Source organism: Solibacillus sp. FSL W7-1472 (genome assembly GCF_037969775.1).
Lineage (GTDB): Bacteria > Bacillota > Bacilli > Bacillales_A > Planococcaceae > Solibacillus > Solibacillus silvestris.
In genome coordinates, this window is record NZ_CP150208.1 from 2,172,644 (window position 1) to 2,230,314 (window position 57,671).

Annotated in this window: 60 protein-coding genes and 1 riboswitch (2 of these 61 running past the window's edge); of the genes, 10 read left to right on the forward strand and 50 right to left on the reverse strand. The window is 36.7% G+C overall.

Annotated features, from left to right (window positions below; translation table 11 throughout):
* Window positions 1–4,266, forward strand: the 3' portion of a protein-coding gene (locus MKY07_RS10705; RefSeq protein ID WP_339262063.1) for a S8 family serine peptidase. 255 nt of this gene lie to the left of the window's left edge; the window shows 4,266 of its 4,521 coding nt (coding positions 256–4,521); its start codon lies beyond the left edge, outside the window; the stop codon is at window positions 4,264–4,266.
* A 253-nt stretch (window positions 4,267–4,519) separates the two neighbouring features.
* On the opposite strand, the gene MKY07_RS10710 is transcribed toward MKY07_RS10705, so the two are convergent.
* The 12 genes from MKY07_RS10710 to MKY07_RS10765 all read right to left on the reverse strand — a co-directional run bounded on the left by MKY07_RS10710 (window position 4,520) and on the right by MKY07_RS10765 (window position 16,030).
* Window positions 4,520–5,455 (reverse strand): DNA/RNA non-specific endonuclease, encoded by a 936-nt coding sequence (locus MKY07_RS10710; RefSeq protein ID WP_339262065.1) that lies wholly within the window; start codon window positions 5,453–5,455, stop codon window positions 4,520–4,522.
* Between the two features lie 257 nt (window positions 5,456–5,712).
* Window positions 5,713–6,309, reverse strand: coding sequence for a CAP domain-containing protein (locus tag MKY07_RS10715; protein ID WP_008403956.1), 597 nt, complete (start codon window positions 6,307–6,309; stop codon window positions 5,713–5,715).
* 261 nt (window positions 6,310–6,570) lie between these two features.
* Window positions 6,571–8,064: a glycerol kinase GlpK gene (glpK, locus tag MKY07_RS10720; RefSeq protein WP_008403958.1), complete on the reverse strand. Its 1,494-nt coding sequence runs from the start codon at window positions 8,062–8,064 to the stop codon at window positions 6,571–6,573.
* A 12-nt stretch (window positions 8,065–8,076) separates the two neighbouring features.
* Entirely contained in the window at window positions 8,077–8,874 is a 798-nt protein-coding gene (locus MKY07_RS10725; protein WP_008403959.1) for an MIP/aquaporin family protein, read from the reverse strand.
* A 170-nt stretch (window positions 8,875–9,044) separates the two neighbouring features.
* Window positions 9,045–9,611 carry a glycerol-3-phosphate responsive antiterminator gene (locus MKY07_RS10730; RefSeq protein WP_339262071.1) on the reverse strand — a complete coding sequence of 189 codons (567 nt, stop codon included), beginning with the start codon at window positions 9,609–9,611 and terminating at the stop codon, window positions 9,045–9,047.
* A 113-nt stretch (window positions 9,612–9,724) separates the two neighbouring features.
* Window positions 9,725–11,368, reverse strand: a complete 1,644-nt coding sequence (locus MKY07_RS10735) for a glycerol-3-phosphate dehydrogenase/oxidase (protein ID WP_339262073.1) — start codon at window positions 11,366–11,368, stop codon at window positions 9,725–9,727.
* A 221-nt stretch (window positions 11,369–11,589) separates the two neighbouring features.
* Window positions 11,590–11,793, reverse strand: coding sequence for a zinc ribbon domain-containing protein (locus MKY07_RS10740; RefSeq protein WP_339262075.1), 204 nt, complete (start codon window positions 11,791–11,793; stop codon window positions 11,590–11,592).
* Window positions 11,794–11,916: 123 nt separating this feature from the next.
* Complete coding sequence (locus MKY07_RS10745) at window positions 11,917–12,336, reverse strand: DUF4279 domain-containing protein (protein WP_339262077.1); 420 nt, start codon at window positions 12,334–12,336, stop codon at window positions 11,917–11,919.
* Window positions 12,337–12,398: 62 nt separating this feature from the next.
* The gene (locus tag MKY07_RS10750) at window positions 12,399–12,878 is read right to left on the reverse strand and encodes an NUDIX domain-containing protein (protein ID WP_339262079.1); all 480 of its coding nucleotides are present in this window, start codon (window positions 12,876–12,878) and stop codon (window positions 12,399–12,401) included.
* A gap of 27 nt (window positions 12,879–12,905) precedes the next feature.
* The gene (locus MKY07_RS10755) at window positions 12,906–13,466 is read right to left on the reverse strand and encodes an NUDIX hydrolase (protein ID WP_339262081.1); all 561 of its coding nucleotides are present in this window, start codon (window positions 13,464–13,466) and stop codon (window positions 12,906–12,908) included.
* A 247-nt stretch (window positions 13,467–13,713) separates the two neighbouring features.
* Window positions 13,714–15,009 carry an NCS2 family permease gene (locus MKY07_RS10760; protein WP_014823615.1) on the reverse strand — a complete coding sequence of 432 codons (1,296 nt, stop codon included), beginning with the start codon at window positions 15,007–15,009 and terminating at the stop codon, window positions 13,714–13,716.
* 106 nt (window positions 15,010–15,115) lie between these two features.
* A riboswitch (purine riboswitch) is annotated at window positions 15,116–15,215 on the reverse strand.
* Between the two features lie 110 nt (window positions 15,216–15,325).
* On the reverse strand, window positions 15,326–16,030 hold the full coding sequence (locus MKY07_RS10765; protein WP_339262083.1) for a type II CAAX endopeptidase family protein: 705 nt from the start codon (window positions 16,028–16,030) through the stop codon (window positions 15,326–15,328).
* Between the two features lie 86 nt (window positions 16,031–16,116).
* Between MKY07_RS10765 and MKY07_RS10770 the strand changes: the two genes are divergently transcribed.
* The gene (locus MKY07_RS10770) at window positions 16,117–16,845 is read left to right on the forward strand and encodes a MerR family transcriptional regulator (RefSeq protein ID WP_339262085.1); all 729 of its coding nucleotides are present in this window, start codon (window positions 16,117–16,119) and stop codon (window positions 16,843–16,845) included.
* An 86-nt stretch (window positions 16,846–16,931) separates the two neighbouring features.
* Here the strand turns inward: MKY07_RS10770 and MKY07_RS10775 are convergent, their stop codons facing one another.
* From MKY07_RS10775 to MKY07_RS10805, 7 genes are all read right to left on the reverse strand, one after another.
* A complete protein-coding gene (locus MKY07_RS10775) occupies window positions 16,932–17,975 on the reverse strand; it encodes an LCP family protein (protein WP_339262087.1) in 1,044 nt (347 codons plus the stop codon).
* On the reverse strand, window positions 17,965–18,492 hold the full coding sequence (locus MKY07_RS10780) for a sigma-70 family RNA polymerase sigma factor (protein WP_339262089.1): 528 nt from the start codon (window positions 18,490–18,492) through the stop codon (window positions 17,965–17,967). Before MKY07_RS10780 ends, MKY07_RS10775 begins: the two co-directional genes overlap by 11 nt.
* A 189-nt stretch (window positions 18,493–18,681) precedes the next feature.
* Window positions 18,682–19,371 carry a polysaccharide deacetylase family protein gene (locus MKY07_RS10785; protein WP_339262091.1) on the reverse strand — a complete coding sequence of 230 codons (690 nt, stop codon included), beginning with the start codon at window positions 19,369–19,371 and terminating at the stop codon, window positions 18,682–18,684.
* Between the two features lie 77 nt (window positions 19,372–19,448).
* The gene (locus MKY07_RS10790; protein WP_339262093.1) at window positions 19,449–19,871 is read right to left on the reverse strand and encodes a DUF4181 domain-containing protein; all 423 of its coding nucleotides are present in this window, start codon (window positions 19,869–19,871) and stop codon (window positions 19,449–19,451) included.
* Window positions 19,872–19,896: 25 nt separating this feature from the next.
* A complete protein-coding gene (locus MKY07_RS10795; protein WP_339262095.1) occupies window positions 19,897–20,451 on the reverse strand; it encodes a GNAT family protein in 555 nt (184 codons plus the stop codon).
* Window positions 20,452–20,499: 48 nt separating this feature from the next.
* Complete coding sequence (locus tag MKY07_RS10800; protein WP_339262097.1) at window positions 20,500–21,054, reverse strand: GNAT family protein; 555 nt, start codon at window positions 21,052–21,054, stop codon at window positions 20,500–20,502.
* A 48-nt stretch (window positions 21,055–21,102) separates the two neighbouring features.
* Window positions 21,103–21,642, reverse strand: a complete 540-nt coding sequence (locus MKY07_RS10805) for an AAA family ATPase (RefSeq protein WP_339262099.1) — start codon at window positions 21,640–21,642, stop codon at window positions 21,103–21,105.
* A 100-nt stretch (window positions 21,643–21,742) separates the two neighbouring features.
* Here MKY07_RS10805 and MKY07_RS10810 point away from each other — a divergent pair, with 100 nt between their 5' ends.
* Together MKY07_RS10810 and MKY07_RS10815 are read left to right on the forward strand one after the other, a co-directional pair.
* Window positions 21,743–22,213 (forward strand): DinB family protein, encoded by a 471-nt coding sequence (locus MKY07_RS10810; RefSeq protein WP_339262101.1) that lies wholly within the window; start codon window positions 21,743–21,745, stop codon window positions 22,211–22,213.
* Between the two features lie 125 nt (window positions 22,214–22,338).
* Window positions 22,339–22,620: a YesK family protein gene (locus MKY07_RS10815; RefSeq protein ID WP_339262103.1), complete on the forward strand. Its 282-nt coding sequence runs from the start codon at window positions 22,339–22,341 to the stop codon at window positions 22,618–22,620.
* A 101-nt stretch (window positions 22,621–22,721) separates the two neighbouring features.
* On the opposite strand, the gene MKY07_RS10820 is transcribed toward MKY07_RS10815, so the two are convergent.
* The 3 genes from MKY07_RS10820 to MKY07_RS10830 all read right to left on the reverse strand — a co-directional run bounded on the left by MKY07_RS10820 (window position 22,722) and on the right by MKY07_RS10830 (window position 24,016).
* Complete coding sequence (locus MKY07_RS10820) at window positions 22,722–23,543, reverse strand: nucleotidyltransferase domain-containing protein (RefSeq protein ID WP_339262105.1); 822 nt, start codon at window positions 23,541–23,543, stop codon at window positions 22,722–22,724.
* A gap of 89 nt (window positions 23,544–23,632) precedes the next feature.
* On the reverse strand, window positions 23,633–23,833 hold the full coding sequence (locus MKY07_RS10825) for a hypothetical protein (RefSeq protein ID WP_014823605.1): 201 nt from the start codon (window positions 23,831–23,833) through the stop codon (window positions 23,633–23,635).
* 57 nt (window positions 23,834–23,890) lie between these two features.
* A complete protein-coding gene (locus tag MKY07_RS10830; protein ID WP_008403982.1) occupies window positions 23,891–24,016 on the reverse strand; it encodes a hypothetical protein in 126 nt (41 codons plus the stop codon).
* 176 nt (window positions 24,017–24,192) lie between these two features.
* Between MKY07_RS10830 and MKY07_RS10835 the strand changes: the two genes are divergently transcribed.
* Together MKY07_RS10835 and MKY07_RS10840 are read left to right on the forward strand one after the other, a co-directional pair.
* The gene (locus tag MKY07_RS10835; protein ID WP_339262108.1) at window positions 24,193–24,597 is read left to right on the forward strand and encodes a DUF4440 domain-containing protein; all 405 of its coding nucleotides are present in this window, start codon (window positions 24,193–24,195) and stop codon (window positions 24,595–24,597) included.
* Window positions 24,597–25,088 carry a histone acetyltransferase gene (locus MKY07_RS10840; RefSeq protein ID WP_339262110.1) on the forward strand — a complete coding sequence of 164 codons (492 nt, stop codon included), beginning with the start codon at window positions 24,597–24,599 and terminating at the stop codon, window positions 25,086–25,088. The genes MKY07_RS10835 and MKY07_RS10840 overlap by 1 nt, the downstream gene beginning before the upstream one ends.
* An 80-nt stretch (window positions 25,089–25,168) precedes the next feature.
* On the opposite strand, the gene MKY07_RS10845 is transcribed toward MKY07_RS10840, so the two are convergent.
* The 19 genes from MKY07_RS10845 to MKY07_RS10935 form a co-directional block, all read right to left on the reverse strand.
* A complete protein-coding gene (locus tag MKY07_RS10845; RefSeq protein WP_339262112.1) occupies window positions 25,169–26,968 on the reverse strand; it encodes a prolyl oligopeptidase family serine peptidase in 1,800 nt (599 codons plus the stop codon).
* Between the two features lie 316 nt (window positions 26,969–27,284).
* A complete protein-coding gene (locus MKY07_RS10850) occupies window positions 27,285–27,902 on the reverse strand; it encodes a TetR/AcrR family transcriptional regulator (protein WP_339262114.1) in 618 nt (205 codons plus the stop codon).
* A gap of 41 nt (window positions 27,903–27,943) precedes the next feature.
* Window positions 27,944–29,113 carry a thiolase family protein gene (locus tag MKY07_RS10855; RefSeq protein WP_339262116.1) on the reverse strand — a complete coding sequence of 390 codons (1,170 nt, stop codon included), beginning with the start codon at window positions 29,111–29,113 and terminating at the stop codon, window positions 27,944–27,946.
* A gap of 78 nt (window positions 29,114–29,191) precedes the next feature.
* Window positions 29,192–29,590: a MaoC/PaaZ C-terminal domain-containing protein gene (locus MKY07_RS10860; RefSeq protein WP_008403995.1), complete on the reverse strand. Its 399-nt coding sequence runs from the start codon at window positions 29,588–29,590 to the stop codon at window positions 29,192–29,194.
* Entirely contained in the window at window positions 29,587–30,036 is a 450-nt protein-coding gene (locus MKY07_RS10865) for a MaoC family dehydratase N-terminal domain-containing protein (RefSeq protein WP_339262119.1), read from the reverse strand. Before MKY07_RS10865 ends, MKY07_RS10860 begins: the two co-directional genes overlap by 4 nt.
* Window positions 30,037–30,053: 17 nt before the next feature.
* Complete coding sequence (locus tag MKY07_RS10870; protein WP_339262120.1) at window positions 30,054–30,818, reverse strand: beta-ketoacyl-ACP reductase; 765 nt, start codon at window positions 30,816–30,818, stop codon at window positions 30,054–30,056.
* A gap of 100 nt (window positions 30,819–30,918) precedes the next feature.
* Entirely contained in the window at window positions 30,919–31,920 is a 1,002-nt protein-coding gene (locus MKY07_RS10875) for an MBL fold metallo-hydrolase (RefSeq protein WP_014823597.1), read from the reverse strand.
* Window positions 31,921–31,985: 65 nt separating this feature from the next.
* Window positions 31,986–33,605 (reverse strand): ABC transporter substrate-binding protein, encoded by a 1,620-nt coding sequence (locus MKY07_RS10880; protein ID WP_008404001.1) that lies wholly within the window; start codon window positions 33,603–33,605, stop codon window positions 31,986–31,988.
* Window positions 33,606–33,642: 37 nt separating this feature from the next.
* Window positions 33,643–34,482, reverse strand: coding sequence for an ABC transporter permease (locus MKY07_RS10885; protein WP_082990822.1), 840 nt, complete (start codon window positions 34,480–34,482; stop codon window positions 33,643–33,645).
* A 110-nt stretch (window positions 34,483–34,592) separates the two neighbouring features.
* Window positions 34,593–35,540 (reverse strand): ABC transporter permease, encoded by a 948-nt coding sequence (locus MKY07_RS10890; RefSeq protein ID WP_008404003.1) that lies wholly within the window; start codon window positions 35,538–35,540, stop codon window positions 34,593–34,595.
* Window positions 35,537–37,576, reverse strand: a complete 2,040-nt coding sequence (locus MKY07_RS10895) for an ABC transporter ATP-binding protein (protein ID WP_065215800.1) — start codon at window positions 37,574–37,576, stop codon at window positions 35,537–35,539. Before MKY07_RS10895 ends, MKY07_RS10890 begins: the two co-directional genes overlap by 4 nt.
* Before the next feature lie 37 nt (window positions 37,577–37,613).
* Window positions 37,614–39,161 (reverse strand): long-chain-fatty-acid--CoA ligase, encoded by a 1,548-nt coding sequence (locus tag MKY07_RS10900; RefSeq protein WP_065215799.1) that lies wholly within the window; start codon window positions 39,159–39,161, stop codon window positions 37,614–37,616.
* 81 nt (window positions 39,162–39,242) lie between these two features.
* Window positions 39,243–40,457 (reverse strand): MFS transporter, encoded by a 1,215-nt coding sequence (locus MKY07_RS10905; protein WP_014823592.1) that lies wholly within the window; start codon window positions 40,455–40,457, stop codon window positions 39,243–39,245.
* 321 nt (window positions 40,458–40,778) lie between these two features.
* Window positions 40,779–41,945, reverse strand: coding sequence for an acyl-CoA dehydrogenase family protein (locus MKY07_RS10910; RefSeq protein ID WP_008404007.1), 1,167 nt, complete (start codon window positions 41,943–41,945; stop codon window positions 40,779–40,781).
* A 274-nt stretch (window positions 41,946–42,219) separates the two neighbouring features.
* On the reverse strand, window positions 42,220–42,990 hold the full coding sequence (locus MKY07_RS10915) for a hypothetical protein (protein WP_339262130.1): 771 nt from the start codon (window positions 42,988–42,990) through the stop codon (window positions 42,220–42,222).
* A gap of 154 nt (window positions 42,991–43,144) precedes the next feature.
* Window positions 43,145–43,534, reverse strand: coding sequence for a DUF2500 domain-containing protein (locus tag MKY07_RS10920; protein ID WP_065215797.1), 390 nt, complete (start codon window positions 43,532–43,534; stop codon window positions 43,145–43,147).
* A 180-nt stretch (window positions 43,535–43,714) separates the two neighbouring features.
* Window positions 43,715–44,281 carry an RNA 2',3'-cyclic phosphodiesterase gene (gene thpR / locus MKY07_RS10925; protein WP_065215796.1) on the reverse strand — a complete coding sequence of 189 codons (567 nt, stop codon included), beginning with the start codon at window positions 44,279–44,281 and terminating at the stop codon, window positions 43,715–43,717.
* 108 nt (window positions 44,282–44,389) lie between these two features.
* Entirely contained in the window at window positions 44,390–44,683 is a 294-nt protein-coding gene (locus MKY07_RS10930; protein WP_065215795.1) for a hypothetical protein, read from the reverse strand.
* Window positions 44,684–44,910: 227 nt separating this feature from the next.
* Entirely contained in the window at window positions 44,911–45,393 is a 483-nt protein-coding gene (locus tag MKY07_RS10935) for a nucleoside deaminase (RefSeq protein WP_065215794.1), read from the reverse strand.
* A gap of 212 nt (window positions 45,394–45,605) precedes the next feature.
* On the opposite strand from MKY07_RS10935, the gene pdxS reads away from it, so the two are divergent.
* Together pdxS and pdxT are read left to right on the forward strand one after the other, a co-directional pair.
* A complete protein-coding gene (gene pdxS / locus MKY07_RS10940) occupies window positions 45,606–46,490 on the forward strand; it encodes a pyridoxal 5'-phosphate synthase lyase subunit PdxS (RefSeq protein ID WP_065215793.1) in 885 nt (294 codons plus the stop codon).
* A 1-nt stretch (window position 46,491) separates the two neighbouring features.
* Window positions 46,492–47,079, forward strand: a complete 588-nt coding sequence (gene pdxT, locus MKY07_RS10945; RefSeq protein WP_065215792.1) for a pyridoxal 5'-phosphate synthase glutaminase subunit PdxT — start codon at window positions 46,492–46,494, stop codon at window positions 47,077–47,079.
* Window positions 47,080–47,122: 43 nt separating this feature from the next.
* On the opposite strand, the gene MKY07_RS10950 is transcribed toward pdxT, so the two are convergent.
* Entirely contained in the window at window positions 47,123–48,376 is a 1,254-nt protein-coding gene (locus MKY07_RS10950; protein WP_065215791.1) for an S-layer homology domain-containing protein, read from the reverse strand.
* A 327-nt stretch (window positions 48,377–48,703) separates the two neighbouring features.
* On the opposite strand from MKY07_RS10950, the gene MKY07_RS10955 reads away from it, so the two are divergent.
* Entirely contained in the window at window positions 48,704–49,231 is a 528-nt protein-coding gene (locus MKY07_RS10955; RefSeq protein WP_008404026.1) for a DUF2179 domain-containing protein, read from the forward strand.
* A gap of 116 nt (window positions 49,232–49,347) precedes the next feature.
* On the opposite strand, the gene hydA is transcribed toward MKY07_RS10955, so the two are convergent.
* From hydA to MKY07_RS10990, 7 genes are all read right to left on the reverse strand, one after another.
* On the reverse strand, window positions 49,348–50,772 hold the full coding sequence (gene hydA / locus MKY07_RS10960; protein WP_339262137.1) for a dihydropyrimidinase: 1,425 nt from the start codon (window positions 50,770–50,772) through the stop codon (window positions 49,348–49,350).
* Window positions 50,773–50,803: 31 nt separating this feature from the next.
* Window positions 50,804–51,817, reverse strand: coding sequence for an NAD(P)-dependent oxidoreductase (locus tag MKY07_RS10965; protein WP_339262139.1), 1,014 nt, complete (start codon window positions 51,815–51,817; stop codon window positions 50,804–50,806).
* A 28-nt stretch (window positions 51,818–51,845) separates the two neighbouring features.
* Window positions 51,846–53,102, reverse strand: coding sequence for a M20 family metallo-hydrolase (locus MKY07_RS10970; protein ID WP_339262141.1), 1,257 nt, complete (start codon window positions 53,100–53,102; stop codon window positions 51,846–51,848).
* A 20-nt stretch (window positions 53,103–53,122) separates the two neighbouring features.
* Window positions 53,123–54,178, reverse strand: coding sequence for an ABC transporter substrate-binding protein (locus MKY07_RS10975; protein ID WP_339262143.1), 1,056 nt, complete (start codon window positions 54,176–54,178; stop codon window positions 53,123–53,125).
* 23 nt (window positions 54,179–54,201) lie between these two features.
* Entirely contained in the window at window positions 54,202–55,053 is an 852-nt protein-coding gene (locus MKY07_RS10980; protein ID WP_339262145.1) for an ABC transporter permease, read from the reverse strand.
* A gap of 11 nt (window positions 55,054–55,064) precedes the next feature.
* A complete protein-coding gene (locus MKY07_RS10985) occupies window positions 55,065–55,817 on the reverse strand; it encodes an ABC transporter ATP-binding protein (RefSeq protein WP_339262147.1) in 753 nt (250 codons plus the stop codon).
* Window positions 55,818–55,946: 129 nt separating this feature from the next.
* Window positions 55,947–56,621: a FadR/GntR family transcriptional regulator gene (locus MKY07_RS10990; protein ID WP_339262149.1), complete on the reverse strand. Its 675-nt coding sequence runs from the start codon at window positions 56,619–56,621 to the stop codon at window positions 55,947–55,949.
* Between the two features lie 205 nt (window positions 56,622–56,826).
* On the opposite strand from MKY07_RS10990, the gene MKY07_RS10995 reads away from it, so the two are divergent.
* Complete coding sequence (locus MKY07_RS10995; RefSeq protein ID WP_339262151.1) at window positions 56,827–57,141, forward strand: MerR family transcriptional regulator; 315 nt, start codon at window positions 56,827–56,829, stop codon at window positions 57,139–57,141.
* Between the two features lie 82 nt (window positions 57,142–57,223).
* Here MKY07_RS10995 and MKY07_RS11000 read toward each other — a convergent pair whose 3' ends face one another.
* Window positions 57,224–57,671, reverse strand: partial view of an NUDIX domain-containing protein gene (locus MKY07_RS11000; RefSeq protein ID WP_339262153.1) — the 3' portion only. 11 nt of this gene lie beyond the right edge of the window; only the last 448 of its 459 coding nucleotides appear in the window; the start codon falls outside the window, past its right edge — the gene reads right to left on this strand; its stop codon occupies window positions 57,224–57,226.

A 57,671-nucleotide genomic window follows, 5' to 3' on the forward strand; every position in this document is an offset into this window, starting at 1 on the left:
GTAGTTGCTAAGGCTGCTCGCCAAAAGGCGGATGAATCAAACTTATCTGCTCTAAATGCAAAGTTGATTCAACGTTCTGCTGTTGTCTCTGAATTAAAGGCGACTTCTATTGAATCTCAACAATCAGTAATGCAATTCCTTGATCAAGAAGCGGCTAGTGGCAATGCAACAGATATTACATCCTTTTATATCGTAAATGCAATTGCTGTTACAGCAACTCAGGAAGTGGCAGAAAAAATCGCTACATTCGAAGAAGTGGAGAAAATTTTACCTAATGAAACACGTCAGCTCTTTACAACCAAAACTGAAAATGCTGTAACCCCAAATGCAGAAGTTGCAAACGTTGAGTGGAATATTGAACGGGTCAATGCACCTGAAGTTTGGGAAATGGGCATAGATGGTTCAGGTACAGTAGTTGCAAGTATTGATACGGGCGTTCAATGGGATCATCCAGCTTTAAAAGAAAAATACCGCGGCTATAACAAAGCCACTGGAGAAGTTTCTCATGATTATAGCTGGTATGATTCGACTTCTGCAGGAAGAGCTACTCCATATGACGACGTAGACCATGGGACACATGTTACTGGTACAATGGTCGGTAGTGAACAAAATGGCTCAAATCAAATTGGAGTTGCACCAGGGGCGAAATATATTGCTGTTAAAGCTTTCACCGCAAGCGGTGGAACAGATGCCGATCTATTAGAGGCAGCTCAATGGATTTTAGCACCTACAGATGCTAACGGAAACCCGCGCGTTGATATGGCGCCAGATGTCGTGAATAACTCTTGGGGCGGTGGGGCTGGATTAGACGAATGGTACCGTGATGTTGTTATTAACTGGCGTGCAGCAGAAATCTTCCCCGAATTCTCTGCAGGTAATACAACGTTCACAAATCCAGGTGGAGCTGGATCTGTTGCTGCACCAGCCAACTATCCGGAATCATTTGCTACAGGCGCAACGGACATTAATAACTTAGTTGGTAATTTCTCTCTACGTGGTCCTTCCCCTTATGCTGAAACTAAACCAGACATTTCTGCTCCTGGGGTTAACATTCGTTCATCTGTTCCGGGTGGAGGTTATGAAGGTGGTTGGAATGGTACATCGATGGCCGGTCCTGCTGTATCAGGTGTGGCTGCCCTCTTACGTCAAGTGAATGCAAATTTAACAGTAGATGCAATGGAACAGATTCTTCTAGACACTGCCAATCCATTAACAGATAGTCAATACCCTACTACACCTAACCATGGATATGGTTATGGATTAGTGGACGCATATGAAGCTGTTTCTTCAATTATTTCAGGATTAGGTACACTTGAAGGTCAAGTCACAAAAGCAGGAACTGATACTGAAGCACCTCAATTCGATCATACAGCCCCACATGAAACTTATGCTGGGATGGATTTAAATTTAACTGTTGCAGTAAGTGATAATATTAGTGTTTCATCAGTATTACTTAACTACAAAGATGAAAATAATACGTGGCAACAAATCCCGGCTGGACGTAAATCGGGCGATCATAAAGCTGGTGAATTCGCTGTTGTTATACCGGGCGAATTAATTTCTGGTAATTCATTTACGTACAAATGGACAATTAATGACTTTGGTAACAATGAAGTAAATAGTGATGAATACGTTGTAGAAGTAAAACCAGGGATCACTGTTGGTTATTCTGAAAACTTTGAAACTCAACCGATTGGCTGGTACTCATTTGGTACGAATGATAGCTGGGACTGGGGTGTACCAACATCTGGTCCAGGAAATGCTGCCTCAGGTGAAAAGGTGTATGCAACAAACTTATCTGGCACATATGCAAACAGTATGAACGCGACACTTGTTGCACCTCCAATTGACCTGCCTGAAGGAAACTCATATTTACAATTTAAACATTGGCATAACTTCGAACAAGCTAGTTCTGGTAGAGCGTATGATTATGGACATGTATTCGTGTCAACAGACCAAGAAAACTGGACACAATTATTAATGGTTCAAGGTATTTCAAATAGTTGGTTAGACGCAGAGGTTGATTTATCAGACTATGCTGGACAACGTATCTATATTGGTTTCAATGCATTTTCAGATTCTAGTGTACAACGAGATGGCTGGTATATTGATGATGTGGCATTAGCTAGCGTATCTCAAACTGGTAAAGTTTCTAAAGGTAAAAACAATAATAATGGCAACGGCAATGGTAAAGGAAATGACAACGGCAATAAAGGAAATACCAATGGGAACAATGGCAACAACGGTAATACTGGCAATAAAGGTAACGGGAAAGAAAAAGATGCATTAAAAGAAGCTGTAGATCCAACGACTATTAAACCTGATGTACTTTCTAAAGTTGAGGCACCTGAGATTGAAGTAATCAACAATCCAACACTTCTTCCATTAGGAGCTCAAGTAAGTGTCCTAGAATCAGGACGTTCGGTATATTCAAGTCCAGCTGATGGTTCATACAAACTCACACATGGTACGGGCACATTTAATGTAAAAGCAGAGGCTTACGGTTTCACATCTGAAGTACAAACAGTCACAATTGAGGCGGATAGCACTTCTACTGCGAATTTCACATTAGATGAAATTGAACAAAATACAATAAGCGGTACAATTACTGACGAATCAACAGGAGATGCGATTGAAGGTGCAACAGTTATTTTAGTTGAAGACGCAAATATCACACCTGTCCAAACAGATGCTAACGGTAACTTTGCCCTTACAGCATATGTAGGTTCGTACACACTTAAAGTAATTGCTCGTGGATACCATGGAAAAGAAATCCCTGTTTCTCTTACAGGTGAATTATCACCTCTAAGCATTTCTCTTGAACCTTTCTACACATATCCAGGTGGAGAAATTGGCTATGATGATGGCACTCCTGAAAATGCGCGCGCATTCAATGCGGCTGGAAATGCATGGGCAGTAAAAATGTCTCTTCCTGAAGGTAAAGAAAACGGTATTGTAACAGATGGTGTATTCCGTTTTTGGACAACTGAATGGCCTAACCCAGGTGGAACTGCCTTTGCAGTTGAAGTTTGGGATGCTACCGGTGCAGACGGTACGCCAGGTAAACAATTAGCTGGTCCGATTAATGCAACGGCTCTTCGAAATGGTGAATGGACAGTAGTAGACCTTACAGAACATAATATTGTTGTCAATGATGACTTCTATATGGTTTACCGCCAAACAGTTGCAAACCCGAACACTCCAGGTCTTGCAACAGATGAAGATGGCAAAAATGCAACAAGAAGCTATCAGCATGTATCAGGTGCATGGTCTACAGCTCCTGCAAGCGAAGGAAACTATATGATTCGCGCACGCGTTAGCTATGAAGTAGTTGGCCCAGTAATCACTTCTCCAGTGACAAATTCAATTACAAATGAGCCTGAAACAACAATTACTGGAACAGCCTCTCCAACAACAACTATTGAGTTAAAACAAAATGGCGAAGTAGTTAGATCATCAGTAGTTGGAGACGATGGCAAATTTGAAATTAAAGCAAACCTAGTTGAAGGCGTTAATGAATTTTCAGTTCTTTCAAAATTAGATGGTCGAGTAACAGGTGAATCGACTCCGATTTTAGTGACTTTAGATACGATAGCTCCTGAACTAACGATCGACAAACCAGCTAATGGTGAAAAAGTAAATCGTGAAACTGTTACTGTAGAAGGTTTAATTACAGATGAAAATATTGACACAGTTACTGTTAATGGCTTAAATGCTACTATCAGCGACGGAAAATATTCAAAACGCGTTATTCTTGATAATGGAGCGAATGAAATCACAGTAGTAGCTACAGACAAAGCTGGCAACAGTGTTTCTAAGACAGTTACTGTAACTGCTGATTTCGATGCACCAATCATTTCAAACTTAAAACCAGCTACAGACATTACCATTACAACGGGTAGAACAGTTAAAATTGAGTTTGATAGTGAGCCAGGATTAAAACCTACTTTTGTAATCCATATGCCATTAACAAACGTAGTTCAAAATGCAACTGAATTACCAATGATGGAACAAGGAAATGGACATTATGTAGGCTACTGGACAGTTCCTGCTGATACTGTTGCAAACGGAGCAGTTATTGAAGTAATTGCAATCGATGACTTTAATAACGAAACTCGTCAAAAAGCTGCCGGTAAATTATATATTAATTTACCAGTAATTACAGAAGGAGCTGGCGATGCCGCTGCTGAGGAACAATCTTCTAAAGAGGAAGAATTAACAGAAACACCGAATTTAAAAGATGCAGACTTAACAGTGACACCTTAATAAAAAATGAAAATATCCCAAATTTAAACCATTAAAGCTACACCCCGAAAGTTAGAATAAAAATTAACTTTCGGGGTGTTTTCTTTGACAAAATATTTACAAAGGTTAATTAGAGACTAAAGCATTTCTTCAGTATAATATTCTTTTGTAGCTATATTTATAATCCCATAGTTGAGAATAATAGATTAGCGCATAATAAAACACATACATTTACAATAAATCCTGTACCCGCAAGCAGATAGAGCCAGGAAGCTTACTCCCCTACAAGACCGTCCTTATCGGCATCGTACATATAGGGATATAACCAATGATCACTCGTTATCGGCATACTGAAACCTGCTGCTTTTGCTTCTTTAATCGTCACTTGTCCATTCCCATTTGTATCAACACTGGAAATATCACCTTTTGTGTTTGAATTCGTTGGTTTGGAAGGTTCATTACCTGTTAAACCGAGTGATTTGTTTACTTCATCAGGGTTCACATTGTCAAATTTATCAACAATCTTTTTCCCCTTTAAAGTATAGGTATACTGATAATTTGAAGGAATCTGCGTTTTTGTATTCGGATATGTGATGATTGCTTCAAACATAGTGGCTCCGTCAGCTTTACGGATCGCGTCTTCCATATATGCTTGATCACCATGTCGGTTAAGCGTACTATTTTGCGGGGTAATGTTGTAAGCGTTCGATACCCCGCCGAGAGAATCGGCAATAATATGTCCTTCATCTAAAACGGAACTTTCGACACCAGGAACCTTTGCCTCATCAGCATAGTACCTACCAGACGATAATACAGGTTCATTTTCGTCATCTTGTAGTATGATTTTGTCCGCAATGACACGTACTAATTGCCCGTATTCATTCGTAAATGCCCAATATTCACGGTCACCAAAACCAATGTTAACTACCACGTTAGATTCACGATACCCAGACAAATTACCGCCATCCACTTCAATAAGTTTATATCCTGAAAACTGATCATTATTTGATTGAGTTGGTGTTTCCTCTACTAGGGATTCATCAACAACCGGAGTATTTTTTTCACGTTCACTGTTTTCAGTTGTATTATCGGTTGTTACCGCTTGTGTTTTTCTATCTCCATCAGTAATGGACACTTTTTCTTCATCAGTACAACCAACCATAAAGATGGTCATTAATAATAAGATTAATACGTTTACTTTCTTTTTCATTCTTTAGGACTCTCCTATAATCGTTCGTATTGTTCATTCTAATAATCTGGAATGATGCCAACATAGTTTAACATTGTTAACCTTTCGATAACAGTAAAATATATTACAATAATAAAGATCATCGTTTTCACTTGTTGATGGCTGAGAGGTTTATTATTAACAAACGATTCATATATCGCTATACCAAAATAAGTAGATATAAAAAAGGCAATTCAAATTTTTACTTTATGCAAAAATTTGAACTGCCTTTTATGATGTTATTTTTTTATAAACATTTGTGTCCAGTAATTACCATCTTTAACGTAGCCTACACCAATATGCGTAAATTTCGAATCCATAATGTTTGCTCGGTGGCCTGAACTATTCATCCATCCATCCATTACTTGCGCAGCGGATTTTTGACCTTTTGCAATATTTTCACCTGCTGCTTTATAGCTGATACCGAATTGTTTCATCATATCAAATGGTGAGCCGTAAGTTGGGCTTGTATGGCTGAAATAATTTTTGTCATGCATATCTTGTGACTTATATTTTGCAACACGTGCTAATTCCCAATCAATTTTTAATGGTGCTAATCCTTGTTGCGCGCGTTCCTTATTTACTAGGCTAACTACTTGCTCTTCTACTGCTTGCTGTTCATTTTCAGAAATATTAATTTTTTCTCCGACATAGATCATATCCGGATTTTTTAATGTAGGGTTTAAAGAAATTAATTCGCTTAGACCGATTTGATTTTTAGAGGCAATCTTCCAAAGCGTGTCACCACTTTTTACTGTATATGTAGCTGCAGATGCAGTAGCTGGTAGAGCAAATAGCATCATACTAAACAACAACACGATACTTTTTTTCAACATTTTTGAATCATTCCTTTCTAGTTGTCTATTACAAGCTTACTAGAGAGGGACTGTAAAATCATTAGGGAATGAATGGCGCTTCTTTTGCAAAAGGATAACAAACATTACAATTGTAACAATCGTTTGTTAAAAGGCAAAGAATCTAAACCTTCATTTATTTAGTGGTTATAGTGATGATTCAAATAAAAAACTGTAAGAAAGCTTAATCGCTTTTCTTACAGTTTTTCTGTTGGTCTCTTTTTTATCAAGAAACTAAGTTTATTATTTAAACGCCTGTGCCGCCTTTACCGCTTTGCCCCAGCCTGTATATAATGCTTCGCGCTCTTTTTCGTCCATCTCAGGTTCGAATTTGTGGTCTAAATTCCAGTAGTGAGAGATGTCATCTAATGTCTCCCAATATCCTACTGCTAAACCTGCCAAATAAGCAGCACCTAAAGCTGTTGTTTCATTTACAACCGGGCGATCTACTGGCACATTTAAAAGATCTGACTGGAATTGCATTAAGAAATTATTTTTCACTGCTCCGCCGTCTACACGTAATGTGCTTAACGGAATTCCTGAATCCGCTTCCATTGCACCTAATACATCGCGTGTTTGATAGGCCAGTGACTCAAGAGTTGCCCGTACGAAATGCTCTTTTTCCGTACCACGTGTTAAGCCAAATACTGCACCGCGCACATCTGAATCCCAGTAAGGAGTACCTAATCCAACGAATGCCGGCACAACATACACACCTTCTGAAGATGTTACACGAGCTGCATATGCTTCACTTTCCTCAGCTTTACGGAACATACGTAAGCCATCACGAAGCCATTGGATAGCAGAGCCAGCTACGAAAATACTTCCCTCGAGGGCATACGTTACTTTGCCGTCTAAGCCCCATGCAATTGTCGTTAATAAACCATGATCAGATTTTACTGCCTTTTCACCTGTGTTCATTAACATAAAGCAACCAGTGCCATATGTATTTTTCACCATTCCTTGCTCAAAGCAAGCTTGCCCGAATAATGCTGCTTGTTGGTCGCCCGCGATACCTGCGATTGGAATTTCTTGACCGAAAAGATTATCCGCATCTGTATGACCGTAAACTTCTGAAGAAGAACGCACTTCTGGAAGCATCGAAGCTGGAACTGTTAAAATATCAAGAAGCTCTTCATCCCACTTCAAATCGTAAATATTGAACATTAATGTTCGGGATGCGTTTGAATAATCCGTTACGTGCACTTTACCGTTCGTTAATTTCCAAATGATCCAAGTATCGATTGTACCGAATAAAAGATCCCCATTTTCCGCTTTTTCGCGAGCGCCTTCTACATTGTCTAAAATCCATTTCACCTTTGTACCCGAGAAGTACGCATCAATAAGCAAGCCTGTTTTATCACGGAACATATCATTTAAGCCTCGCGCTTTTAAATCTTCACAAATTTCAGCTGTTTGTCGCGATTGCCAGACAATTGCATTGTAAATCGGATGACCTGTATGTTTATCCCATACAACCGTCGTTTCGCGCTGGTTTGTAATACCAATCCCTGCAATTTGACTTGCGAGTATATTTTTCTCCGATAACACAGCCGCGATACATGAAAGCACAGAAGACCAAATTTGTTCCGGGTTATGCTCTACCCAACCTGATTCCGGGAAATATTGCGGGAACTCCTGCTGTGCTGTATGAAATACCGTGCCATTTTTATCAAATAAAATTGCACGAGAACTTGTTGTACCTTGGTCTAGCGCCATCATAAATTTTTCTGTCATCCTCAAATCCCCCTACTCTTCTACTGTTGATACTGTCATTTGTGCAGCTACGAAAATCGCCGCTACCACTACACTGAAAATCCAGAATAATGTTGCATCTGCCCCATTCCAGATGAAGCTAAAGAATACTGCACCGTAAACACCGCCGATAATTGGGGCAACTACAGGTACCCATGCATACCACCAAGCTGAATCTCCTTTACCTGGAATCGGTAAAATCGCGTGTGCAATACGTGGACCTAAGTCACGGGCCGGGTTAATCGCATAACCAGTTGGACCACCCAATGCCATACCAATTACAACAATTAAAATACCAACTAAAAATGGATTTAATCCTGCTGTTATTTCATTTGTCCCTAACGCTAAAATCCCCAGCACTAATGCAAATGTGCCGACCATTTCGGCAATCATGTTGGAAGGAATATGCTTTACTGCCGGTGTTGTAGAGAATACGCCAAGTTTTGCGCCTTTGTCTTTTGTGCCTTTCCAGTGCGGTAAATAAACAAAGTACACTAACACAGCCCCTAAAAACGCTCCGAGAAGTTGTGCAACGATAAACAATGGTACATCTGCCCATGCAAAGTTGCCAATTGTTGCGAGAGCGATTGTTAATGCCGGATTTAAGTGCGCTCCGCTAATACCTCCTACTGCATAAGCTGCCATCGCTACGGCAAAGCCCCATGCAAATGTGATAACGACCCAACCGCCACCTTGACCTTTTGATTTGTGCAATGAAACTCCCGCTACAACGCCTCCACCGAATAATATTAGCAGCATCGTGCCGACTAACTCGGCTGTAAATGTTGACATTCCATAACCTCCTTAGCTCATGTATATTCCGATCATAAAATACTTAGAAGAAAAAAAGTCCGCAAGTAACAATTGTTTTACGTTATCACGTAAAACAAAGCTACATGCGGACTCCTTCACTCAACCACGTATTTATTGACTTAGTAATCATAATAGTTTGAAATTATTCATTAGTCAACAACTTTTTGGAAACGTTTCCACAATTCTTTATTGGATGTAGTAATGGCAATTGCACCTGCATCAAATGCCTGCTTAATTTGATCATCCGTCCGAATTAAGCCCCCTGTAATAACAGGGATGCCTGTATGCGTATATACTTCCTTAATCATTTCCGGGATAACACCTGGGAGTAATTCAATAAAGTCCGGCGACGTTTGCTCAAGGAGCGAATAGCTTTTTTCCAGTGCAATTGTATCGATTAAAAAGACACGTTGAATCGCTACAATACCGCGAGATTTCGCTTTTAAAATCATATTGGAGCGTGTAGAAATTATGCCTGCTGGACGTATATCGTTACACAAGTAATCCGCGGCAAAATTATCCGTCTTCAAGCCGTGAATTAAATCCGCATGAATAATTAATTTTTTCCCATGACGTTCGGCCTCTTGTTTAAGTGCACGCAAATGACTTAAATGCACTTCAAGCAATACGATATATTCAAATTCACTTTTTACTACTTTATCAAACTGTTTAATTGTCCGGGCAGCAGGTATGATTTTTTGGTCATTAAACGGCATAACATCCTCCTATAATTAGAAATCTGTTTATATTAATATGGCTCATCGGCTGCGTTAATTCAAATCTCCCACGCATTCGATGAGCCAAAATTATATCACAATATTATTTTACATTATTTTGCGGTTGTTGCACGCTTAATTTCAATGTTTAACAGTTCTGTAAACTCCGATAATTGGGCATCCGTCCAATTCAATTGTTGAGCCATATGGGTAATGACTGCCTCTTTATGTGCCAATACCGATGCGATATTAAAGAACATATTACCAGTACGGCGCACAAAGAAATCGACAGGCGTCGTCACAAGTTCATGCTCAATGCCATATTGCAGCTGTGCAAATAATGCTTTGGGCATCGTATCGTTTGCGTTAGCCACATAGCTAAATACTTTTTCAACATTCGAACCGTAATGCTGGGCTAAATAATCCGCTTCTTCTTGCGTTAAGCCAGCTTTTACACCTGACTCGATCTTTTTCGAAATAAACGTTTGGATATGCTTCGACCCGCCTACCTCACCACCAGAAATCGGGATATCTTTTGTTATACATGGCTTGCTTGCTACACCAAATTCTGTATTTAAGCTAGCCGCAATTTTATCTACAACAGCTTCCGCCATCTTACGGTAGCCTGTTAATTTACCACCCGCAATTGTAACTAGGCCTGAAGCGGATTCCCACACTTCATCGTGGCGGGAAATTTCTGACGGTCCTTTCCCTTCTTCATGAATTAAGGGACGTACACCAGCCCAACTTGATTCAATATCTGTATCCGTTACTTTTACATTAGGGAACATATAGTGAATAGCGTTCATAATGTAATCACGATCGGATTGTTCAATATCCATATTACGAGGATCACCTTCATAAAACGTATCTGTCGTACCAACATACGTTTTACCGTTACGCGGAATCGCAAAAACCATGCGGCCATCTGGTGTATCAAAATAAACTGCCTGCTTTAACGGGAACTTCGATTGATCAAATACGATATGCACACCTTTGGATAAAATTAAATGTTTACCGCTTGTTTTCCCTTCAATGCTACGTACATCATCCACCCATGGACCTGCTGCGTTCACGACTTTTTTCGCATGAATTTGAATTGTCTCATTAGAGAGTAAATCTGTCGCTTCAATGCCGATAATTTTTTTCGCATCATTATATAAAAAACCTGAAGCTTTTGAATAGTTTGCTAAAACGGCACCTTTTTCAATCGCAGATTTTGCCACTTCAATTGTTAAACGTGCATCATCAGTACGGTATTCAACGTAGACCCCGCCTCCTAATAAATCGGCTTGCTTCACTAAAGGTTCTTTTTCTAATGTTTGCGCACTCGTTAGCATGTAGCGGCGCTCTGATTTTTTAACACCCGCCAAGAAATCGTATACACGTAACCCAATAGATGTAGAAAATTTACCGAATGTACCACCTTTATGGAACGGTAATAACATCCATACCGGTGTCGTTACATGCGGTCCATTTTCATAAACGATTGCCCGTTCTTTTCCCAATTCGGCTACTTCTTTAATTTCAAATTGTTTTAAATAGCGTAAACCGCCATGCACTAATTTTGTTGAGCGGCTTGACGTACCTGCCGCAAAATCCTGCATTTCAACTAATGCCACGGATAAACCGCGTGTAATGGCATCAAGTGCGATTCCCACACCTGTAATACCGCCTCCGATAACTAAAACGTCATATTCTTTGCTCTGTAAATCATTCATGATAACTGATCGTTGTAAAGCTGATGCTGTTGACATAATAATTCCTCCTTAATGTAGACAAAAAAGAGAGACCTTAAAGCATCACACAAATATCGCTTTGTGCGTTCTTTAAGGTCTCTCTTTAACTCAAACCGGTCTATTAACTTGACCTTATCTTAACGCCACACAAGAAAAAATGCAAGACATTTACATCATTAGTTCTGTTTTCGCTCATTTAGAATTCGGTAAGTCTAATAATAAAACTACATTTATTTTTATTAACCAAAAAACAGGTCAAAAATATTTGAGGCTGAAGATGATTTTTTATTATAGAACTCTGAATATCCACAGTTATTGCAGTAAACGACTATAAACTGATTGTACTGAACATCAAACATTTTGGATAACCCTGTACCAGTCATCGCCACTTCTTTCTTGCTCGCATCCTTACTTCCACATTTTATACAGCCTTTTTCAGACATATATTTTTCCCTCTCCAACTAAACGATTTGTTATACTTTCATACGGAATCGAGTTGAAAAAAGTTTCAGTAATTACGATTCAACACAATAAATGGAATCCACGCTATCCTTAAAAACGCCTTTCTAATCGTTGTCATTATAAATATCGAATTCAAATTCTCCATTTACTTGATTGGCAAATTCAATTACTTTATTATTCATAACAAGCTCACGAGTCTGCTGACGATTAAAACAAATAACCGTAACTAATTTACATTTCAAATTGTAATTATCTTTATACTTTTTAATAATCTCTATTGAGTTATATAGTGTATTTATAATGGTATGAATTTGTTCCTCTGGATGGTTTGTCATTTTATAATCTAGCCCATACTCCCATGCAGTTTCAAATCTTATATGTTTTGTTTTACCTCGAATACATTCATCACCTTTTCTGTAAGCTTCTGTTGGAATGATTCCTATTTCTCTAGTGAATTCCTCCACAGGGAAATCCTCTCCAAATAAAGTGAAGTATGCCCTCGTTTCTGAACAATAATCTTCCATTATAAAACACCTCAATTTTATACTCTTATAAATTTCAAAGGACATTTTTTATTGACTTACTTTTACTTTTTAAAAAGCTTCTCCAACTGATAATCCTCAATCAATTCAATATTTCTTCTATTATCAATATAGTTCTTTATTTGCTGTATTATATTAGGCAGCAGCAAGATTGAATCCAATTCCTCTATAGGAATCCACTTCACTCCTGTTTGATAAAGGTCTGGATATTCGGGTAATTTGGGGATCGAACCATTCTTTAAAGTACATTCAAAAATAAGGTGTAGTCCATGTTTGGCATTCACATCATAATCACCGGATTGCTTATGTGGGGGAAACTCATAAATTAATGCTAACGGTCCAACTTCAACATCTGCAGTAGTTTCTTCAAACACTTCTCTTGCGACACCCTCTATTATTGTCTCCCCGGGTTCAAGTCCCCCACCCGGTAAATTGTAATGTATCCCATTATCTTCATACTCCACTAAAAGTACCGAATTATTTTCGATGATCAATCCTGTACATCGTATTCTTACATGTGACATTTCCCCACCTCATTTGCTTCTATATATTTAGATAGTCACTTGTTTTTCCATAAGGTACATTTTAGCCATTGTGTAGGCATGCGCTGTGAACAGTTGTGTGTTAATCTGCTTTGACCTAATTAAACTGGTCATTTCATTGAAATCCATTATTTTAATAGTAAGAATTTCAGTATCGTCTAAATCTTGTTCAAATTCCTTAAAAGCATCTAGCAAGAGAAAAGTAATTACCTTGTTATTTTGTGTTGCCGGGTTAACCATGAATTCCCCCAGAAGAATAGGCTTGCTTTCTGAAATAAAACCGGTCTCTTCCCTTACTTCCCGGATTATTGCTTCCTCGTATGTTTCATTTTCTTCTATTTTCCCAGCAGGGACTTCAAGGTAAAATTCATTGCCAGCATAACGGTACTGTTCAACAAGGACCATCTCGTTTTCCTTAGTTATAACGACGGCGTTTACCCAATCAGAATATTCGTTTACATAATAATCATCTATCACAATACCATTAGGAAGCTCGCATTCGTCTTTTCGAATATTGCCGAAAGGACTTTTATGTATATACTCTGATTTTAAAGTTTTCCATTTATCCATAATATCCTCCAACCTTTCTCACCACATTTTAATCAACAATTAAAGATTAACATAATTATCCAAATGTTACTTGTTTATTAGCACTAATATTTAAAGTCTTAAAATGAAAAAAAGGTATAGAAACAAGTGAAATTCACGTAAGAAAAGCTTTCTTTTTCCAAAGAGTAAAAAGACATAGGTTAGCCTGAACTAACCCATGTCTTTTCTGATTAATTTAATTTAACTATTTATAGTAAATGAAGCTCATTTATACGATAAAAGCAAAGTATAAAAGGAATAACAGGCAAAGCACATACATAATCGGATGCACTTCTTTAGCACGCTTTTGTGCGATTAGGCAAATTGGATAAAGTACAAAGCCTAAACCGATTCCGATTACCACGCTAGAAGTTAGTGGCATCATAATTATTGTTAAAAATGCCGGAATGACAATCTCTAACTTTGTCCAGTTGATTCGACGGATTTCCATGGCCATTAGTGCACCGACAATAATTAAAGCGGCGGATGTTACTTCCACAGAAATAACGCTAACAAGTGGTGAGAAGAATAAGGCAACGACGAAACATGCTGCAATAACTACTGATGTAAAGCCGGTTTTTCCTCCAACAGCAATACCAGCAGAAGACTCAACGCTTGTTGCAGGTGTTGATGTACCTAATACAGCTCCAATTACACCGGCAGCTGAATCGGCAAGTAACCCTTTTCCGATATTCGGAATTTTATTGTCTTTCATCATGCCTGCTTGGCTTGTTAGTCCAATTAATGCACCTGCTGTATCAAAGAAAGCGACAATAAGGAACGTGAAAATAACTGTCAGGATTTCCGCTGTAAAAATTTCATCTAAATGACCAAACACAACACCAAATGTCGGTTCAAGGCTTGGGATACTACCAACAATTGAAGATGGTACTTCGATTTTACCGAACAGCATCCCTACAATTGTTGTAATGACCATAGCGTAGAAAATACCGCCGTTAATACCTTTTACTAACATAATGATTGTAAGGAAAATACCTAGAATTGCTAATAACGTCATCGGTGAAGTTAAATCGCCAATCGCCACAAATGTATCTGGATTACCAACAATAATGCCACCGTTTTTTAATCCGACAAACGTGATGAAAAATCCAATCCCAGAAGCAATCGCGAACTTTAAATCACTTGGAATAATGTTAATAATTTTTTCGCGAATTTTAAATAAACTTAAAATCAAGAAGATGATGCCGGCAACAAAAACACCTGTTAACGTGACTTGCCAATCAATGCCCATCCCAATACAAACTGTAAAAGTAAAGAATGAATTTAATCCCATACTCGGTGCAATGGCGATTGGGAAGTTCGCAAGTATACCCATTAGCAATGTGCCGATTATAGCAGTAAGCGCAGTTGCAGTGAATACAGCTCCGTGATCCATACCAGATTGGCTTAGGATAATCGGATTGACGATCAAAATATAGGCGATTGACAAGAAGGTCGTGATTCCTGCGAGTGTTTCTGTTTTATAAGAAGTACCACGCTCTGCAAATTCGAAAAATTTTTTCATGTTGTAATCTCCTAGTTGCTATTTATTAGCATTTTTTATTATCCTAGAATAAAAAAAGCTTTGACCACGAATGGCCAAAGCTTCTCTACAAAATGGAATAAAATAAAATTAATTTCCCATTCCTTGTAGTCAGCTATTATCGGTAGCTGGTAGAAACTTTCAAGCCATCTTCTTGAATTTATACAAGGTATATTATATTTTCTAAAAACAATAGTAGAATAATATCAAGTTAATTTTAAATCGTCAATAGAATTAACAGTAATATTTTTTTGTTTTATCAATAAAAAAATATTCAAAAAAGAGCAAAAAATCAGCACTACCCTAAACTTGTCAATAGAACCATAATACCATTCGTAATACCATGAATCATCACGGATGGCCAAATCGAATTCGTCCGTTCATATGCTAGCGCAAAAATAATCCCGCTAAAAAAATTGACTGGCATTACATTATAGGCAGGAATATGTACAATCGTAAAAATTGTGGAGCTGATTAAAATCGCTCCAAACAATCCAATGCGCGTACGTAACCATCGATATAAAAAACCACGGTAAAATAGCTCCTCATAAATTGGTGATATAACGGCAGCAGAAACAAAAGCGATAAGAACTTTCAGGAAAGTCACATTCTGTTGTAATGATTCTGTTTTGCTATTCTCCCAGGTATTCCCGATAAAACTAGTAAGTATAACAATGATGACCGCGCCAACTAGTAAAATGACAGAATAACCACTGATAATTTTCCAGTCTTTCACTTTCATTCTCGTTAGTCCTACTTCACGCCAAGAAAGCGCTTTTGGACGGAGCGCAATAATATAAACACTTATTATTAAAATAATCGCTATTGTCAGTCCCATGAATGTCCCAGCGTATAAATCATTATTGAGCCATTGTGAATAGATCGGTGAAACAACGCCCTTTAAAAAGCCAATAACGAAAATAAACTCCAGTAACAATAATATAATAAATTCTTTACTGCCCCAAGGATCCTGTATTTTCCAACTGTTTTGATTATTTCCCATCCCTTCCCCCTCTTCCTTTAAATGGTATAATGTCACTATATTGGATTACGTAACGTAACCTGCAAGCATTTTTAAGGAGGACTGACATGAAACAATGGACTACAGGGGAAGTAAGTAAACAACGAAATATATCGATTCGAACATTACGCTATTACGATCAGATCAAACTTCTTACACCTAGTTTTAAAGATGAACACGGAAAGCGATACTACTCGGAAGAAGACTTGTTTCAATTAGAGAAAATTATTGTTTTAAAGTCCCTTTCACTTCCGTTAGAGGAAATTCGACTTCTTTTAGAACAATTAACGTATAAACAGATTCTTATTTCCCACTACAATTATTTGCAGGAACAATCATCAAAACTTCAAACAAGTATAGCGAATACGACATCTTTAATTAATATGATAGACGTAGAACAAGATTTATCATGGGATCATATTTCCAAACTTGTTCAACAATCACAAAGTACGACAAAAAAGTGGATCGATTATTTTCAGGATGACGAAAAAATCCTTTTACAAAATACGATTCCAAGCCTTAGTAACAATGATGAGATTACTCACCAGTATATTTTATTATTAAATCAAGTTGAATCCTATATAGACCAAGGTATTCAGGCAGATTCGCTGCAAGGCATTGAAATTGCCAATAAGCTAATTGAGTTATCAGAAATGACGTTTCAAGGGGACGACAATTTAATAGAAAAGTTCTGGAAGGTTAGAAAACTGCCAGCTGAAGAAACTGGACTATATCCGATTTCCACTGATGTCTTGGAGTTTGTGGAACGCTGTATTAATTATGTGTCAACTAAATAAACAGAAAATTAATCTAGGCTCGATTACCAAAAGTGGAATCGAGCCTTTTTTTATCTTGTTAGTAGGTTATAGTAACCCCTTATAGATTATTTAAATGTGGTTAACTGTTGTGAAACAGCATTTAAAAAATCCTTTTCAAACCGGTAAATATGTTTGCCTTCGGATTTGCTTATTGTAATTGCATCATCTATCATTCCACCACTTAAAGATAACGATGTTACTGATTTAAATTCAATTTGATTATCTAGTAATTGATCAATAGAAATGTTGGTTTCTATTTGAGCAAACGGTTCTTTTATTTGTATTGATGAAATTTCATTTTCCGTTTTATCCATTACAGCATCAATAAGCGTTAAAAGGGTACCCTCATCCAATTTATTTGGCTCAGTAGCAGCTATCATCAGTGCTACGACCTCTTCTCCATTTAAATGATTTACTCCCTTTTTAAATTCCAAAGCCACTTGAGTTATACCTCTTACTGTAATATCATCCTGCAAATCATACTCAATACCATTCATGGTTTCAATGAGTGTTGAAAAAGTGTCGAGATCGATCACCGCAAAATTATCAATTGGTAAATCAAATAATTTTGATACAGTTGTTCGTACATTCTCAGCGCCTCCAAAATTATATGCAAATAACAATTTATCATTTATTGAAGTCCCATCCGAGTTTTCTCCTATGGGTGCATATATATCATAAGGGAGCGATACAACCTTCATCTTTTTTTTATCTCTACTGTACGATAGTAATAGATTGAGATAGATTCGATTATCCATTTCTTTAGACTTAACCGTAATTAGAGTGGTTAACACTTTTGCATCTTCTATTCCTGTAGTACTTGGAACTGTTGTATTGGGTTCTGTATTAAGATCGCTGCTATTAGTGTTTTGATTGACACCTCCCTGAAGCATTATGGGTAGAAACAAAAATAAACAAAGACCTGCCACTAACAAAGAAACTGTAAACGGAATACTTTTGTTAGGAGAACTAAAAGATTTCTTTTGTCTGTAATTCTCCGTCTGTGATTTGTGGATTTGTTCGAATACTTTATTACGGTCCTCTTTTGTGAAATTTAACTCTTGATCCGTCGTATAATTTATTTTTTCTCTGAATCGATTATCTTCCATTAAGTTCTGCCTCCTTAATCATCGGCCCTAACCTTTGTTTTGCTCTTCTTAATCGAGTTTTCACTGTATTTACAGAAACCCCTAAAACTTCGGCAATTTCCTCTGTGCTTAATGAATCATAATAATACAGATAAACAACTTCTCGATATATTTTTGAAAGTGCAAAAATGATGTCTTTTATTTCTTCCTCCTTATATTTATCGATAACTGTTTTTTCTATTGATGGTAATACAGCCTTAGTTGTTTCATTAATAAAACTTTTCGCCTGGACCATTTTGTAATGCCAGCTTTTTAAATAATCCTTGCATTCATTAATTGTTATCCGGTAAAGCCATGTTTTGATTTGTGCTTCAAATCGGAACGAATCCAGATTGTTGTAGCATTTAATAAACGTATTTTGAACAAGGTCTTTCGCGATTTCTTTATCTTTCACATAGGAAAATGCAAGCCGGACCAGTTCATTCCCATATTCAATCATAATTTTTTCTAAAAAATAATTCTTTTCTTCACTATCCAATATACTGCCCTCCTTACAATTCAATTTCAATTCTGCTATTAGACGACTGTCAATTCCATACAGGTTCAAATTCCAAAAATATATATAATTATAAAAAACTTAAAAAACCCATATCTAAGATTATGGACTAATCAAAGATGCAGGTCTGAAGTATTTAATATTTTTATTTCCCACTGTAACAATAAAAAATCAGCGTTCTTGAAGTTCATTCACTGTTACAAATTCATACCCTTCGCTCGTAAGTTCCTTTAAAATCGCTTCAACTACTTGTATTGTCCCACCGGTTTGATCATACATTGGATGAAGCAAAATAATTGAGCCCGGTTTAATGTTTTCCAGTACATAATCTACTTTATCATCAACGCTTGTGTAATACGTTTCCGGCTCTAAAGAACACATAATAGTCTCCCTGTTGTGCTGATTTAAATAATACGGTAACCCAACAAATTTTTTCCCGTAAGGTGGGCGAAAGTCGATTTCTCCCTTATACCCAATCTTTCTGATCAGTTCGTCTGTTTTTTCTATCTCCTCTTTAATAAAAGAAGGCGATTTTAAAACCATTCTTTTATGTGAATACGTATGATTTCCAATTTGATGCTCTGCTTCTACTATTTTTTTAGCTTCTTCGGGATGTTTTTCAATTTCAGTTCCGATAAGGAAAAACGTAGCTTTAGCCTTGTATTCATCCAATAAAGGCAAAAGCTGATCCACATTCTTGGTCGGACCGTCATCAAATGTTAAAGCAATAACCTTGTCTTTTGTTTCCGCTTGGTAGGTCAACCCTCCAAAAAATTGAAACGTTCTTAATTTCGTAACTTTGAACATCCCTGCAAATAAAAGAGCCATTAATATAACTCCAATTATTAATTTCTTTTTCATCTTCGGTTCCTTTCTTTAATAACCTTTAAGCAAAACTACTGTAGAAATATATGCTACTTTATTAAAACAAGCACTTACTACCAAGCCAATAAGCCAAAAAAGTCTGTCGAAAACACTGCGAGTAAAAACAACGAAATAACCACTAATTGTACAGACGTAAAAATGTAATCATTTTTGTTTTTTGAATATCTCTTCTCCATAACAATTCTGACTAGTTCCGTTACAATAACTAAGCCAAACAAAAGTATATATGGTTGCAGAAACCAGATGTGTTTTAAAGGATTTCCGCTGACATTAATAAAAAAAACGTACAATATTAAGACAATAAAAGAAATCCGAATGGTCCTATCAATTTTTTTATGTTTCTCATTTACAAAGTGATTGGAGAAGAACTCTTTCTTTTCCACATTTAGCCATTTTCTTAAAAACTTATTCATAAAAAATAGTACAAGTCCAAAAATTGACGATATTAAAATCAAATTTGTTAAAACATTTTCCACGATTTTTCACCACCTAATTTTCACTTCACAACTGCCCAATGTTTTCGAATTCTTCTTTTAATAACCCATAGTAGGTCAAATCATAAAACTGTCCGAAGCTTGATACATGTTGCTTTAATGTGCCTTCATATTTCAAACCGATTTTCTCCATTACCTTCCATGAACCAGTGTTTGATGTAAATGAAGCTGCAAATATTTTATTTAATTTAAGCTGGTTAAAACCATATTCCAACAATGCTTTTGCTGCGTCGGTTCCGTAACCATTTCCCCAATACTCTTTTCCAATCCAATATGCTAATTCTCCTCTTTGATACGGGATGGACAAATTTAAATTAATCAGGCCAATTAACAGTTTTGTTTCTTTATTAATAATCGCAAACATAACAATCTTATTATTTTGTTCTGCAGTTTGGATACTTTCTATAAATTGAGAAGCAGAACCTTTAGGATATGGATGAGGTATATTTAATGTAGACTTTGCTACATCATACTCTCCTGCCAATTCTTCAATTCTGTCTGAATCATCAAATGTTAATGGTCTTAATAGTAATCTTTCGGTTTCTAATTTGTGCACCAACATCCCTACCTTCTCTTTATATTTTGCTAGATGTTATATTAGATTTATCCCTTACTTCGAATTTATATAGTAAATAAGATGATCTTTCCACTCGTCAAATTCGTAAATAAATCCTTTTCTTATACATTCTAATTGCAGGCCAACACTTTCTGCTAACTTAATGGAAGGAAAGTTATCCAAATTTATGTGTGCTTCGATCCGATGATAATTCAGTTTATTAAAAGCTAGTGTAATCGCAGCTTTTACAGCTTCCTTTCCATATCCTTGTAACCAAAATTGGTTGTGGATGGTATAACCAAATCTTGCCCATTGAAATTCATCCCTTAACATTGTGGAAAAATCAACTGAACCAATATGCGCAAGATCCTCTTTTCGGAAAACCCCAAATACATAAACTTTATCTTCTGAAGCAAGCCTTTGATGACGATCTACCAAATCTCCAAACCAATCTTTTGTACAAATGCTCATATCGATTTTACCTTCATCGTATTGATGCTGTGATGGCAACCTATTTTCAAATGCGGATAACCACGATGTGTAATCTTCTTTTTCAAGGGGTCTTATTACTAGTCTATCCGTTTCTATGTAGTCATTGAATTTCCTCAAAAAAACACCTCAACTTCTCAATCATAATTTCGCTCTACTTATATGATTCTAATTTAATTTATATTTTGGGTTGTTTATTATTTCATTGATCACATCTGAGATATCATCAAGCGAAGTATTGCCTGTATCAAAAATGTGTTTTTCATTTAATCCTGTTTCTATGAACTCATCTACTAAAATCACACATCGTTCACCCATTCTGGCGCTTGGTAACCTCATATTATCCCTAGTCAATAAAGTCTTCTTATCAGTCCATAAAACTACGTAAATTACTTCCACATTTAAACTTTTAAGATTCTCGCTAATCCATTCTGCTTCTTTAGGGAAGGTTACATAATCAACGATGACGTCATTGCCATACTTAATAAAATTCTTTGTGAGACTTAATATGTTATCCCAAATCAACGACATTTCTTCCGAGCTTTCCCACGGCTTTTTTCTCCCGTTAATGTGCATATGGCTAATATAATCACCAGAAATATAGGCACTGTTCTTAAATGTTTTAGCCAGTTCTTTTGAAGTTGTTGATTTCCCTACCCCGGCCGGTCCTGAAATGATGTAGACCTTATGTGCTGCTATTTTACTCATTCGTTCAACTCCTTAAATTAGAAGTAATACTCAATAATGTTTCCCAATAAATCCATTTAAGTTATAATTTTCTTACTATTCTACTAGAATGAGGTGCAAAATGTTATCTTTATTTAAATACAATTGGCAAGTACGTGAAGATTGGTTCACTTGGTGTGAATCATTACCGGAAGAAGAATTTCATAAAGAGCGGGTTGGCGGTATGAAAAGTATACGAGAAACACTTACCCACATAATAGATTGTGAGTTGCTCTGGTTGAATTCATTAGTTGATGAAAAGGTAGTTTTTGAAAGGCGACAACTACTTACACAATTGAATGAGATCAAAGAATATTCGACTTTTGTCCAATCGTTTACTGAACAGTTCATTGAACAACTTCCTTCAGACTATGAAAATAATATTATAGAAGTACAGCGACGAGACGGTTCAATATTAGAATTTACGCAAAAAAAGATTTTCGCTCATATGATAACGCATGAGATACATCACATTGGGCAGCTATCCGTTTGGGCTAGAGAAATACAGCGAAAGCCGATTTCTTCGGATTTAATCATTAGAATTTTTGAGTAATCCATTAAGCATTGTCCCTTTGCCCTTAATTAAATGGGAAATTTATGTTAAAATTTTTACGGGATGTACTTTAGGTTATATAACAGTCATGTCAGTTCGTGGAAAACATAACAGGGGGTAATTAAGTGGATGCTTTGATGTTAGACGGATGGACTCCTTTATTATTGTTAGGATTATTCTTTGCATTTATGATGTTTTTTATTGCCCGTAAAGTTTCAAAAAATGTTTTATTTTTAACTTCTGCTATAATGAGCCTACTTTGTATCGGATTAATACTTTTCAGCATATTTGTTGTTGGTGGTTGGGAAGGCATGGGTCTAGGCTTCTTTGCTTTTACTATTTTTATAGGCGTTTGGATAGGTACTATTTTTGGTATTATTTATCAAATTTATCAAAACACGAAGTAAGGGCTTTAGTTGAATAAGCATATTAAACGCTCAGGGATATTTAAAAACTGAGCGTTTTTTATATTCTCTACTGCCATATTACAGCTGACTTATATATGAATTTACATTACCAAATCTATAATTTCTTTTACCCACTCGATGTTCTCGTCAACTCCGTATTGCTCACATAATTTCTTGTGAATTTGAATAAATTCCGGAATGATATTTTTCATTACATTAAAAATTTCTTCTTGTTCTCTATTGCATTGCCACTGAATTAACAGTGATAATTGTCGTTCATTTAGTTTGCTTCTATCCCCTTCTAATTTTGCCCAATCCCCAAAGGCATTCGGTTGTATGCCTGCTTCCATATACCAACCAGTTATCATGGATAACCTTAAATTATCTATATTGTGAAGTGCATAATAGATTTCATTTCTCATTACTCTTCTGTACGCTTCATGTAGATAAGCAAAAAATTTTGTTCTCCAATGTTCTATTTCTTGAACAGATGGTCTATACGTTAAATCCGCTGATTCTGTTACTACATCATGGATCAAACCTGTTGGATCATGGACAATTTTTAATTTCTGAGTCCATATAGATCGCTTCATATCCACCTTTTTATAATAAAAACTGTCCACTTTTATAAATGACCTGTAATGTGCCGTACTGTAATTTGCCCAATGAAAGTCTTCAAAGTAAAGAACATTTCCCCAATTACTGGCCCGTTGCTTTTTGTTCAACCTATACTCTTCATATACTTCTTCTTTCACAACTATACGGAGATCGATATCAGAATATAGATCCGTTTCCTCATTTCCGATGGACCCTCCGTAAAAAATCTCATCATTGATTAAATCAAGTTCAATTGCTTCCAGTAATTCCTGACGATGCTTCGGAAGACCAACATCTCGTTTTCTTATTTTAGTTTCTAATCCCACACATTCTAAAACAGCTCCTTCGTTTCTACGTCCTTTTATTAAAATTCGAAAATGGAATTCATTAATCCTCTTTTTATATATTGTAGTTTTTAAAGCAATCGAGGCATTAGCCACCATGCTACAATATAAATGCTCAATACTCCCCACGCTGCAGTTGCTATTATCCACCTAAGGATTATTGGAGTAGCTGAACTATCGTGAATTTTATCTTTCAAGCTCCTCATTTTAATTGCACATACAACCATTCCGGTGACGATGAGTACAATTGCGAGAATTGATAATGCATCCATAAATTTACCTCCAATCTCCCTTTGTTAAAGATTTGAAATTAGCTTTCATAAAAAATATCAGAGCCAGTCCTTCACGTATGCAACTACACCTAAAACTGCCCCTATTGCCCCACCAATAAAAACAGGAATAATGTAGCTGGATTTTTTCTTTCCCTCGTTTTGTAACTTATTATTTAGAGTCATATAAATTCCTCCTTTATGTATCTATACGAATATATATGGTAAATGTTTCAACTTTTTGTATTCATAAGCAATGTCAACGTTCAAAGTATGACGTCCTCCTGTCGAATTAAAGGATTTCATTGAATAATCTAGAAATAAAAGTTTAGATGTATTAAAAAAGTTAGGTGGTAATTGTGATGATAGAGAATTTAAAAGAGCATTTACAGCAGTTAGAGGAAAGTCATACTGGTTTAGAAGTTAGAAGGAGTAAAGAAAAGCTTGATGCAATTTTAGCAGATGACTTCTTTGAGATTGGCAGCTCCGGTTATATTTACGATAAAAAAGAGTGTCTTGAAACTGGTGTTGTTTTGACAGAAATGAAGCTGCACAACTACGAAATCTACCCGCTCGCTCATGACATTGTCTTAGCTACTTATTTTTTAGTCGATACAACGAGAGAAAGAAATACACTGCGTAGTTCGATATGGAAATTGATTGACGGGCATTGGCAGCTCTATTTCCACCAAGGTACGTTCACGCCACTTCAATTAACTAGTTTTACTAGCAGTTCATCAACAGTGAATTTGAATGTATCCAAATAATGAGAAGATGGCTATGGGTAATCTCTATCGGTGTCATTGTTTTGGGCTGGTTTATTTTTGATATGTGGCAAGAGTCTAGCAGAGATGCCATAATAGGAACAGCTTTGAGTAGTAATATTGATACTATTTCAGTAAGAGATAGCAAAACAAATGAAGAAATTTTAGTATTTACGGATTCGGATTCTGCTTTTACTCCTATGGTTGAAATCTACAGGTTCCCCTATGTACAGTTGGAACGGCCAGATAATAAGATATTTAAAGAAGAGCCACTGCTCGAAATCGAATACTTACAAGAAAACGAAGTCAAGTATGTAGTGAGGGTCCATCAATTTAATAGTAAGCCAGCACTAGCACAGCATTTGGAAGACAGGTACATGTATTCTTTAGAAGATAACGATAAAGTGTTTCTTTTTGTAGTGAAAGGCAATGATCAGCTAGTAAAAGTGAATGACGGCTTAAAAACGCTAATGGATATCATTACTTCTAAGTAAAAAACAGCGACAATCTCGTATAATTATTATTGTCGCTGTTTGTATTTTGTATAGTATCATTAATTATAATTGATGTTTTTTTATGCCTTTACTTTAGATTCAACAAATTGGCTGAAGAATGAAAGGATTTTTTGGTAAACCGCAATTTCATTTTCTTTTTTAGAGAATCCATGACCCTCATCTTCAAGAAGCATATATTCGACTTCACGGCCTTTATCTTTTAACGCCTGCACAATTTGATCCGATTCTTCCTTCACAACTCGTGGATCATTTGCTCCTTGAATAACGAGCATTGGTTTTGTCATCGTCTCTAAATACGTAATCGGAGAATATTCGATAAACTTTTCTTTGTCTCTTTCAGGATTTCCTACCCACTGATCCATCATCGGTTTCCAGTCTTCCGGAACCGAATTAACAAAAGAAAACAAATCAGACGGCCCAAAGATATCGACTACAGCTTTGAAATAATCCGCATGTCGTCCGTGAAGCAACAATGCCATATAGCCACCATAGCTTCCACCCATCAATAAAATATTCCCCTTCTCTGCATAACCGTTGTCAATAAGCCAATCGAGACCTGCGACATTATCAAGACGCGGACCGTATCCCCAATCTCCGTCCACCATTTTCATGAAAGCTAATCCATAACCCGTTGACCCACGGAAATTTGGTGCAAAAATACTATAGCCATTATTTAAAAAGAATTGGAATGAAGCTCTAAAGAATTTTCGCTCTGCAGCTTGCGGACCACCGTGTGGCCAAAAGATGATTTCCCCATTATCATTTTCCTTATTAGCTTTGAAAAATAAAGATTCAATTTCCAGCCCATCAAAAGAAGCATACGAAATGACATCCGGCTCCACTAATTCGCTATGGTTGACACCCGGAACTGTATATTGTGTAAGAGAAGTCCATTCATTATTTGTAAATCGGTAAATATTATCCGGTTTAGTAGCAGTTCCGCCTAACATATATAAATTCCCTGACTTTGTCACAACTAACTTATCGATAGTACTACATGGCGTTTGTATTTTCACCCATTCATCTGAGCCCAAATCATACATGTATACAGTATCTTCTACACCCTTTTCACTAACTATATATAGGTGCTGCTTGTGTTGGTCATATTTCAGGGTAGTGAAGCTTTCATTCTCTATATCTTTCACTTTAGTAAATTCATTTGTATCTAAATTATACGAAGCCAAGTATGTAAAATCTGCGTCGTAGTCCGTTAAAAAATAAATAAGATCATTTGTTGCGAAACAAGCGTCACTAACTGTGTGCTGACAATCGGTAGACGGTGTTAACAAAGTATTTTCGTTCCCCCGTTTTGCATACAACAGCGAATGCGTATTTGAATACCCCATCATATAAAGAAGGGTTTCTTCATTCGGGCTTAAACCAATTGATAATGTAGGAGTAGTTTTTCCTTCTAAAATCAATTCTTCCGCCCCTGTCTCCAGGTCATATTTATACGTATTCAAAAAAGAAGGATTTCCTTTTGATGAAGTGTAATAAAGCTTTTTCCCGTCTTCCGAAAGAATCATTCCTGTATTGCGCGTTCCTTCTTCATTAATAATCGGTTTTAATGTACCCCCATGAAGAGGCAGACCATAAAATTGTGTATTTTCATTGCCATCTTCATCAAAACCTGCCAAGATGAATCGTCCTTGTTTATCATACAGAAGCCCATGACAGCTCTGATTATTGAATGTCAGCTGTGTCGGGAATGTACTTGGCAGATTCATTGCCCATAAATTATACTTTCCGCTTAAATTTGTACTGAAAACAAGTTGATTTTCATCCGGACTCACCGCAAAATCTCTAATTGAAAATGTCCTTAAAAACTGCTCTGCCCCTGGTTTAGGAAATGATACCATATTTAATACTCCTCCTTAATGTTTAAATTGTAAAAACTGTATTATTACTAAATTACCATAAATATACTTTTAATTGAAATAAAATAATTGAATATACGAAAAATTGTATACAATTACTAAACCATTCGTAAAATAGTATTACAAATTAACTCAAATTAACTGAATTCACATATATTCATTTATAGATTATAAAAAACAAAAAAAGAGTAATACAGAACACCACCTGTTTACTCTTTTGCTTATATAAATCTTTACAAAGGTATATTTGAAACCTTTATCCGCACATATACCATTATTTTTATTCATAACTCACCATTTAACCTGTAAAATGATTTTCTATAATTTTTTCATTGATGAGTGCAGTTTTTTCCTCTTTTTTTATTCCATTTAAAATTATATCCATGTAGGTATTCACTAACTCTTCTTCTGACACTTCCCCATCGGGATCATACCAATTATACGAACGGTTAACCATGCCTAGAATTCCAAAAATGACAATATCACATCGAAGGTCATCCCTGAATTCCCCTTTTTCTATTCCTTCACCTAAGAGTTTTTGGAGTTTAATTCGAAACTCTTTACGATAATCATTGATTAACTTTAATTGATTATCATCGAGATGCCGAAACTCACGATTAAATACTCTTGCGCTCTTCCCATGTATTTTAATATTTTTTATAATTAAAGAGATTAAATTATTCATTTTTTCTTTATTACTAAGATATTCATCATTAAATATCACTTCTTGTTCAGCTAATAACTCTTTAATATAATTTAAGTGAATATCCATTAATAATTCTTGTTTACTTTTAAAATAATAATAAAAGGTACCCTTCGTCACACCAATCGTATCAATAATATCTTGAATGGAAGTTTTGCTGAATCCCTTTTTATCAAAGAGGTCTATACTTTCTTTTAGAATTCTTCCGCGCATTTAATTTACTCCTCAAGTCATTATTTTTTTACAATTTTAGTTCACTCCCTTTCGATTACTAAAGAGATTCCTTGGCCTCCACCGATACAAGCTGTAATAAGGGCGAATTTCCCAGCCGATCGTTTCAATTCATATACAGCTTTTGTTATTAAAATTGCGCCTGTTGCACCTAATGGATGCCCATGTGCAATTGCTCCGCCATTAACATTTAGTTTTTCCGGATCGATTCCCAATTCCCGGTCACAGGCGATAACCTGTGCAGCAAACGCCTCGTTCAATTCGATAATGTCCATATCGGATAAAGAAAGATTCAACTTCTCTAATAATTTTTTCGTTGCCGGTACGGGACCAATTCCCATAATATTAGGATCTACTCCTGCAACGGTTGATCCTTTAATCGTGGCTAATGGTTGAATTCCTAATTCTTCAGCCTTCTCTCGAGACATAATGACCATTGCTGATGCCGCATCATTCAGTCCGGAACTACTACCTGCTGTGACCGTTCCATCTCTTTGGAAAGCCGGCGATAGCTTTGCTAATGCAGCTAACGTTGTATTCGGACGCGGATGCTCATCTTTGTTAAAAAGAATCGGCTCACCTTTACGAACAGGAATACTAATTGGAACAATTTGTTCATCAAAACGCCCTTCATGAATTGCAGTTGCCATTCTTAGTTGACTTCTTAAGGAATACTCATCTTGTTCCTTTCTAGTAATATCGTATTTTTTTGCAAGGTTTTCTGCAGTAGTTCCCATGCCCGGGTTTCCGATTTCTTCAGGAGCAAGTATTGTTTTACGAGACCTTGGCGGGATTGAACTGTATGCTTGTTCTGGACGCTCATATTGATATGGTGCACGGCTCATGCTTTCAATCCCCCCGGCAACATATATATCACCTGCACCAGATTGTATCGCTTGGGCAGCTAATGCAGCTGCATTAATACCTGAACCACATTGCCTGTCTATTGTTAACCCCGGTATGTTGACAGATAAACCGCCCTGTAAAGCTGTCAATCTAGCAATATTGCCGCCACCACTTAAAACATTTCCTAAAATCACATCATCGATCATTTCAGGATTAAGATTCACTCTCTTGATTGCTTCTTTAATAACTTCTCCTCCATACAGATGAGCAGGAAGACTTGCTAATGCCCCACCTTGTTTTCCAATCGCCGTACGAACAGCTGATACAATGACAGCATCTCTTTTCATATATGGTCTCCTCATTATCAGTTTATATTTAAAGGATTTGCCCCTATCCTATTTGAAATCGAGACAAACCCTTTTTAATTAATAACGTTCAAATATTAATTTTCCCTTAACCACAGCTTTTTGATGCTGGTTTATAGCTTTCACATCAAAGATTAGTGATTGATCCACTATGTCAACTAAGTCAGCCTTTAAAGTAAGAACATCATTTAAAAACACCATTCCTGTAAATCGAATATTATAATCTTTTATATAGCCCTCATCATAATAAGCCGTAAACAGCTTGGAAAGGTTGCCCATCGTCCACATACCATGAGCAATAATTCCTGGTAGACCAGCTTTTTTAGCTTCTTCATCAATTGTATGAATCGGATTAAAATCACCGGAAGAACCTGAATACTTGATTAAATCCATTCTCGATACTGGTTCTAGTGTCGTTTCAAGAGATTCACCTTTTCTTATATCTGCTAAAACTGTCATACGTTTAAGGACCTCCTTACCGTTTCCGTGATGATTGTGATCGACTCTTCAGTGAAAATTAATCTCCCATCTCTGTCTTCACCATACCGTGTCATCTTCAGGAAGCCCATTTTTCCGGTGCTGCCTTCTTTTTCATAGTAATCTTCTATTTTCGAGTAGCAATAGACTTCCTCTCCAACCAAAAGGGGGCGTTCATAATGATAAATCTGTTCACCATGTATTAATCCTTTTAACGGTAATTTGAGTCCACCGATATAACCAGATCTAAGCACCCTTGGAAATGTAGGGGGAGCAATATTTGTGCCATATCGTGATTGTTTACCAATCTCTTCATCAGTATAGATTGGATGATTATCTCCAATGGATTCAGCAAATCTTCTTACAAGCTCTCTTTCAATTACATTTCTTACTTTGTTAGAAGTTAGTCCAATATACTCTGTATACAAAACTTCATCCCTTCTCTTTAATTTGTCGGTCCGCCAGCTACATAGAGTACTTGCCCGTTTACAAATGAGGAATTTTCATCGGCAAAGAAAGCAACTGCATTTGCGATATCTCTAGGCTTTCCAACTCTGCCAACAGGTATTTTACTGGCACCTGCTTTCAGGAAATCTTCAAAAGGTACACCGATTCGCTCTGCAGTAGCTTTCGTCATATCTGTCTCGATAAAACCAGGTGCAACTGCATTTGTCGTAATGCCAAATTTCCCGAATTCTCTCGCCAGTGTTTTTGTCAGACCTTGCAACCCGGCTTTAACCGTTGAATAGTTTGCTTGCCCGGGGTTCCCTAATGCTGAAGTTGAAGAAATATTAATAATTCTTCCATACTTCTGCTGAACCATGTATTTTTGTGCTGCACGGGTTGTATTAAAGGCACCTTTCAAGTGAACATCGATTACCTGATCCCAGTCATTATCTGTCATTTTAAATAGTAAGTTATCGCGGATAATGCCTGCATTGTTAACCAAAATATCAATTGATCCATATTCCTTCATAACTTGTTCCATCGCTGCCTCAACTTCATGTGAATTTAAAACATTTGCCTGTAGAGCTAAAATCTCGAATCCCTTTTCTTTAAATTCAGACTGTACATTTTGTAATGCTTCCGTATCAATATCAATTATGGCTATTTTTGCTCCTTCTTCAGTAAAAGTTTCTGCAATGCTTTTCCCTATACCGCGACTACCGCCAGTTATAAATGCAACTCTATTTTCAAATCTTCCAGTCAAATAAATTCCTCCTGCCTTATCTACTAAAATTTTGTGTCTTAACATTTTATTAGTAGTTTTAAAGAATTATTCAGTCAAACGAAACATTATGCTTTTTTCACTAATTATTTACTAATCGGTACTTAAATACTCCATTTTGTTTTTCTGAAATGACAATATTCCGTTCTTCTAATAAATCCAGTACACTTATAATTTCAAACAAAAATGTAATTACAGCTTTCTCATACCTTCCCCGGTACATGTCTTGTATAATTTCAAATCCGGTTGCAGCACCATTTGCTTTTTTTAATGTATTGATCACACGACTTACACGATGTTCTATATTGCTTATATGTCCGTCAATTGCTTCATCTAAATCGGAAATAATGGGGCCATGTCCTGAAAAAGTAAAGTTAGCAGAAAGTTTTCTGCACTTTTCTAAATTCTTTAGATATTGGATTAAGGGTTTTGCACGCGTATTTCCGGGTTTAGGTGCATCCATCCACATCCCTCCATGGACCCCTTTGATAATGTGATCTCCACAAATGAACAACTGCTCATCCGCGGAGTAAAAAGAAATATGATCCTGTGAATGACCTAACGTTTCTATTACTTGAAATGAAGGTAAACCCGGTACCATATCTCCCTCCTCTAGTACCTCATCAACAGATGCAGTTTGGAAGTAATCCCGGTGTCCCTTACGAAACGCTGACTTGATAGCCATATCTTCTGTTAAACCGAATTCAATGAATAAGTTGTGAAAAAATTCAGCGCTCCATTCTATATAGCTTTCATCTTTTAAAATCATTTCAGTATCTTTATGAGCAAAAATCTTAATAGTAGGATTCTTCTCTAAAATCCAGTCCACAAGACCTGTATGATCATTATGGTGATGTGTTAATACAATTTGTTCAAGATCAGTTATTTCAACGCCTAGACGATGCAGGCCATTATTGAGATCATCCCAACCCTGTTTATTTTTTAGACCGGCATCAATAAGGGTTAACTTCTCTCCAAACACAACATATGAATTTACCGGACCAATCGGGAAGTTGGTTGTTAACTCTATTTTTTCTATCCTTTGCAAAGTACTCAATCCTTTTTTTGTCGGAATTTTTCTCACATACCTTCCATGTGACGATATTTTTTTACACAAATAGTATCCAACACTCTATAATGTTGAGTAATTTATTTATCGTACCAAACATCTTTTAAATATCCGTATCCGTATGAAGCATGTGGATATGAATCTCTTACATAAGGCTGTATCGGAGTCTTCGTATAATAAGTTGTGATTGGAATCGGATTAACTACATTTTCTAAAACATAACGTTGAATTTCATAGATATATTGTTTTCTTTTTTCAACATCCAGTATTGTTCTCTGTTCATCAAGCAATTTGTCTAATTCCGGGTCACTGATGTTATACCAGTTTCTGGAGCCATCCGTGTGTAATTGCGTACGAAGCCATTCATCAGGCTCCTGGAAATATGTTTGATAGCCTACACCCATGTCATAATCGACATTCGGCCATTTTTCCGAGAAGTAAGCAGCATATTCAACCACCTCTATTTCGACATTAATTCCCACGTTTCTTAAATCTTCCGCAACCCATTGTGCGACACGCACAAGTTGTTCTCCGTAGCCATTCGTTACCATCATGGTCGTATCAAAACCATTTGGATACCCAGCCTCTGCCAGTAGCTTTTTTGCCTCTTCTGGGTTATATGATAGTAATTTTTCTCTCTCTTCTAAAGGTAAGGCCCAATCACCTAATGAAGGATTGACTGGTCCACTCGTTTCACCGCCGCCGTAGATAGCCTTAACCATTGATTTTCGGTCAACAGCCATACTAATGGCTTTCCGTACCCGTAAATCCGTAAAAGGTTCTCTTTCCATATTCATATACAACTGTTCCTGCGTAGCAAACAGGGCTTCAAAAATTTTGATATTTGGATTTGTTTTTTGTAATTGTGTTATTTCTTCAGGAGATAGTCCACCTATAGAATCTGCCTGACCTGTACGAAATGCTGCTATACGAGATCCCTGTTCCGGTACGACTTTATAAATAATTTCATCTAAATACGGTTTGCCTTCTTCATAATAATTCGGATTTTTTTTGTAAGTAGCCTGCACATTATCTTCCCATTTTTCTAACACAAATGGACCTGTTCCAATTGCGTCAGTTGCTAAATCAACTTTCCCATCAATCGCTTCCTTAGGTAAAATCCACATGAAATGGTTTGCCATGAAATTTAAAAACGGAGCAAATGGCTGTTTTAATGTAAAGACTACCGTTTGATCATCTTGCGCTACAATACTTTCTACTACAGATAATAATGCTGCTTGATGACCAGGCAAATTGATGATTCTTTCCATTGTCGATACAACGTCCTGTGCCGTTAACTGTCTGCCATTTACCGGCTCTACATCATGCCAATATGCCTCTCGAAGATGGAACGTATAGGTCTTTCCATCATCAGATACTTCCCAACGCTCTGCAAGATCCGGCACAACATTATAATCTGTATAAGCAGCATCCGGTCCTGTTTCATAAGTAACTAGCTTGTTATAAACTAATCCTGCAAGCATATGTGTATAAATTGATGACTGACGATGAGGATCGAGCATATCGGGATCTGCAGGAGTAAGGATGGTATAGGTTCCACCACTTTTCGGTGCAGTAGTTCCTCCATCCTTATCGTCTGGCCCTTCATCTGATGATTCGTCAGCGGAGCAAGCACTAATTACTAGTACTAATAATCCTAAAACGAACACATAGATTATGGATTTCAGTTTTTTATCCATAAGTATTTCCTCCTAAGGGAAAATTGTTATTAACTGCCTAAGACATTTTGGGATCAAGGAAATCCCGAAGTGCATCCCCAAATAAGTTAAATGCCAAAACTAGTATACATAAGGCTAAACCAGGGAAAAGCACAAGCCATGGTGCACTTTCCATGTATCTACTCGCATCACTCAACATTAACCCCCAGGATGGATTCGGTGGTGGAGTTCCTATTCCAAGAAAACTAAGTGATGCTTCAGCAATAATTGTTTGACCAAAAGCAAGACTTGCCATGACAATGATTGGTGCCATCATATTTGGCAATCCATGTCTCATAATGATTCGAAATGAACCTGCACCGACCGAGCGAGATGCTTCAACATAATTAGATTCACGGATTCTCATCATTTCCCCTCGAACAATCCTAGCAAAACGAGGTATCTCGATAATCACCAATGCTATAATTACATTTTGGATGGCAGGTCCCAACAAAGCTGCAATAAATAAAGCAAGAATTAAAGCTGGAATTGACATAATTGCATCCATTATTCTTTGAATTACTAAATCGATTACCCCACCAAAATATCCAGAAATCATTCCAATTAATGTTCCTAATACAATTGAAATAACGACTGTTACAATACCAACAAGTAACGATATTTGTGAACCAAAAATTAGACGACTAAACACATCACGTCCTAAATCATCAGTGCCCATCACATGTTGTGAGTTTGGTGCTGCCAAAAATGCTGTACGATCTTGACTAATTGGGTCAAACGGTGCAATGAAAGGTGCAAATACAGCGACGGCGAAAACTAAAAGAATAATTAAAAGAGATATAAAGCCAATTTTTTGTGTTTGAATAAAGCGTTTACAATCCTCTTTAAATTTTTTCAAGTGTATGTTCCTGCTCGCCTTTATACTCTCTTTTGGCAACTCAGAGTCTAGTTGTATTTGAGACAAATGAATCACTTCCTTTTCTTGAAACAAGAATATTGAGGCATTTTTTATTTTGTTCTAATTCGTGGATCTACCCAACCGTACATCACATCCACCATCAAATTTACTAATAAAAACATCGCTCCAAAGACCAGTACGGTTGACTGAACAACTGGATAATCTCTCACTAATACAGTTTCAAAAATCAAACTTCCTAATCCTGGGAGTGCAAAAATTGATTCAAGTACTACAGTTCCTCCAAGCAGATATCCAATTTGTAAACCAATTAATGTAATAACTGAAATCAACGAGTTTCTAAGGGCATGTTTGAATATTACAACCGCTTCTTTCGCACCTTTTGCCCGTACCGTTCTGATAAACTCCGAATGCAGTACTTCAAGGACAGCCGATCTTGTCATACGAACAATACTGGCACTTAGTGTAATTGCTAGACAAATTGCGGGTAAGAACATTTGCTGTAGATTAACAATAGGATTTTCTGCGAATGATTGATAACCAAGTGGTGGAATCCAATTGAAAGACAGTGATAATACAGTTAATAAGATTAGTCCCAGCCAAAAGCTTGGAATAGATAATCCTCCAATTGAAATTACTTTTAAAAAATGATCTATAAATGTATTTTGTTTAACAGCGGAAATAACTCCAATCGGAATACCGATAATGATGGCTAAAACAATTGCCATTAGTGCTAATTGTATCGTTACGGGAAGTCTGTCTAATATAATCTGGGATACTTCCTTACCAGACCAAAGAGAACTACCCAAATCTCCTTGAAGCGCATTTTTACCCCAATCTATCAGTTGACCAAAAACACTTTTATCTAGACCCATTTCAGCTTTCAATGCAGCCATTTGTTCAGGTGTTGCACCAGAATTGGCCAACTGAAGGGTCACAACGTCACCAGGTACCGCTCTCATAATGATAAAAATGAAGGTTGTCATAATTAATAGTACGAATATCCCAAAAATTAAGCGCCTAACAATATAGTCAATCATATGTGTGACACCTCCTTATAGAAATGACAGGCAACAGTATGACCTTCTGTAATTTCCATTAGTTCAGGTTTTTCTTTTTTACAAAGATCCATTGCAAAAGGACATCTCGTATGAAATTTACATCCGCTTGGAGGGTTTGATGGACTTGGAACTTCACCACTTAGGATAATTCGGTCTGGTTGAATATTAGGATTAGGAATTGGCACAGCGGAAATAAGTGCCTTTGAATATGGATGGAGCGGTTCTGTAAATAAAGTTTGTGAATCGGTCACTTCTACGATTTCTCCTAAATACATGACAGCTATTCTATCTGAAATATATTTGACTACCGTTAAATCATGAGAGATAAATAAATAAGATAACCCTAATTTCAACTGAAGATCTTTTAATAAATTTAAAATTTGGGCTTGAACAGAAACATCTAATGCGGACACTGCCTCATCACAAATCAGAAGCTCTGGTTCAGTTGCCAAAGCCCTTGCTATACCAATTCTTTGCCTTTGACCTCCTGAAAATTGATGAGGAAATTTATGCATATCATTTTTAGATAGCCCTACGATTTCAAGTAGCTCTCCTACCCGTTGACGCTTTGAACTTCCTTTTGCTAGATTGTGCACTTCTAATGGTTCACCAATAATATCGAGAATTGTCATCCTCGGATTTAGAGAACTATAGGGATCTTGAAAAACAAATTGAACCCGCTTCCTAAGAACTTTTTTCTCTTTTCTATTAATATTTGATAATTGTTTTCCATCAAAACTTACTTCCCCATTGGTTGAGTCAATAAGACCTGTTATTAATCTTCCAACAGTTGATTTACCACAGCCGGATTCACCTACAAGACCAAGAACTTCGCCTTTGTGAATATTCAGTGTTACCCCATCCACTGCCTTAACGTGTCCGATTGTTCTTGACAGTATTCCTTTTGTGATAGGAAAGTATTTTTTTAAGTCTGTTACTTCCAATAAATTCTTTTTACTGATTAAATGTTGATTGAGCTCAAAGACAGGCTCATTTTCTTCTGTTAAAATTGGTCCCTCCCAATTTCCTGTCAGGTCGGGATCTGCAATCCAACATTTGCTTTCTCGACCATTTGCTAATTCAAAAAGTGGTGGTTCCTCACTTATGCACTTATCAGTAGCAAAAGGACACCTTGGATGAAAACGGCAACCAGCTGGAATTTCTATTAAACTTGGAACATTTCCTTTTATCGTGAGCAATTTACGTTCTTTACTTGTATCAATTTTTGGAATACTTTTCATTAATGCTTCTGTATACGGGTGTTGAGGTTTATTAAACAAATCTTTCACATTCGACTGTTCTACAACCTGCCCCGCATAGACAACAACTACTTTATCCGCCATTTCCGCTACAACACCTAAATCATGTGTAACAAGGATAATCGCTGTTCCAAACTGGGTTTGCAAATCTTTCAGTAATTGCAGAATCTGTGCCTGGACAGTCACATCAAGAGCTGTTGTAGGTTCATCTGCAATAATTAAACTAGGTCTGCATGCAAGTGCTATGGCAATCATTACTCTTTGTCTTTGACCACCCGATAATTGGTGTGGATAGGCATTAATACGGCTCTCAGGGTCCGGAAGTCCAACTAACCTTAATAATTCTAGTGCACGTTCCTGAAGTTCATTTTTACTAAGTGTTTCGTGAATTTTAATCGTTTCTATAATCTGATCACCGATCGTGTATACAGGGTCTAAGCATGTCATCGGATCCTGAAAAATCATGGCAATTTCATTTCCTCGAATTTTTCGGATTTCCTCATTACTAATATCTTTTAAATTTAAATTATTAAACAGGATTTTCCCGGAAGTGACTTCTCCATTACTGTCCAACAAACGTAAAATCGAGAGTGCTGATACGCTTTTACCAGAACCTGATTCACCTACAATCGCTACTGTTTCACCTGTAGAAATACTAAATGAAATACCATCAACAGCTTCTAGGTTACCTTTTCTGGTCTTAAAAACCGTCTTCATTTCCTCTACTTGGAGTAGTGTGTCATTTTTTCCAGTCATTCGAATGCCTCCTTTCAAGTATATTAAACTACTTATATTAATCTAATATCAGGTTAGCAAATTGTTCTCTCAGCTTTATTTTCATGATTTTCCCAACACCATTTTTCGGAAGTTCCTGAATGAATTCAATATGACGAGGTGTCTTATATTTAGCTAAATTTTGTTGGCAGTATCCGATTAATTCACTTGCACTTACTTCTGCATCCGGCTTTTTCACAATACAAGCAACAATTTCTTCACTCATTTTTTCGGAAGGAACACCAATCACCGCAGCTTCCAAAACAGCTTCATGTTTAACTAGCAATTCCTCTAAATCTCTCGGATAAATATTAAATCCACCTCGAATAATTAAATCCTTTTTACGATCTACAATGTACAGATAGCCTTCATCATCCACTTTTGCCATATCCCCTGTATGAAGCCATCCATTTTGTAGTGCCTTTTTTGTTTCTTCTTCATTTTTAAAATAACCAGGCGTTACATTATCGCCTTGTACTAATAATTCACCGACATCCCCAACTGGTACCTCATATCCACCTTCATCCACGATTTTAATGTTTACACCTGGCATTGGTACTCCTACAGAACCTTCTTTAATCGGCATATCATTACGTTGTGTAGCAACTCCTGGCGATGCTTCAGAAAGTCCATACGCATCTCGTACCTCAGCCCCAAATTTTTCTTTAAACTTATGACGTAAGCTAATCGCTAGTGCAGCAGCCCCCGATCCAACTGTTTCTAAACTAGATAAGTCATATTTATAGGCGTTCGGATGATAATACATCGCATGCACCATAGCCGGGACAGCAGCAAAGGATTTTACTTTAAATTTTTCAATAACCTTAAATACCTCTTCCGCATCGAATTTATCAAAAATAACAACTGAGCTTCCTAGCAAAAACATACTATTCATAATGCCAAAACCATAAATATGGGCTAGAGGAAGAACACCTAGAGTAGTACTTCTTATTTCGTCCTCCGCTCTAAGTTTTAATCCTGACATTGAATTTGAGTAGAGATTTTTATGCGTTAACATAACTCCCTTCGGTATACCCGTAGTGCCGGATGTATAAAGGATGACGGCTATATCTGATTCTTTTAACTCTAAAGGAGCATTTTCATAAATTGATATATTAGAAAGAGCCTTTTCCCATTCAATGATTTCGAACTCTTCTTGTATATCTTCCTCTCTTGGTTGATCAATGCAAATAATCTTGGGTTTAACAGATAAATCACTGGATGCATTTTTTAATTTTTGCAATAGAATAGATGATGTAATAATAACTTTTGCTTCAGAATTCTTTAAAATAAAGTTGATTTCATTTTCATGTAAAAGATACATAGCTGGTACAATGATGCCACCAACTCCTAATACTCCTTGGTAAGAGAAAATAACTTCGGGACAATTTGGCATACAAATTAACACCCGATCTCCTTTTTCCACTCCCAGAGAATGGACAAGACTAGAAACTTTCTTACAAATAATTTCCGTTTCACTATTTGTATAAGTTTTATCATAGAAATACAGAAGGTTATACTCACCAAAATTCTCAATATTTCCATCCAATAATTCAGTTAGTAACATGTTACCCTCCTAACTTTTATTTACTATTTTCATAGTATTTTCTGCATTAAAGCGCTTACATTTTAAGGTCACTCGTTCCGATTATGAGTTACTAGTATCTTTGTGTAGAGATATTTCAATTTTCTGTTGGTAAGTTATTAAAAATGCGACACCTAATAGAATTACTGTTATAACAGCAGAAGTTATAAATGGAGCCGATACGAGATATATGAATACCCAGCCCCCCCAAAGAGGTCCAAGTATTCTCCCTAAACTATCCATTGATTCTTGGAGGCCTAATGTAATACCGCGCCCCATCTCAGTGCGTTTTGATAACATCGCTATAGTAGTCGGCCGAACCAATGATTGCCCAAAACCAGTAAAAACACATCCTAAAATTGCTACCCATATTAATGGCGCAAAACTAATTAAACAATAGCCAATTGCCGTAAAGAATAAGCCAATTTTTGTAATCGTATCTTCATTCCATACTTCATAACATTTTTTTAGTAAAAAGAATTGTACCAAGACAGAAGTTCCGGCTTGTGCGCTAAAGGCCATACTTACAAAGATTGGGGTAGCTTCAAATTTTGCTATTAGATAATATCCAAGTAGACCGAAGAAACTCGAAGCTGCAATGGACAATCCAAGTATGATCATATAATGATTCCAATATCCGGTTTTCGTAACCATTGTAATGGATTTCCAAAAAGAAACTGTTTCATTATTTCCAGCAAACGTATTCTGAGTTTCTTTATTATCATTATTTATCGAATCTCGGATGTAAAAATGGGCAAAAGGTAGAGTTATTAATGCTAGAGATCCTGCAATAATAAAAGGTACTACGACTCCAAATGGAGAAAATAACCCTCCAATAGCTGGACCACACAAAAAGCCAAGTCCATTCACTGCTCCCATTTTCGCGATGGTTTGATTTCTAAACTCTTTTCTAGTGTGATCAGCTACCATCGAAAAAGCTGCAGTTTGAGTACCAGACGATATTGCTGCACCAATTAATCGAACTAAAAGCAATTGCCAATAATTTTGAGCCAAAATTAGTAAAAGGAAAGCTACACCAAAGCCAAATACGCCAATCATTAGAACGGGTTTTCTCCCTATTTTGTCAGCTAAACGACCCCATATCGGTGCAGTAATTAACTGGGAAACTGCCCAAATTATGATTAACGATGACATTTGAACTGATGAAAGCCCCAAATCATCTGCTAAGAATGGTAATGTAGGAAGTACTATTCCATAACCTGTCATCGTTAAAAACATTATGAATCCTAGTAGAAAGAACGCCTTCCTTTCCATCATCTATATTCATCTTCTTTCAATTTAATTGAAAAGCGGGGAACGCTCGCTTAGTCCTGACACAAGTTGGAGACTCTGAAATGGAGGCGGTTTTGCCTCCATCGGAAGAGCCAAAGCGCATAGCGGTGCTAGCATTTACTATAATTTGAAAATATAGTAAAGATTATTGATGTTCTAACCACACTATTTCGGATTAAATTTTTGATTTGGCAAACTAACTATTCATCTAGAGCCACACTTATTAACTAACCGGTTAGTATTACTACCGCATAATAACTGACTAGTTAGTATGTTAAAGAAATAAATGAGTAGAAGCTGTCTTAATTATAGTAACTCTCCAACTTTTGCATGACCTTTTAATAAATTTCTTGCAATCGTTCTGCGCTGAATTTCATCTGTTCCTTCGAAAATGCGGTATAATCTTAATTCTCTATACCAGCGTTCAATCGGTAATTCCTTTGTATATCCCATTCCACCATGGATTTGAAGAACACGATCAACCACTTGATTTGCCATAATTGCGCCATTTAGTTTTGCCATAGATGATTGATGACGTGGATCCATACCATTTTCAGCCATCCATGCAGCTCTAAATACGATCCATTTTGCTGCTTCAATTTCAACTGCTGAGTCTGCAATCATCCATTGGATTGCTTGACGTTCTGCTATAGGTTTACCAAAAGTAACTCGTGTTTTTGAATAGTCGATGGCCATTTGCAATAAGCGTTCTGCAGCACCGATTGCACCAGCAGGAATCATATACCTTCCTTGGCCTATCCACTGCATGCCTAAATTAAAACCTTGACCCAGTTCTCCTAAAATATTTTCTTCAGGAACACGAACGTTATCAAATACTAATGTTGCCGGTCCCCATTCGCCCATTGTGTAAATATATTCCGACTTCCAACCCATTTCTTTATCTACAAGGAAACAAGTTACTCCGCCATTCGCGCCTTTTTCTTTATCTGTCACTGCAAATACCATTGCAAAGTCTGCTTCATTTCCATTTGTAATAAATACTTTCTCACCATTTAACACCCAATGGTCGCCATCTTTAACCGCTCTCATTTGAATACCTCTTGCATCTGATCCTGCATCAGGTTCGGTTAAAGCAAAGCAAGAACGTCTTTCACCATTAATGGTAGGGATTAAATATTTCTGTTTCTGTTCCTCGTTACCTAAATAAAGGATATTATCAGCAGAACCCCCAAAGTTGAACGGTACAAAAGTTCTTCCTAATTCCATTGCAATTAACACTGACATAATTGGTCCTAAATTTGCTCCACCGTATTCCTCAGGCGTATTAATGCCCCAAAATCCAATTGCCTTTGCCTTTTCTCTTAATTCTTTTATTTTTTCATTAGAGATACCAGGTCTGCCTTCCCTTTCATTTTTTAATACTTCTTGTTCCAAAGGCTTCAATTCTTTATTCACAAAATCTCTTACTGTTTTTTGAATCATCTTTTGTTCATCATTTAGCGTAAAATCCATTAATAACATCTCCTTGTAAATGAAATTATTTGAGTACGAAATTGTTAAATAATATTCACAATTTTATAGAATACTCAGTTACAACACGTTATGAATCTAACAGTTTATATATGCGAGAAATTTTGAAGCGCTTTCATTTTATAAAAAGAATGGTCTTTTAATAAAAATAAAGAAACCCAAAAGAATGAAATCTTTCGGGTTTCTTAACAGCTTTCGTATCAAATTATTTTTGTTCGAAGGTTTGGAAATTTGTTCTTAAAATACGTGTAAATATTTATTTAAACTTCACAATCCAAGGTAATGTATCTTCACCAAAATCCGTCATTGTGTATAAATAATTTCCCTTTTGCCACTTCGCCATTGTTCCAGTTTGCTCAGCATCGACATGTAAAGAACCATAATCTTTTGGTATCGGAAGCATGTTCGTTTCTAAAAATTCGACTGTTCCCTTTGCTGTGTTCAAGCTTTCCTCAGCCTTTTCCGTCAATGACCGGGCAATAATTGCCCAACGCCCTTCATTCCAGCTTGTAAATAGAGAGCCTGCCCCGCCATCCTGGTAGCCTGTAATTCCGTGCCCTAAATCAACAGCTTGTCCACTATCGAAAATAGTTTGATCAATTTCTTTACTCGCCAATTCCTTTGAATCATATTTGGTAATTGTTAATTGACCTGTATACGTGCCGATTTGCTTTATAGCGTTATCATTTATTGCCAGTTTAGATGGAGTTTCATAAAAATTATATGTTATGACATTATTATTTGCTGTTGTAATCGCAGTTAAATAGCTGTCCTTTGAAACAGGAAAATCAGTTGGCATGTTGACATCCCAATTACTCGGAATAATACTTTGAAAATCTTCTGCCGTAGCAGTATTGCCTGCCGGTTGATTAGAAACTGTCTCCTCATTATTTGGAGAATTTGTTGTTTCTACTTCATTAGACTTTGTATCTGCTCCGGAATCCTGATCGGCTGTCGTGTTATTATTCGTCTCGTTACACGCTGTTAGAAGAAGAACACTTAAGACAAATGGGACATATTTTTTCAAGTTCTCACTCCTCAAGTTTGGTTTGTATAAATTATCATACATGTTTGAAAATACATGTTCAAATGATGGGTAGCATTCCACGCGTACAAAAAAGCGCTGATTCTAAAAGAATCGCGCGGTTTTTATATCAACGAGCTTAGTTGGATTACGTAAGCTACGTTCTAGTGAAATCAATATATCTTGTTCCTTGGAAAGTTAACGTGCCGATATCCCCTTCTGCGAGCATACCATATTCCTTGCCTGAAACATGAAACTCAGATCGGTCACCACTCTCGAATTCAAATGTTATAAAGTACTTTGTAGAGGTACTGTGCGAGTGGTGGTTGTTATCATGATGGTGATGATTATGTCTCGTTACACTTGTTCGTTTAACTTTTACGATGGCCGGAACAGACAGGCGAGGTGAGTTCTCATTTTCCTTCCATTGTCTTAATCCACTGAATATATTGCCAATTATTAAAATAACTATGATAATAAAAATAAGTGCCATAAATATTGGTCCGAAGTTAAATAACCAATCCCCACTTCCTGGCATGTCATACATGATATTCCCCCCTTGCTCTGGTAACTAAATTATACGGATAAACTGGAAGAAAGTTTCAGATTGATGACATATATTTACCAAATAACTTCTATAGCCCTATAACTACAGATTAAAAAACGAGCGCTGATTCACCTTACAGAATCGCCCCCGCCTACTTATACAATATTAAAATGAAGATAATCATACTAATGAAAACGTCGCAATTGGTTCATATTTCGGTGTGTTTTCAACATTCGATTTATAAAAGACGATTTCAGTGATTTGAAAAGATAAAGGCTTTGCTTTGAATGGGTTATGCGTGACTAAGTTGTCCACATTGAAATCTTCATTGCCTCCCCATTTTCGTGCCAATGTTATATGTGGATGATAAGGCCGTGTTTCTAGTGTAAACCCTTCATTCAGACAAGTTTGATGCACAATTTCCTGAAGTTTATACAAAGGGGCTGCTTCACTTACCGCTCCCCAAAATATACGAGGTGAACTTTGAGCCCCAAATACACCCAGGCCTTTAATGTCTAACATAAATGCTTTTTGATTTTGTATGGCGTTCCCAACTGATTTAATTACGGATGAAAGTTGCTGCGGATTTACAGCACCGAGAAAGGCAAGCGTTATATGATAATCATTTAAATCTACCCAACGTTTAAACTGGAATATTGGTTTACTTCGTGTGAGTTCCTCGTGAATAGTTTGTTTAATTCCATCCGGAATCCGAACCGCCCAAAAATAGTGCGCCACTCTCTCCATATTCTTTCACCTCTTTCTATAAAAGAATGGACATTATTATTAAAACTAATACAAAAATATCTTATCGACCGTATTTCCCTTAGATTCCTTCTGAAAGGCATATTTTAACTAACAAATACTGGCTTCAATCATCTCGATTTCGCCTTTTTTATTGACACTATCTTTCCCAAGTTCGCAATTATCTTTTATTTCCCACGCAATGAAGTATTTATTATTTTTCAATTCAACAGATCGTATTTCAGTTTTACTATTATGGTTAAAATGATGATCCAAGACCATTTGTTTTGCTTCATCTTCAGATATGACATTTTGAATAGATGAACAGCCTGCTAATAAAAAGACTGCCAATATTAAATATATTTTAAAATAGATTTTTACACTTTTATGATTTTGCTGCCACATTTCATACACCCCTTTTATATTTCACTATTTTGTCAGTCTTTATAAAGAAGACGCATTCCTTATTAATGAACTACGCTTGTTGATTGTTAAATAAAAAATTCCTACTATATTTTTCTCCTTCAGATTTATGGACTTTTAATGAAAATAAGCGCTGATCCTTACTACAGAATCGCGCTTGCTTTCAACCATCTCAACCTATCCACTTCTATTTTAAAATGGATTTATAGTCAACTTCTCTTTTCGTGAAACTGACGATGGAGTTGATGAACTTCCTCCGCTAGCTCTGGAACAGGACCATCGACAGTAATATCGTTAATAACCTCTTGAATGGAAAGATTCCGTACACGTGAAGGAGCTTGGCCCAATTCAGCTAGCCATTCTACCAATTGTTTAGATGAACTTGCATAAACAATCCGGCCTAAACCAACCCAACCGTGTGCTGCAGCGCACATCGGACAATGTTCCCCGGAAGTATATACTGTCGCTTTGATTCTTTCTTCAGGTTTCATATTATTTGCTACCCATCGCGCTATTGCAAATTCCGGATGTTGGGTATGGTCACCACCTGCCACGTGATTATGGTCTTCAAAAAGGACCTCTCCATCGGCGGAAACAAGTACTGAACCAAATGGCTCGTCACCTTTTTCAAGCGCAATTTTTGCTAATTCAACACAACGTTGTAAGTGCTTCAAATCTAGATTATTTATCATATTCGTATCCTCCTTATCCAGTAAGTAGAAACTTTTACAATCATAATTATAACAGAATTATCCGACTCCTTAAGTGAATATTCATTCGTACTCTAATCCTTATGTTTTCAGACAAAATTCTACTGACCTTATCGATTAATGAATAATTGGATATTTTAATACGGTCAATTTTCATTATACTAAGAATCATTACAGGAATGGAGGTTATTTACATGGTACAAGTTGGAACTGATCGAATAAAACGTGGAATGGCAGAAATGCAAAAGGGCGGCGTTATTATGGATGTCATTAACGCTGAACAGGCAAAAATTGCGGAAGAGGCAGGGGCAGTAGCAGTGATGGCGCTGGAACGTGTGCCTTCCGATATCCGGAAAGCTGGCGGTGTTGCCCGTATGGCGGATCCTCGGATTATGGAAGAAGTGATGAATGCCGTCACGATTCCTGTTATGGCAAAAGCACGAATTGGTCACATTGTAGAAGCACGGGTTTTAGAGTCAATGGGTGTTGACTATATCGATGAAAGTGAAGTTTTAACACCGGCTGATGAAGAATACCATTTACTAAAGAGTGATTATACAGTGCCATTTGTTTGTGGTTGCCGTGACTTAGGAGAAGCAGCTCGACGTATTGGCGAAGGGGCTTCTATGCTCCGTACTAAAGGTGAACCGGGGACAGGCAACATTGTAGAAGCAGTTCGTCATCTTCGCAAAGTCAATGCTCAAGTACGTCGTGTTATAGGAATGAATGCGGACGAATTAATGACAGAGGCAAAAAATTTAGGAGCCCCATTCGAATTACTGTTGGAAATTAAACGTTTAGGACGTTTACCAGTTGTGAACTTTGCTGCGGGTGGCGTAGCTACACCTGCAGATGCCGCGTTAATGATGGAACTTGGTGCAGATGGTGTATTTGTTGGTTCCGGTATATTCAAATCAGAGAATCCTGAAAAATTCGCGCGTGCCATTGTGGAAGCAACAACACATTATAAAGACTACAAACTGATTGCTGAAATTTCGAAGGAACTTGGAACTCCGATGAAAGGAATTGAAATAGCTACACTGAATGTTAATGAACGGATGCAGGAGCGTGGCTGGTAGTATGGCAAAAATAGGAGTACTTGCATTACAAGGTGCAGTAGGTGAGCATATGAATCAAATTAAACTTCTTGATCATGAAGCTGTGGAAGTAAAAACAGGCAATGATTTATGTGGTATTGATGGTCTTATTTTGCCTGGTGGAGAAAGTACAGCTATCGGTAAGCTTATAGAACGCAATGACTTATTAGCACCTATACAAGCATTGGCACAGCAAGGGATTCCCATGTTCGGGACATGTGCCGGTCTCATACTATTGGCAAAAAAGATTAAGGGTTCCATTACCCCTCACCTTTGTTTAATGGATGTTGAAGTAGAAAGAAATTCTTTCGGCCGACAAGTAGACAGTTTTGAAGTTGCTTTAGCAATTCCATCAATTGGTGATGACATATCAGCAGTTTTTATTCGAGCTCCGCATATTGTAACCATTGGTGAACAGGTCGAAATACTTGCTACATATGAAGAACGGATTGTATTAGCTAGAGATGGACAATTTTTAGGCTGCTCTTTTCATCCCGAACTGACGGATGATGTTCGAATACTTCAATATTTTATTGGTATGGTAAATGAATTTACAAAGGTTCCTAGATAAATTAAAAAAGAAGCACAATTCAGTGCTTCTTTTTTATGCTGGATTATTTATTTAAGCCTTTTTCATGTATTCGATAAATCATAGCTGCCATTTGTGCTCTAGTTGTAGGATTATTCGGACCAAATCGGCTTGCATTATAGCCGGCCATAATTCCTTCTTGTTTCATCGTTTCAATCGCAACAAATGCCCAAAAATTTTGTTCCACATCTTTAAATGAATTTACACGATTATTTACAGTTTGACTATAAAATCCGGCGTTATAAAAGATTTGAGCCATTTGCGCTCTAGTTAAAAAAGTATTTGGTGAAAAACGTTCATTACCGATACCATTAATTATTTTATGTTGTGCTACTAAAAGAATAGATTCTGAAGCCCAAAAGCTCTTAATTACATCACTAAAGTAGATGTTTTTATTTGTTGACGTCAATGCTAAAAAGTTACTTATAATAGCAGCTGCTTGAGCTCTTGTTATCGAATGGTTCGGTTTATATGTACCATCAGGATAGCCAGAGATCCAACCTTTTTCAGTTAAGAATAGAATCTGTTCTTCAGCCCAATGACCATCTATATCTTTTAATTTCCTATCATCATATTGATATAAATCATATTCGTCCATGATGGAGCCTACTTTATTTCGATAGTATTCCCCACCCAAATGGATATAGCCGGCATTGGCAATATCGAATAAATATTCTTTGGAAGCTCGCTCATAGCTCCATCCCTTTTTCCTTCTTTCTTCATAAATGGTTTTTGCGAAACGATACCTTTCGTTTAACAACAAGTTCCCTGCTAAATAATTAACCGCTTCTTTATAGGAAGTAAAAGCACGATACCAGTTATCTCTTCTTTTGCTTTCATCATATATTTTACGGTCTTTTCCGTAATCGATTAGAACAGGTACCGGTTCATAATCTTCATCAGGTTGTCCCTTCAGCTGCCAGGCGTTCTTCGGATTATATCCCCAAACCTTTATCCCGAAAAGATTATTTGCATTCTCTGCTATTCTTGTTGTTCCATAGCCGCTTTCCAGAATGGCCATTCCAATGATCGCACTAGCAGGGATTCCCCACTTTTCATTTGCTCTCATTGCATATGTATAAATTTCATTAATAAAGTCTTCCTTCATTTTGGTTGAAAGAAATTCGTATGTAGTTAAATAGGCGTTACTATTTTTTCCTGACTTCTCATCTTCATAAGGTAAAGGATTCACGCTGTTTGCACTCGAGGTCAACGGGCCACTATTTAAAACTAGTAAAGAAAGTAAAATTAATAGTAATACTCTGATTAATTTTATCAAATTTGCAACTCCTTTATTATTCAAATAATAGACTTAAACACTATCATGATAGCAGTTTTTTATTAGACCTAGTGCATAAAATCTCATTTTATTACTACTAATTCATGGTTGTACTTCCGGACTTTACCTATCCCGAACCCCCTTTCCAAACAAAAAACGACTATTCATCCAGCTGGACAAACGGTCGTTTGAAAAATTAATTTAATAAAAGCAATTGAATTCTTTTGCATTTTATACTAATTACTCAAATAATTAATAAGAATATAAATTTCATATTAGGGTAGAAGTAAAAAAGTAAAGTAAATTTTTAAAGAAAGAGGGGATTTCATGCAGGAGATAATCCTAATCCTGGTCATACAGCTCGTTTACGTGCCGTTAATGACATTACGAACAATTTTCTTAGTCAAAGATATGAGACTTCTTGCTTCAATTTTTGGGTTTTTAGAAGTTTTAATTAACGTATTTGCACTTTCTATCATTTTTAGTGGTGATCAGAACTTTATCGCAATGATTGTGTATGCACTCGGATTTAGTATTGGGATACCAATAGGAACAATGATTGAAAACAAACTGGCTATTGGTTTTGTCTCAGTTACAATCAATACGCAGCAAAAAAATCAGGAATTGATCGAAACATTAAGAAACAGCGGCTTTGCCATCACGACATCTGTCAGTGAAGGTCGTGACAGTGAACGTTATAAATATGAGATTTTGGCTAAACGAAACCGAGAAAAAGAATTATTCGCCCTTGTTGAATCGATTGAACCAAAGGCATTTATCATTTCATATGAGCCAAAATCATTCAAAGGCGGTTTCTTAGTCGATCGTATGCGTAAATTTAAACTTAGACGTTAAAATAAAAATGAGCTAGATTCAATGATTCTAGCTCATTTTTTATGTTTTTTTAATTTTGTAGTTTCTTTAAATGTTCTATAATGGTCATAAATTGGGAGAACACACGCTTTAACCTTTTATAGTACGCTTTCTAACTCCCCTTTCTTTTCAAAACCTTCATAGCATAAGCCGTATGGTTTCCCAGGGATAAACGTCCCTTGACCTAAGCATCCAACATATTTGCCATCTTCAACGGCTAATTGACCACGCAAGAATACTTTGTCCACCTTACCTTCTTGTTTAAGCCCTTCGTAAATATTGAAATCTACTCCTTGTAAGCTTGTTTCATTCGAGATAATTGAAACAGGCGTAGGGTCGTAAACTACAATATCAGCATCAAACCCAACTCCAATATGACCTTTACGGTGGGCAATACCATTTATTTTCGCTGGGGTTGTTGCATATAAGTCTACTAAACGTTGACGAGAAATCTTGCCGGTATTTACACCATATGTCCATAATATTCCGAGACGGTTTTCAACACCTGGCGAACCATTTGGGATGTTTGTGAAATCATCAATCCCCATTGTCTTTTGCTTCTCCCAGTTAAATCCGCAATGATCAGAGCTAACAGCATTTAACCAGCCTTTATTAATGGCATTCCATAATGCTTCACGGTCTTCTTCTTCACGTAGTGCTGGTGAGCAGACATATTTTGCACCTTCAAAATTTGGACGGGCTAAATCTTCTTTGTCTAACATTAAATAATGGGTACACGTTTCACCATATACCGGTGTTCCTTTGATGTACGCATCCCGAATGACTTCCATGACTTCTTTTGCCGTTACGTGAACAATATATACAGGTGCACCAGCTAAATTCGCTAAATGAATGACACGCTGCGTAGCCTCTACTTCAACAAGTGTCGGTCTTGAAAGTGCATGATAATAAGGATCCGTTAAACCTTTTGCTAAATATTCCTGTTGAAGAATATCGATAACATCTGCATTTTCTGCGTGAATCATTACTGTTACACCGACATCTTTAGCCGCTTTTAATGCTTTAAAGATGGCTTCATCATCACTATGAAATGGTAAGCCTTTATACGCCATAAATAGTTTTAATGTTGGTAGCCCTTTGTCTACTAAGCTTGGAATTTCTTTAAAGAGTTCGTCGGAAGGTTCGCAAACAATTCCATGGAACGAATAATCGACCATTGCGACATCTTTTACCTCATCTTCTTCATATTCAAAAATAGTTTCGGCAATGCCCTTGCCTGGTGCTTGGTTCACGAATTCGATAACTGTAGTAGTACCTCCTACAATTGCTGCGTTACTAGTATCGAAGCCTTGTACGCGTGCACCTTTATAATCAAAAGAATAGTGGACGTGCTGATCGACTCCTCCCGGTAAGACATACTTTCCTGAAACATCTATAACCTGGTCTGCTTCAAGTGAAAGATTTTGACCAATTGCCGCAATTTTTTCATCTTCAATTAAAATATCTCCTACATATTCATCTGTACTTGTTACAATAATCCCGTTCTTTAATAAAATACTCATACATTACGCCTCCCAGTGTTCTTTAATTTTATTATTTGTTCACTATTTGTTGATCTGCAGGTATCGACCAGAATAATGACGTTTGTGCCAACCAATCCATATAGTTTTCAAATGCTTCATCTAAACTGTACTGCGGTGTGTAACCTTCTGCTTTCAAACGATCAACTGCTAATTGCTGAATGTCTCGTTCACCGAAATAATCTACATTCCATAACTTTGAATCTTCCTGTAATTGATAGTTAAAGTCCGGAAATTTCCGTTTCAAAAGCTCACACCAATCTACGATGCTCCATACTTGGCCAGAGCCAATATTATATATATCTTCTTTTAGCTCCTTAACTTGTATTAAGTGATAAATAGCTGCAGCAACGTCCTTACTATAAATCCAGTCTCGTACGCCTGGTCTTGGTAGATGAATCGTTGTTTTTTCATAAGCTGCTTTAGTCACTTGAAATGGTACGGATAACGTTTGACGTAATCCCGTATAATGCTCCCAAGCCCCGTATACGTAGCCTAACCGGCAAACGGTCAATGGTAAATCGTATAGGGTTTTATAGCGAAGGGCTAAACGCTCCCCCGCATATTTTGTTATTTCATATAAATTGACTGGTAATGGAATTGATTTCTTCTCATCTAGTAACGGATCGATATAGCCCGTCTCCCCATAAACGGTACAGGAACTAATATAGAAAAACTTTTCAATTCCTACTTTTTTAGCTGCTTCTAATACTGATAGCGTACCGTTGTAATTAATAGAAGAAATTTTTGAAAATGATTTCATTTCATGTTCAATATCCGGAGTGATAGCAGCTGCATGAATCAAGCTTTTAATGTTGTATTGATTCAGCGTTTGTATGAGTGTATCTCCATTTAAAATATCTCCTTCAATATAGAAATAATGGCCTGCTTTACTTTGAAATAATGTTTCCGCTTCTGCTGGAACAGGTGTAAGTGAATAATTCACTACATCCATTCCGGCATCCAAAATCTTTTCTATAATATTTATTCCTACAAAACCTGAACCACCTGTAATTAAAACTGTCATCTGCCACCCCTCCTGCCACTTAAACGTATTATTGTGGAACTAATTCAGCAATTTTAGATGAAATATTTAAAGCCGATTGATATAGCAATTCTGTGCCCAATGCTAAATCTTCATAGCTTGCATATTCAGCAGGGTTATGGCTGATGCCATCTTTACAACTGACAAAAATCATTCCTACATCACAAATACTTGCCATGACAGTTGCATCATGGAATGGACCACTCATCATAATTGGACAGTCCAGACCAAGTTGCTCACTTTCTTCTTTAATAGCAGCTTGAATCCAGTCTGCGATGGTTACCGGCGATTGATTTGTATCTTCTACTATCGAAAAAGATACATTATATTCGACTGCTACTTCATTAATCATCATACGTATCTGTTCTTCATAAGCATTACGACGTTCTAAATCGATATCCCGTAAGTCGATTGTAAATTCCACTTTTTCAGGAATAATATTTGGTGAATCCGGGAATACGCGGATACTGCCTACTGTTGCTACGGTTGGTACGTCCTCTTGAGCCCTTACAATTCTATTAATTTCTGTAACCATTTTAGAAGCTGCCAATAAAGCGTCCTGGCGCATATTCATCGGTACAGAACCTGCATGTCCAGCAAAACCTTCTACTTCAACAGTTAACCAAAGTGGACCTGCGATTCCTTTTACAATTCCAATCGGCTTATTATTTACATCTAAATATGGGCCTTGTTCAATATGAAGCTCTAAAAATGCACCTACTGCCCCTTTTGGATAAACAGATGCTTCTAATTTATCCGGATCACAACCGAAGTCGATTAATGCTTGACGTCTTGTAATTCCTTGTTTATCTGTTCGTTCGAGCTCACCTTCTTCAAAAAGACCTGCGATTCCTCGCGATCCAAATAGCCCCTTCTTAAAACGCCAGCTTTCTTCATCTGCAAATGAGATCACTTCAATCGGAACTTCCGGCTGAATTCCTTTATCAACCATAGTCAGTAATACTTCAACTCCAGCTAACACACCAGATGTGCCGTCAAAACGACCTCCATAAGGTTGTGAATCTAAGTGTGATCCCATCACTAACGCCGGTGCATGAGGGTTTTTCCCTTCCAATCGACCAATTAAATTACCAAAGTTATCAACATGTACACTAATACCTGCTTTTTCCAACCAATCCGTAACTGTCTCAAACGTCTGCTTTTCTTCTGGGCTTAATGTAGCTCGGCAAAGCCCTGTTTCGCCAATTTTCCCAAACTCTGAAACTACTTCAAACATATTTTCTAAACGTTTTTTATTAATCTCCATTGGATATCCCACCTTCAGTTTTATTTTAAAGCGTCTGCTGTAATTAACTCAGGGAACACTTCTTTTAATAAAGTAAAGTCATGATATGATTCGACATCAGGTTTCTTAGGAATGTTGCCAACACTTAAGAAGTAATCCATGATCCCTTCACTGTTACTGTCATTCCAGTACGTATTGTCTACTTCCATTGAATAGAAGTTACGGTTCATGATTTCTGATAACTCTTCTTCTGTTAGACGTAATTCAGGTGATAAGATTTTTACAGCCTCTTCACGATTGTCATTAATGAAGTCTGTCCCTTTTTTCAGTGCACGAATTAAAGCCTTAATTGTGTTTGGATTTTTTTCTAAGAAATCATCAGTTGCAATTAATGTTGAGTGAACACTTAACCAGTTCACTTCACCTTGTTTTTCAGGTAAATTACTTTGACGACCACTTAAAATAAATTCTCCACCGACTTGAGTACCTTTAGTAATAAATGGTTCCCACGCAGCTAATGCATCAATATCACCTCGTTGTAATGCAACTAAACCGTCACTTGGTGCTAAGTTGATGTAATCGATTTTACTGACATCTACACCTAATTCTTCACCCATACTTTTTATTGCGTAATAAACTTCAGCACCATTAGGCATCCCTACTTTTAATCCTTCTAAGTCTTTTGCACTTTCTAATTTCAAACCAGGTCGGCTTACCATCGCTTGTGTACCAGCCATTTGGTCTAATACCGCAACTACTTTTACATTTACATCTGAAGCTGTGATTGTTAATGGTAAAAAGTTAGACATTAAACTAATCGGTGCACTTCCACCAGCAATCATTGACCCCATTTCAGGACCATTTTCGATTAAATGGTTTTTAACTTTTACACCCTCTGCTTCAAAATAACCTTGTTTTTCGGCAATAATTTGAGCTGCTGAAATTTGAGCGTCACGTACCCCCATCAACGTCAACTCTTTTTTTTCAACCTCTGCGCCTTTAGCTGAGCTACTTGAAACTTCCTCTTTTTCATTTCCACAAGCTACTAGCAACATTGTTAAGATTAATAAAGTAAAGATATGTTTAAATTTCTTCATCAATACCCCTCCTAGGTCAATTCTTATTTTTCAATGGCAGCATGTGCTCCACCTTTACGCCAGAATAAAATTCTATTTTTAAATTTGCGCAATAAGTAGGCAAATAAACTGTACTCTATACCGATTAATACAATAGCGACAAACATATTCGAAATTTTGAAATAATTTCGGGCGTCAACAATTATATAACCTAAACCACTCTCAGCTCCCATCATTTCAGAAACTACCAACGCGGAAAACGATAAGCCTAAACTTACTTCAACCCCTACAAGAATACTTGGAATCGCTGATGGGATTATTACCCGAGTAAATATTTGTTTCTGACTAGCACCTAAACTTAAAGCTGATCGTACTAGCGTAGAGTTCACTGACTTTAATCCGTCTAGCGTATATACTAAAACTGGAATAAATGTTGACCAAGCAATTAATAGCACTTTAGGAAACTCGCCAATACCAAACCAGATAATGAATAGTGGCAATAAAGCTAATGCAGGAATCGGCCCTACTAAATTGATAATAGGTGCAATCCACGTTTCAACGAACTTGAAGCGTACCATTACAACACCCATTGCAATAGCAGCCATAACACCGATTGAAAAACCAACGATGATACGAAGCGTACTCGAAATAATACTGCTCGTAAGCATTCCTGTTTGTGCAAGTGCGTAACCATCAGCAACTACTAAAGTTGGAGGCGGTAAAAATACGGGGTTAAACCAAGCAAGATTCTGATTTAAGCGTCCAAATAATTCCCAAACAATAAAGAACGCTACGATTGGTAAAAATGCTTTTAAGGCAACCTTTGCATTAAAACTCTTTAACTTCACACTCTTTTTTTCGCGTGGTAAACTTTCAGTTAATGCTGCATCTTTCATATGCTTCCCTCCTAATCTCGTATTACTTGACTTGCATCCACTTCATCCATCAGCAATCCTTCAATTTCTGTCATCAATTCCGAAAAACGAGGATGATTGTAAGTACGAGGATGCTCAATACCCACATCGTAAACTTTAGCAATTTGACCTTTTTTCATAACAACAACTCTGTCCCCTAAATGAATTGCTTCGCTAATGCTATGAGTAACGAAAATCACCATCGGCTTAAGCTCTTGGCAAATTTTCAATAATTCTTTACGCATCGTATCCCTCGTTAAAATGTCCAATGCTCCAAAAGGCTCGTCCATCAATAATATTTCTGGTCCGCTTGCGAGAGCACGAGCAATTCCTACTCGTTGTTTCATCCCACCCGAAAGCTCATCTGGATAATGGTTGGCATAATCTTTTAAACCAATCATATTGAGATACTGCTCCGCTAATACTTTTGCTTCTTTTTCAGGCATCCCTTGTACCGTTAAACCAAAGGCAATATTCGTTAACACGTCATACCAGGGAAATAAAGCGTGATCTTGGAAAACAACTCCTCTTGATTTATTAGGACCTGTTATGTCTACTCCATCAACTTGTAACACCCCGGAATCAGCTTTCAAAAAACCTGCAATTAAATTTAAAAGTGTCGATTTCCCACATCCACTATGTCCTAGTACACATATGATTTCACTAGGCTTAACTGTAAGATTGATATCATTCAAAACCTTTTTAGCTCCGAATGATTTATTAATGCTTTCTACAACCAACTGCATAACATCATCCACCCTTCTCACTTACTAGTCTGTTACATCATATTGTCTGACTTATTCACGGTAATGGATAAGCTATAAGAGTTATCAGCAATAAATCTTATAATCCGACTTATTGATTCTAGAAAACACTTATAACTTTTCCAGTAAACCTTTGACCTTTCGAAGATGTCTTTTCATATATATTTTGGCCAATTCAGGATCTTTCGAATTAATACTTTCGATAATCTTTCGATGTTCAACTAATACTTGTTCTAATCTACCAGGTAAATAAATCGTTCTTTCCTGCAAGCGATCCATTGTCCCTTTCAGTGATTTCACAATATTGAACATTACTTCATTACGACTCATCCGCGCTAAAGCTAAATGAAATGCAACGTCCGCTTCAGCTGCTTCTTCCGGATTGTTCTCCATCCATCCGAGTAAACTCTCAAGCTCTTGAATATCTTTAGGGCTTGCTCTTTCTGAAACTAGTTCTACAATCGCAACTTCTAAAATTTCACGTGTTTCCATCAAATCCAAGAGACTTTCTTCGTCAGATCGTGGCAAGTAGATATTAGCCATTTCTAAAATCGAAAGTTTTCGGATGACCGTACCACTTCGCTTTTTCCGATCAACAATTCCTTGAATCTCAAGAATTTGTAAAGCTTCTCTAAGGGAACTCCGGCTCACCCCAAAGATCTTCGATAAATTTTCTTCAGACGGTAAAACTTCACCTGGTTGCAGGCTACCATTGATTAGTTTTTTTCGAATTTGTTCTACGATATTTTGGGAGATTTTTTCTACCGCAACACCTTCAAACTTCAACTTTATCACCTACTTCACTTTTCTAAAAAAGTATTAAGCTATGTATTGAATTTAAACGATTCACAATTCGAAAACATTAAATATGTCAGATTTTCTTACACACTTTTTCTAATTTTTCTAAATATTATTTATTTTTAGATTTTTTGTGTTATATTAAGTGACATATAATACTATGCTTTTCTCTTATAAAAAGGAGGGATGTTATATGAAAGTAGACGATTCATTTAAGTATAAGAAAGTGATTAATATTGGTGTAGTTAGTGAATTAACGGGGCTTACCGAAAGAAAGATTAGGTATTACGAGGAAAGAAATCTTATATTTCCTGAGCGTAATGCTAGTGGAACACGGAAGTATTCCTTTCAAGATGTGGAAGTTCTAGTTGCTATCAGCAATGAAGTAGAGGACGGTGTCAGTACATTTGAAATCCGTCAAAATATTATTAAAAAAGAAAAAAGAGCCAAAAAAATTATGACTCAAGGGCAGGTGAATGCACATTTTAAGTTATATAAAAATAATTAAAAACAGTTGAGTGTGCAATGAATAGCAACACAATAAAGTAACTGGCAAAGTAACTAAGAAAACAAGCAGTATAATCCCTGTCTTATTTAGCTAGCTCATCTTTACTTGTTTTCTGTTTTAGTCCTTCTTTAACTGCCCAATTCTGGTGGGCATGTATTAAGAGATCCCGGGCTTTATCTGTCTCAATCCATTTTATAAAATGGTCGTCATCAATGGGATCTTGAATTTTATTTAATAATTGTGCGAAGTAGAAATAGCCATCATTTAGAATAGGCTTTTTTTTGGTTGAGAGAAAAAAGCACTTTGCGTTCCCTATAAAAGGGCCGATCACTACGTTATATCCTGTTTCTTCAAGTATTTCTCTTTCGAGGCATTGCAAATGGTTTTCATGATTTTCAATCCCGCCACCCGGCAAAAAGTAATCACCCCTTGAAGTTTGGACTGTCAAGACTTCATTCATTTTTAAATTAAATATAACGGCATAACCCCCTTTTCTTAATTCATAATTAAGGCCATTTAATTTTTCTCCA

What these genes read in the sequence shown, in the direction of transcription:
- MKY07_RS10710 (WP_339262065.1), bottom strand. Translation starts at nt 5,455, where the DNA reads ATGAAAAAGAAAGTAAACGTATTAATCTTATTATTAATGACCATCTTT.
- MKY07_RS10715 (WP_008403956.1), bottom strand. Translation starts at nt 6,309, where the DNA reads ATGTTGAAAAAAAGTATCGTGTTGTTGTTTAGTATGATGCTATTTGCT.
- glpK (WP_008403958.1), bottom strand. Translation starts at nt 8,064, where the DNA reads ATGACAGAAAAATTTATGATGGCGCTAGACCAAGGTACAACAAGTTCT.
- MKY07_RS10725 (WP_008403959.1), bottom strand. Translation starts at nt 8,874, where the DNA reads ATGTCAACATTTACAGCCGAGTTAGTCGGCACGATGCTGCTAATATTA.
- MKY07_RS10730 (WP_339262071.1), bottom strand. Translation starts at nt 9,611, where the DNA reads ATGCCGTTTAATGACCAAAAAATCATACCTGCTGCCCGGACAATTAAA.
- MKY07_RS10735 (WP_339262073.1), bottom strand. Translation starts at nt 11,368, where the DNA reads ATGTCAACAGCATCAGCTTTACAACGATCAGTTATCATGAATGATTTA.
- MKY07_RS10740 (WP_339262075.1), bottom strand. Translation starts at nt 11,793, where the DNA reads ATGTCTGAAAAAGGCTGTATAAAATGTGGAAGTAAGGATGCGAGCAAG.
- MKY07_RS10745 (WP_339262077.1), bottom strand. Translation starts at nt 12,336, where the DNA reads ATGGAAGATTATTGTTCAGAAACGAGGGCATACTTCACTTTATTTGGA.
- MKY07_RS10750 (WP_339262079.1), bottom strand. Translation starts at nt 12,878, where the DNA reads ATGTCACATGTAAGAATACGATGTACAGGATTGATCATCGAAAATAAT.
- MKY07_RS10755 (WP_339262081.1), bottom strand. Translation starts at nt 13,466, where the DNA reads ATGGATAAATGGAAAACTTTAAAATCAGAGTATATACATAAAAGTCCT.
- MKY07_RS10760 (WP_014823615.1), bottom strand. Translation starts at nt 15,009, where the DNA reads ATGAAAAAATTTTTCGAATTTGCAGAGCGTGGTACTTCTTATAAAACA.
- MKY07_RS10765 (WP_339262083.1), bottom strand. Translation starts at nt 16,030, where the DNA reads ATGGGAAATAATCAAAACAGTTGGAAAATACAGGATCCTTGGGGCAGT.
- MKY07_RS10770 (WP_339262085.1), top strand. Translation starts at nt 16,117, where the DNA reads ATGAAACAATGGACTACAGGGGAAGTAAGTAAACAACGAAATATATCG.
- MKY07_RS10775 (WP_339262087.1), bottom strand. Translation starts at nt 17,975, where the DNA reads ATGGAAGATAATCGATTCAGAGAAAAAATAAATTATACGACGGATCAA.
- MKY07_RS10785 (WP_339262091.1), bottom strand. Translation starts at nt 19,371, where the DNA reads ATGAAAAAGAAATTAATAATTGGAGTTATATTAATGGCTCTTTTATTT.
- MKY07_RS10795 (WP_339262095.1), bottom strand. Translation starts at nt 20,451, where the DNA reads ATGTTGGTGCACAAATTAGAAACCGAAAGATTACTATTAAGACCATTA.
- MKY07_RS10805 (WP_339262099.1), bottom strand. Translation starts at nt 21,642, where the DNA reads ATGAGTAAAATAGCAGCACATAAGGTCTACATCATTTCAGGACCGGCC.
- MKY07_RS10810 (WP_339262101.1), top strand. Translation starts at nt 21,743, where the DNA reads ATGTTATCTTTATTTAAATACAATTGGCAAGTACGTGAAGATTGGTTC.
- MKY07_RS10825 (WP_014823605.1), bottom strand. Translation starts at nt 23,833, where the DNA reads ATGGATGCATTATCAATTCTCGCAATTGTACTCATCGTCACCGGAATG.
- MKY07_RS10830 (WP_008403982.1), bottom strand. Translation starts at nt 24,016, where the DNA reads ATGACTCTAAATAATAAGTTACAAAACGAGGGAAAGAAAAAATCCAGC.
- MKY07_RS10835 (WP_339262108.1), top strand. Translation starts at nt 24,193, where the DNA reads ATGATAGAGAATTTAAAAGAGCATTTACAGCAGTTAGAGGAAAGTCAT.
- MKY07_RS10840 (WP_339262110.1), top strand. Translation starts at nt 24,597, where the DNA reads ATGAGAAGATGGCTATGGGTAATCTCTATCGGTGTCATTGTTTTGGGC.
- MKY07_RS10845 (WP_339262112.1), bottom strand. Translation starts at nt 26,968, where the DNA reads ATGGTATCATTTCCTAAACCAGGGGCAGAGCAGTTTTTAAGGACATTT.
- MKY07_RS10850 (WP_339262114.1), bottom strand. Translation starts at nt 27,902, where the DNA reads ATGCGCGGAAGAATTCTAAAAGAAAGTATAGACCTCTTTGATAAAAAG.
- MKY07_RS10855 (WP_339262116.1), bottom strand. Translation starts at nt 29,113, where the DNA reads ATGAAAAGAGATGCTGTCATTGTATCAGCTGTTCGTACGGCGATTGGA.
- MKY07_RS10860 (WP_008403995.1), bottom strand. Translation starts at nt 29,590, where the DNA reads ATGACAGTTTTAGCAGATATAAGAAAAGGTGAATCTCTTGAAACGACA.
- MKY07_RS10880 (WP_008404001.1), bottom strand. Translation starts at nt 33,605, where the DNA reads ATGGATAAAAAACTGAAATCCATAATCTATGTGTTCGTTTTAGGATTA.
- MKY07_RS10890 (WP_008404003.1), bottom strand. Translation starts at nt 35,540, where the DNA reads ATGATTGACTATATTGTTAGGCGCTTAATTTTTGGGATATTCGTACTA.
- MKY07_RS10895 (WP_065215800.1), bottom strand. Translation starts at nt 37,576, where the DNA reads ATGACTGGAAAAAATGACACACTACTCCAAGTAGAGGAAATGAAGACG.
- MKY07_RS10900 (WP_065215799.1), bottom strand. Translation starts at nt 39,161, where the DNA reads ATGTTACTAACTGAATTATTGGATGGAAATATTGAGAATTTTGGTGAG.
- MKY07_RS10905 (WP_014823592.1), bottom strand. Translation starts at nt 40,457, where the DNA reads ATGATGGAAAGGAAGGCGTTCTTTCTACTAGGATTCATAATGTTTTTA.
- MKY07_RS10910 (WP_008404007.1), bottom strand. Translation starts at nt 41,945, where the DNA reads ATGGATTTTACGCTAAATGATGAACAAAAGATGATTCAAAAAACAGTA.
- MKY07_RS10920 (WP_065215797.1), bottom strand. Translation starts at nt 43,534, where the DNA reads ATGTATGACATGCCAGGAAGTGGGGATTGGTTATTTAACTTCGGACCA.
- thpR (WP_065215796.1), bottom strand. Translation starts at nt 44,281, where the DNA reads ATGGAGAGAGTGGCGCACTATTTTTGGGCGGTTCGGATTCCGGATGGA.
- MKY07_RS10930 (WP_065215795.1), bottom strand. Translation starts at nt 44,683, where the DNA reads ATGTGGCAGCAAAATCATAAAAGTGTAAAAATCTATTTTAAAATATAT.
- MKY07_RS10935 (WP_065215794.1), bottom strand. Translation starts at nt 45,393, where the DNA reads ATGATAAATAATCTAGATTTGAAGCACTTACAACGTTGTGTTGAATTA.
- pdxS (WP_065215793.1), top strand. Translation starts at nt 45,606, where the DNA reads ATGGTACAAGTTGGAACTGATCGAATAAAACGTGGAATGGCAGAAATG.
- pdxT (WP_065215792.1), top strand. Translation starts at nt 46,492, where the DNA reads ATGGCAAAAATAGGAGTACTTGCATTACAAGGTGCAGTAGGTGAGCAT.
- MKY07_RS10955 (WP_008404026.1), top strand. Translation starts at nt 48,704, where the DNA reads ATGCAGGAGATAATCCTAATCCTGGTCATACAGCTCGTTTACGTGCCG.
- hydA (WP_339262137.1), bottom strand. Translation starts at nt 50,772, where the DNA reads ATGAGTATTTTATTAAAGAACGGGATTATTGTAACAAGTACAGATGAA.
- MKY07_RS10965 (WP_339262139.1), bottom strand. Translation starts at nt 51,817, where the DNA reads ATGACAGTTTTAATTACAGGTGGTTCAGGTTTTGTAGGAATAAATATT.
- MKY07_RS10970 (WP_339262141.1), bottom strand. Translation starts at nt 53,102, where the DNA reads ATGGAGATTAATAAAAAACGTTTAGAAAATATGTTTGAAGTAGTTTCA.
- MKY07_RS10975 (WP_339262143.1), bottom strand. Translation starts at nt 54,178, where the DNA reads ATGAAGAAATTTAAACATATCTTTACTTTATTAATCTTAACAATGTTG.
- MKY07_RS10980 (WP_339262145.1), bottom strand. Translation starts at nt 55,053, where the DNA reads ATGAAAGATGCAGCATTAACTGAAAGTTTACCACGCGAAAAAAAGAGT.
- MKY07_RS10985 (WP_339262147.1), bottom strand. Translation starts at nt 55,817, where the DNA reads ATGCAGTTGGTTGTAGAAAGCATTAATAAATCATTCGGAGCTAAAAAG.
- MKY07_RS10995 (WP_339262151.1), top strand. Translation starts at nt 56,827, where the DNA reads ATGAAAGTAGACGATTCATTTAAGTATAAGAAAGTGATTAATATTGGT.